This is a genomic window from Sphingomonas populi (assembly GCF_004208535.1).
GTDB classification, from domain to species: Bacteria; Pseudomonadota; Alphaproteobacteria; order Sphingomonadales; family Sphingomonadaceae; genus Sphingomonas; species Sphingomonas populi.
Genome location: NZ_SGIS01000039.1, coordinates 1 through 43,520, shown reverse-complemented (window position 1 = coordinate 43,520; position 43,520 = coordinate 1). Strand labels below are relative to the sequence as shown.

Here is a 43,520-nt window from a genome sequence, read left to right as displayed (position 1 = left end):
GTAAAACGGCGCTATTATCGCTGGATCGAGATGGGCGTTCTCGACGCGATGTTGTCGGTGCTGACGCGTGAGGCCGATCTTGAATGGCTGATGATCGACAGCACCATCGTACGCGCCCACCAGCATGCAGCGGGCGCGCGCAAGGAAAAAGGGGGGCGGATGCCCAGGGCCTGGGCAGGTCTCGCGGCGGACTGAGCACAAAGATCCATGCCGCTTGCGAGGCGCTGGGCCTTCCCATCCGCCTGATCGGATCACCGGGGCAACGCAACGACATCGCTCTGGCACACGACCTCATCGACGGCTTCGAAGCGCAGACTCTCCTCGCGGACAAGGGCTATGACGCTGATCATTTGTGCGACAGGATCGAAAAGGCTGGAATCGATGTCGTTATCCCGCCCAAGCGAAATCGAAAAACGCAACGGCACTACGACAGCGAACTCTACAAAGAACGCAATCGCGTCGAGCGCTTCTTCGCCAAACTCAAGCAGTTCCGACGGGTGGCAACCCGATACGACAAGCTGCTCGCCAACTTCATGGGCTTCGTCAAACTCGCAGCCATCGCTATATGGCTGAGATAGTTAAATCGTCACCACGCCCTAGCTGAGACGGGTGATTGATCTGCCCCCACCGAGTGGACCGGTTCGGCGCAAATGGGCACAAATAGGCGAATTCAGGCACCTGCGGACCGCACATTGGGAAGGTGAGGGGCCAAGCGAGGCGGCACCGGTGCCGACGCCGCCGGTTCAAGACCTAGTGGTTCTCGCCTGACGCGTGGTACCCGATTACGTGCTGCGCCAATGACCAAAGGTGGGACAATCCTGCCGTTCCCAAATGACCTGTCGAACGGCGGTTCTTATCAGAAGCTGACATCCAGCGCTTGCGAGAGATTGCGGGCGTATGGAGTCGCGGTGGCGCCGCGAGAGCCGCGCTAACGAGATTCGCGAGCGCGAGGAACGGGTGGCCAAGGTTCGAGCGGAAGCTGACCGCCTCCAACACCGGCTCGACACGCTCTATCTCGACAAGATCGAGGGTCGAGTGACAAGCGAGTTTCACGATCGCGTGGCGGCGACGTGGAGGGAGGAACGAGACAGGTGCGTCCGCGATCTCGAGAGCCTGGCCTTCGCTGAGGATGACGTGATCGACGACGGTGTCGCGTTAGTTGATTTCGCCCGAACGGCGCATCACCGGTTTGAAACGTTGCCGATTTCCAGCAAGCGCAGGGCTCTGAATTTCGTGCTATCGAACTGCTCGTTCGCCAACGGGGAACTAGTAACAACCTTCCGCAAGCCGTTCGATTTGCTAGAAAAGATTGAATGCCCCGATGGTGGCTGTACCCCACCTGAAAGGGGGTCTGCACCCGAAAGTGCGAAAATGGCTCCCTGAGTAGGATTCGAACCTACGGCCGCTCGATTAACAGTCGAGAGCTCTACCGCTGAGCTATCAGGGAACAACGTGGACGCGCTCTATAACCGGCTGAAACGGCGATGCAACCCCTTGTGTGGATCACGCGACGAATTGCTCCATCGTGATGCGATCGTCGAGCGCGTGTTCGGGGTCGAACAGCAGGGTTAACTCGCGCGATCGGTCGATCGCGATCTCGACCGAGGCGACGTCGCGCACCTCGCGCTGGTCGGCGACGGCGCTGACCGGGCGCTTGCCGGGATCGAGCACGCGCACGACGATCCGCGCCTTGTCGGGCAGGATCGCGCCGCGCCAGCGGCGGGGGCGGAACGGGCTGATCGGGGTGAGCGCGAGCAGCGCGGAGCCGAGCGGCAGGATCGGGCCTTGCGCGGAAAGGTTGTATGCCGTCGATCCCGCCGGGGTCGCGACGAGAATGCCATCACAGGCCAGTTCGGGCAGCACGACGCGATCGTTGACGGTGACTTCGAGGTTCGCGGTCTGCCGGGTCTCGCGCAGCATCGACACTTCGTTGATCGCCGGCAGGGTGTGGACCGCGCCGTCGATCGTCGTGGCGGTCATCGACAGCGCCGTGACCTTGAAGGGTTTGGTGCGCGCCAGCCGCCCGTTGAGATCGAAATGGCGCCATTCGTTCATCAGAAAGCCAACCGTGCCGAGGTTCATGCCGAACACCGGGATCGGCGGCTTGCGGCGCTCCAGAATCGAATGCAGCGTCTGGAGCATGAAGCCGTCACCGCCGAGGGCGACGATCAGGTCGGCCTCTTCGGGGGGCACCCAGTCATATGCGTCGGCAAGCGCCTCGGCAGCGGCTTGGGCGGGCGGGGTGGGCGAGGCGACGAGCGCCCGCTTCTGTGGCGCGGCACCGTGGTTCATCTCAGCCGCCGGTCACGCTCATGTGGCGCGCGACGGCGGGGGTGGCAGAGGCGATGTCGAAGTCATGACGTTCGGGCTTGCTCGCCATCGCCGCATCGAGCGCGGCGTCGAGCGCGCCGACGCCATCGTTGCGCAATACGTGCTTGAGATCGACGCGGTCGTCATGGCCGAGGCAGGTGTAGAGGATGCCCTCTGTGGTGAGCCGCACGCGGTTGCAGGCGGCGCAGAAATTGCCGGTCAGCGGCGAGATCAGCCCGAGCCGGGTCTTCGTGCCATCGACGCCCCAATAGCGCGCCGGGCCGCCGCTGCCGCGTGGATCGCGCACCAGTGAGAACTGGCTCGCGAGATCGTCGAACACCGCCGTCAGCGGCAGGAAGCGATCGGTGCGGTCCTCGTCGATCGCGCCCATCGGCATCGTCTCGATCAGCGTCAGGTCATGGCCCTGATCGACGCACCATGCCAGCATCGGCGCGATCTCGGCGGCGTTGAGGCCCTTGAGCGTGACCATGTTGATCTTGACCGCCAGTCCGGCCGCGCGTGCCGCAGCGATGCCGCCGAGCACCTGCGAAACGTCGCCATGCCGGGTGATGTGACGGAACGTCTCGGGATCGCGGCTGTCGAGGCTGACGTTGATGCGCCGCATCCCCGCCGCCACCAGCGCATCGGCATGGTCGGCGAGACGCGTGCCGTTGGTCGTCATGGTCAGTTCGTCGAGGCCCGCTCCGACGTGGCGCCCGAGCCGCCGTACCAATTCGATCACGTCGCGTCGCACCAGCGGTTCGCCGCCGCTCAGCCGGATTTTGGTGATGCCGCGCGCGATGAATCGCTCGGCGATGACCGCGATTTCTTCAAGCGAGAGCAGCGCCGCCTTGGGCAGGAAGGTCATCGCCTCGGCCATGCAATAGCGGCAGCGCAGGTCGCAGCGGTCGGTCACCGAAATGCGCAGATAGCTGATCGTGCGTCCGTGGCGATCGATCAGGGCTGCTGGTGCGGGCATCACATGGAGCTAGGCGTTCGCGTGCCGCCGAACAAGAGGCAGCGTTTTTGCGCTTCTTCTTTGACGTGTCCCAAGGCAGAAGGGGATTTCGCGGTCGATCGGGCGGCGTAGTGGGCAGGGAACGAGCGTGGACGAAGATGGGTTGCGCGCCGGGTCCGGCATCTCCGCCGGCGCCACGCCGCTGTTCATCCTCTCGTTCCGCCAGCGCGACGAGCTTGCCGCCTTGGCGGGCGGGGCGGGCTGGCAAGTGGTCGCAGCGCGGCGCGCGGCGGGGGTGGAGCGGCGGTTCCTCGCCAGTGGCTCCGCCGTGGTGGTGCTCGACGCGCGTGGGGCGCTCGACGAAGGGCTGGCCAGCGCGCGCATGCTCGGCGGCACGATCGAGGCGAATGGCGGCGCGATGCTGGCGCTCGTCTCGCGTGGCGACCACGAAGCGCTTGGTGCGCTCTACGAGGCCGGCGCGACGCATTTCCTGTCGAGTCCGTTTGGTGAGACCGAATTCATCCAGGCGCTGCGCTACGCCGCGCGCCATGCCGAGCGGATGGCCGGGGAGTGGCGCACCACCGGCATCGCCGAACCGCTGGGCTGGCGTTTCGATCTCGCCGCACGCACGATGCTGCTGACGCCGGCCTTCGCGCGCCGGCTCGGCACCGATGAGCAGCCGGCATGTCGCGCCTTGCTGCGCCGGATCGACTCGGCCGATCGGCGTGTCGCGCTTGCGGCGCTGCGCCGGCTGTCGCTCGCGCGCCCGACCACGGCCTTCGCGCATGACGTGCCCGGCATCGGCCGCGTCGTGCAGCATCTGCATCTCGACGGGGCCGCGCGGCGTGTCGATGCGTTCGTCGAAGTGTTGGGCAGCGCGCCGGAGCCGTCCGCCGAACTGCGTGAAGCGCTGGCCGGCGCGCGGGATGCCGGTAGCGCCCGGCGCTGGATGAGCCGACGGCTGCGCGAGCCGGGGGCGGAGCCGCTCCACGCGATGCTGGTCGCGCTCAACCGCTTCGACATGGTCAACACGGCCTATGGCCGAAGTGCCGGCGATACTCTGCTGCGTGGCGCGTTGAAACGGATCGAGGATGCCGTTCGCGACGTGCTGGGGCGCGGGGCGCTGGTATCGCGGCTGAGCGGCTCGTCCTTCCTCGTCGCCGCGTGCGCGCCACGCGCCCGCATCGAACTGGTGGCGGAACGGATTGCCGGCGAGATGGCGCGACCGTTCGTTGCCGGCGACGCGATCGCGGTGCTCGGCTGCCGGATCGGCGTCGCGCAAGGCGAGGGCGATGACGATGCCGCCGCGCTGCTGCGCCGCGCCAGCGAAGCGCTCGCCGACGCGCGCGAATCCGATAGCGCCACGCTGCGCGTCGCTGAAGCGCGCGGTGACGAGGCGCCGATCGATTCGCTCGCGGTCGCGCTCCACCATGCGATCGAGCGCGGCGAGATCGACATCCTGTTCCAGCCGCAAGTCTCGGTGTCGAGCGGCGCGATCGTCGGCGTCGAGGCGTTGGCGCGCTGGGAGCATGCCACGCTCGGCACGATCGGCGCGGAAACGTTGTTCGCGGCGGCCGCGCGTGCCGATCTGGAGATCGCACTGTCCGACCATATCCAGCGCATCACGCTGGAGCGCGCCGCCGGCTGGCCGGCTGCTCTGCGCGGTTTGCGGCTGTCGCTCAATCTCACCGCCGCCGACATCGCCCGGCCCGGCTTCATCGACCTGTTCCTCGACCGGGTCGATTCAAGCGGCTTCCCGCGTGCGCGGCTGACACTGGAAATCACCGAGAGCGGGCTGATCGAGGATCTCGGCGTGGCGGCGGCGCTGCTGTCGGCGCTGCGCACCGCCGGCTGTCGGATCGCGATCGACGATTTCGGCACCGGCTATTCGAGCCTCGCCTACCTCAAGGCGCTGCCGCTCGATTACCTCAAGATCGACAAGAAGCTCGCGCAGGACATCACCGGCACCCCGCGCGACCGCGTGGTGGTGCGCGGCGTGATCGACATGGCGCGCTCGCTCGGGCTGACGGTGATCGCGGAAGGGGTCGAGACCGCCGAGCAACTGGAGTTGCTCGCGAAGGAGGGATGCCAGTTGTATCAGGGGTTCCTGTGCTCGGAGGCGGTGACGAGCGGGGTGCTGGTGGAATTGTTGCGGTGAGCGGTAGACCGGATCACGTGGATCAAAACCTTGTGAGCCATGCCGGAAACGGTGCTGCCACGGCGGCCGTGGCTCCAGCAGGCGGGCGCATTCGCGACAGAATGCTCGCAACGCTGGATCTCGCTGCGACGTTCGTGCTGGCGACTGAATGCGCGTTGGGCGGGGTGCAGGCAGATTTCGATCTGTTCGGGATACTCGTCCTCGCCTTTGTAGGGTCGGTGGGCGGCGGTGTCATTCGCGATCTTCTGCTTGGCGAGCATCCGCCCGCCGCGTTTCGGGATTGGCGGTATGCGGCGCTGGCGCTCGCGGCGACCGCCACCGTCATCGCGGCGTCTCTCGTGCTGGGTCGCGTGAGTACTTTCACACCCCCGCTGGCGGTCGATGTGTTCGAGGGAATGGGCCTTTCGCTCGCCGCGATCGCCGGCGCGCGCAAAAGCCTCGACTACAAACTCAATGGCGCGAGTATCGTCGTGATCGCCACGGTGAACGGGTGCGGCGGCGGTATCCTCCGCGATGTGCTTAGCGCGCGGGTTCCGCGCGTGCTGCACGAGGACTTTTACGCCACTGCGGCGTTGGCGGGTGCGACCCTGCTGGTCGTCTTGATACAGCGTTTCAAAGTCCGAAAAGACGGTGCTGCGGTGATCGCCGGTTTCGCCATTTTCGCCTTGAGAACCGCCGCGTTGCTTTGGGCATGGCGGCTGCCGCATCTGAAATGACGCGTCAGACCCAGCCCTCAAGCACCTGATCCGGCGGGCGGTGGCCATCGGCCCAGGCGCGGATGTTGCGGATCACTTTCTCGCCCGTCGCCATCCGCCCCTCGAACGTCGCCGAGCCCATGTGGGGCGTCATCACCACGTTGGGGAGCGCGAGCAGGCGCGGATCGATCTCCGGTTCGTGCTGCCAGACGTCGAGGCCAGCGCCGGCCAGCCGCCCGGCTTCGAGCGCATCGACCAGCGCCTCTTCATCGACGATGCCGCCGCGCGAGGCGTTGATGAGATAGACGTGCGGGCGCAGCAGCGCGATCCGCTCGGCGTCGATCAGGTTCTTGCTGTCGGCGTTGAGCGGGGTGTGGATCGTCAGGATATCGATGCTCCCGAGCATCGCGTCGAGGTTGGCATGCCACTGCGCGCCGAGTTCGCCCTCAAGGACTTTGGGCAGGCGCGAGCGATTGTGATAATGGATCGTCAGCCCGAAGCCACGCGCGCGCCGCGCCACCGCCTGGCCGATCCGCCCCATGCCGATGATGCCGAGCGCCTTGCCGCCGATGCGGTGGCCGAGCATCCCGCCGGGGCTCCAGCCGGTCCACTGGCCCGATCGCACCAGCTTCTCGCCCTCCGCCAGCCGGCGTGGCACCGAGACGATCAGCGCCATCGTCAGATCGGCGGTGTCCTCGGTCAGTACGCCCGGGGTGTTGGTGACGATGATGCCGCGCGCGCGCGCGGCCTTGAGATCGATATGGTTCACGCCCGCGCCGAAATTGGCGATCAGCTTGAGCCGCTCGCCCGCGCCGGCGATCAGGTCTGCGTCGATCGTATCGGTGACGGAGGGCACCAGCACGTCGCACGCGGCCATCGCGGCGGCGAGCTGTTCGCGCGTCATCTTGCCTTCCACGCGGTTCAGCGTGGTGTCGAACAATTGCTCCATCCGCGCCATCACCGCGTTGGTGAGTTCGCGTGTGACGAAGACCTTCGGGTGCGCGACGCGTCTCGTTTCGGGCATATGTCGCGCTTGGCGAAGTGGCGCTTCCGCGTCAACGCTGTTGAAGCCCGCGCGCCGCACGCGCTAAGCAGATTGCATCCAGTTAGGGGCGTATATGCGTTGGTTCGGTAGAAGTGCTTTGATGGTGGCGGCGATCGCCGTGACCGCGCCGGCGATCGGCGCGTTGGTGCAGAAGCGCACGCCCTATTTCGCTTCGATCTCGGCGGCGAAGGCGCGGATGCGGACCGGGCCGGGGCGCACCTATCCGGCGATCTGGTTGTATCAGCGCGCCGATTTGCCGGTGAAGGTGCTCGACGTGTACGATCACGGCAATTGGCTCAAGGTCGAAGACCCGGGCGGCACGCAGGGCTGGATGCTGGGCGCGCTCATCAAGGAGGTGCGGACCGGCTTCGTGATGGGCACCCAGGTCGAGCTGCTCGACCAGCCCGAAGCTGGTTCGCGGGTGCGCTGGCGGGCTGCGCCGGGCGTGGTCGGGCGGCTGAGCCGATGTTCGCGCGGCTGGTGTTATTTCGATGTCCACGGGCAGGGTGGCTATGTCGAGGCGATCCATCTGTGGGGTGTCGAACCCGACGAGGCGCTGCCGTGAGCGTGCCCGCGATCCGGTTCGAACGCGACGATCTTTCGCGCGGTGTGGTGGTCGATCTGGTCGATCTGCACATGCGTGAAGCGGTCGAAAATTCGCCGTGGGGATCGGTGTTCGCGCTCGATCCCGTGGGCCTGCGCGATCCGGCGATTACGGTGTGGACGGCATGGGAAGGCGATGCGCTGCTCGGCATGGGGGCGTTGAAGCAGCTTGACGCCACACATGGCGAACTCAAGTCGATGCGCGTCGCACCAGCGCATCTGCGGCGTGGCATCGGTGCTGCGGTCCTCGCGCAGCTCGTTTCGGAAGGTCGAGCGGCGGGCTATCAGCGGTTGAGCCTGGAGACCGGCTCGAACGAGGCGTTTGCCGCAGCGCGCGCCATGTATGCACGCGCCGGTTTCGTACCCTGTGGCCCGTTCGCCGGATATACCGACACCGCGTTCAGCCGCTATTTCACGCTCGATCTCTGAACGGCGGGCGCGCGAAGGCTTGCTTCGTATCAATCTGGCGCGGGGCGGTGTGCGGCCCTAGGGCATGGGCATGGATACAGTGACCACCGTGCTGAAATGGACCGCCTCGGGCGGCGGGATGATCGCGGCGGCGCTGGTGTCGCTCGATCTCGGGCGGCGTGTGACCGGCTGGGCGCTGGTGCTGTTCGCCGCCTCGGCTCTGGCGTGGATCGGCGGGGCGATCCTGACGCACGACGCTGCGCTCGGCACCCAGAACGTCGTGCTGCTCGGGATCGATCTGTTCGGAGCCTATCGCTATCTGATCCGCAAGAAGCCGAATGGCTGAAGCGCTGTTCTGGCCGGTGCTGCTCGGGCTGCTCGGCGCGGTGATCGGCAGTTTTGTGGCGACATTGGTGATCCGCTGGCCGCAAGGGCGATCGGTGCTGCGCGGTCGTTCGCATTGTGATTCGTGCGACGTGGTGCTTGGCGCACGCGATCTGGTGCCGCTGTTTAGCGCGGCAGTTGCGCATGGGCGATGCCGCCACTGTGGCGCGGCGATCGACCAATTGCATTGGCGGATCGAAGCGATCGCGCTCGTCATCGGCATGGCGGCGGGGTTGGCGGTGCCGGGGCCGGTCGCGCTGGCGGGAGCGATGTTCGGCTGGCTGCTGCTCGCGCTCGCCGCGCTCGACGTCACCGAATTCTGGCTGCCCGATGCGTTGACGCTGATGCTGGCGCTCGCCGGCCTCGTGACCGGCGTGCTGGGGATTGATCCGCCGCTTACTGACCGGCTGATCGGTGGCGCGGCCGGCTTCGGCGCCCTGTGGCTGATCGCGGCGACGTACCGGATCGCGCGCGGTCGCGAGGGGCTGGGCGGCGGCGATCCCAAGCTGTTCGGCGCGATCGGGCTGTGGCTTGGCTGGCGGATGCTGCCGGTGGTGCTGTTCCTCGCCGCGTTGACAGGACTCGCGATCGTCGCGGTCGGCATGGTGCGTGGCCGGGCGGCGCGGCTCGATGATCGCGCACCGTTCGGCGCGTTGCTCGCGGTCGCCGCTTATCCGGCGTGGCTGTTCCTGCTAGGCTCGGCGGCATGAACGCGCTCGCATTTCTGCCGCTGCTGCTCGCCGCCACACCGATTGCGGGCCTGCCGCTCGATGTGCTGCCCAAGCAAGACCTGCCCGCCACGGGTTGCGCCGCCTTTCTGTGGACCGCGACCGAACAGCGCACTTTGGTCGCGATGGCGACTGCCGAACCGGCGCGGCTGCGCGTTTCACTCGACGGTGCGATCGTCGATCTGACCCGTACCGCGCAGCGCGGCGCGGCCAACTTCGGGCTGGGCGAATCCGCCGATTATGCCGCGCCCGGCATCCGCGCGACGCTCGACCTCACGATCGAGACGCGCGGCGATCTGGTGAAGGGCGCGGCCATCCCCGACGGCGCGCTCCGGCTCGACCGCGACGGCAAGGATGGGGTGGTGGTGCCGGTCACCGGGTTGGTCGGCTGTGCGGGCTAGGCGCGACGGGTAGCGGCAGGTTTGAGCCGTTTTCGTTGAGGAAGCGGATCACGTCGGCGCGATCCATGCCGTCGGGAAGGCCGGCGAACCCCATGTTGGTGCCGGGCGCGAAATGCTGGGGATTGGTGAGCCACGCGTCGAGCCGTTCGAACGTCCACACCCCGCCGACCGCTTCCAGCGCGGCGGTGTAGTTGAAACGGTCGCTGCCCCGCCCGACCGGGCGCCCGACCACGCCGTAGAGCGCCGGGCCGCCGCGATCACCCGCGCCTTGCGTGACGGTATGGCACGCCGCGCAGCGCGAGAAGACCGTGGCGCCCAAGCTTGCGTCTGCCGCCGCCAGCCGCTCAGCCAGAGGTGCGCTCGACAAGCGTGGGTCGCGTTTCACGGCGGGCGCGCAGGCGGACACGCAGCAGGCGAGCGCAAGGATCAAGGCGCGCCTCATGGCTGGTGTGCCTCTACATCTGCGGTTTCGAGCGGCTTCGGATTGCGGATCGACGGCCGCAGCCGCGCGACGCTGCACAGCCCCGCGATCACGCCCAGCCCAGCGGCGACCAGCGGCGGCATGCGCCCGGCGCCGACGCCGAACGCGAGCAGCATCGCCACCAACGTCGCGCCGGTGGTCTGGCCGACCTGGCGCACGGTCGAGACCAAACTCCCCGCCGCCGCCGCGCGGTGCGACGGGGCCGAGCCGACGATCAGCCGGGCGTTGGGCGGCAGGAACAGCCCGAACCCCGCGCCGCACAGCATCATCCGCCAGACGATGTCGATATAGGTCGCATCAGGCGGCAGGAAGGCGAGCAGGCACAGGGCGGTGACGGCGATCGTCATGCCGATCCCGCCGAGCACGCCCGCCGGCACCCGATCGGACAGATAGCCCGCCATCGGCGCGACGAAGATGTTGGTGAGTGGCCACGGTGCCAGCACCGCGCCGACCTCGGCCGGGGTCATGTGGAACTCTTGCTGCATGCGGAACGGGAAGGAGATCAGCAACATCATTGAGGCCACGAAGGCGGTGTACGAACTCAGCACCGACAGCGCGAGCACGGGGCGGGCGAGCAGGTCGATCGGCAGGATCGGGTTGGCCTCCTTGCGCTCGCGCCGCACGAAGAACACGCCGATCGCGACGCCCACCGCGACGATCGCGCCCGAGACGACCGGGCTGTCGCCGTGGATGCCGGTCTCCGCGCCGCCGATCACCAGCCCGAACATCGCCGCGCACATCACCGCGCCGAGCACGTCGAACGGCGTCTCGCGCGGTTCGGCCCGGGGCAAGGCGCGGCCGAGCAGCAGCGAGCCGATCGCGAACGGCACCGCGCTGGCAAACACCCACGGCCACGGCGCGACCGCCAGCACCAGCCCGCCCAGCGTCGGCGCGAGTGCGTTCGCGCTCGTCACGACGACGGTGTTGACCGCCAGCCCGCGCCCGAGTTGCGCCTTGGGGTAGACCGAGCGGATCAGCGCCGACGACACGCTGAGCGCCGCCGCCGCGCCGATCGCCTGCGCCGCGCGCACGATCAGCAGGAATGGCAGGCTCTTGGCGAAGAAGCACAGGATCGTCGCGACGGTGAACACCATCTGGCCGATCTGGTACATCCGCTTGAGCCCGAGCCGCTCGCCCAGCGCGGCGAAGGGGAGCAGCAGCATCACCAGGATCAACTGGTAGATCGTCACGATCGAGACGATCGAGGCGCTGTCGACGTGCAGATCGCGCGCGATTGTCGGTAGCGCGACGTTGGCGACGCTGCCGTCGATCATGATCAGCGCCGACCCGCACGACACCGCGCCGATCGCGAGCAGGCGCCGTGGCATCGGCAGGCCGTCGCTCATCGCGGCGGCGACCATCCGGGCGGGGCGAGTTCCCAGCCGGCGAAATCGAACCCCGGCGTCACCACGCAGCTCACCAGCGCCCAGCCGTGAAGTGCCTCCGCCGATTGCCAGGCGTGGGCGGGGACGAGGCCTTGCGGCGCCTCGCCGCTGAGCAGCAGCGTGTCGTGCCCGATCCGCAGCGTCAGCGGCGACCCCGCGTGCCACAGCCACAGCTCGGCGGCATCGACGCGGTGCCAGTGCGAACGCTCCCCCGCATCGAGCAGGAACAGGATCGCGGTGGCCAGCGCGCGCCCGCCGTCGGGCGCTGGCTGGCGCAGCGTTTCGCGATACCAGCCGCCCTCCGGGTGCGGCGACAGGCCTAGGCTGGCGACAAGCGGGTGAACCATGCCCGGCTGATATGGGCCGATCCCGCGCTTGTCGAGCGCCGCCACCGGCACCGATGCGGGATCGGCCCTTGCTGTACCGTCACGCTCGGGCTAAGCGCGCCGCCAGCCCCCCAGACCCGAAGACCATGCCGTGACAGACTCCCCCGCAGGCGACGTACCCACCGTATTCGAAGGCATCGTGCGCCAGCGCTGTCTCGCCGCGACCTATAATCGCACCGAAGTGACGCTCGCGCCGCACATCATCTACACGCGCCACGGCGATCTGTTCATCGACGGTGTCGTGCTGGAACGCGACGGGCGGCCGCCCAAGGAGCTCAAGCTCGGCACCTTCAAGCTCGCCGGGCTGACCGGGCTGCGGCTGACGCCGCGCGCGTTCAAGGCCAATCCGTTGTTCTCGCCGAGCGACCCCAAATACGGCGATTCCGCGCTGATGACCGTCGAACTCGGCTGACGCCGGTGAAGACCGGCGCGCCGCTCGACGCTGCGCCGCGCGCGCTGGCGTGGCTGTGGCCGCTGGTAGCGCTGTTCGCGATCTCGGCACTGCTGCTGGGTGTTCACCTCGCCGCCGAACTGATCGAGGGCGAGGGCTTCGGGTTCGACACGCCGATCCTGCTCGCGTTGCGCGTGCCCGGGCATCTCGACGTTCCGATCGGGCCGATGTGGCTGCGCCAGTCGGCAATCGACATTTCGGCGCTTGGCGGGTTCACCTTGATGTGGCTGTTCGGCGGCGCGGGCATCGCTGCGCTGGTGTTCCTGCGCCGCCGCGCCGAGGCGGCGTGGATTGCGGCGTCGTTGGTCGGCGCGTCTTTGCTCTCGACCGAACTCAAGAGCGTGATCCACCGCCCGCGCCCGGAGGTGGTGCCGCACCTCGTCTGGGTCGACAACGCCAGCTTCCCGAGCGGCCACGCGATGATCTCCGCCGCGACCTATCTGACGATCGCGCTGATGCTCGCCGGCATCGAACCGCGCCGGGCGGTGCGCGTCGCGATCGTGAGCTTCTTCAGCCTGCTCGTCGTGCTGATCGGATGCAGCCGCGTGTACCTCGGCGTGCATTGGCCGAGCGACGTGCTCGGCGGCTGGTGCTTCGGCACGGTCTGGGCGCTGCTGGTGTTCGCGGCGAACCGCTGGTTGCGGCGGCGCCGCTAGGGAAACGTGGCTAAGGTTGTCCACATCGAGCACCGTTGGCGAAGTGCGATGTTTGGGGGCTGGGCGCGCGGCGGGACTGGCGACGCGGGGTGGCGTGGCGGTGGTGATTGGGGGCAGGCGGACGGGCATGCCGTGAGTGTGGCATGGGGCGGGCGGTGTAGGACAGCTTGATTGTGCTCGGCGTTGGGCGGATGATGCGTGTCGAACGATCGGTGAGACACATCATGCGGACGAGCATCGTGATCGACGACGCGCTACTGGCAGAGGCGATGGCGACCAGCGGTGCGCGGACCAAGCGCGAAGCGGTCGAACGTGGTTTGCGTTTGTTGGTTCAGATGCGCCGGCAGAGCGAAATCCGAGCGTTTCGCGGCAAGCTCGACTGGACGGGTGATCTGGATACGCGGGCTTGAGGCTATCGGCGGACGTAGCGATCTGCTTCGAGAACGTCTCAGGCTAAGCGTCGATACCGGACGGTTAGCGACCGATCGTTCGAAATCGAGCGCCATTGGCGGGTATCTCAAAACACCCGTTTGCGTTCAAGCGAACCTGATCGCGAATGCTCGGCCACAGCAAGAGTAGGCGGGCGGCCTGTCGATTGAGCGCTTCTTTTTGCAGAGATGGAGGGAAGAAAAAGCCGATCAATCCCGCTCCGATAAAAAGCTCCCGCGACGGCCGCTGTTTAGCGATGCGACGGTCAGCCGATAAGACGGCCCAGCGGCCTTCCTGCCCTAACGCACGAATCCACTCTTCATCTTTCAAATTTGCACGTCCAAATTTCTCGCGAAGGGACACGATCTCATCGCCATCAGGCTCGAATATAAGATGCAAGGCAGTCGCAAGCCTTGGAGGTAGGTCGTTATCGACCATCACTTTCACGCGGTTTGTGGCTTCGCGAGAAGTGTTTCAAATCGAAGGGCGTCTCTCACCGCCCCGACCGCGATTTCAAACAACTTTGCCACTTTTTCGACTGATCCCTCAGCCGTCACGGCTTGGGCAAGGCGTGCGGTTGGAATGCCACTATCTGTTGTAATCGGCTGACCAAAAGACCGCTTCGGATCAGCAACAATTGTTTGCTTTTTCGGCAGTAAAAACCACCGTGTCGCTTTGCAATCGTCAAATTCAAGATCAAGAAACGAGCGTTCGACAATCTTTGCAAAAGCATGCTGCCGCGTCTTCAAATCGATGACATCATGCTTTCCGTCCTCACCCAATCTTTCAAGAAACAAACGTGTCCCGTCAGTTCTGAAATTCGCGCTTGAGAAAGGGTGGTCGTCATTTGCGATCTCTGCGGCGGTGTTCATGCAGCGACGGATCGTAGGTAAGCCGATCCCCAAATTCCGAAGATTACCAACCATCCGGGCTTCGATTAAATCCCGAAACCCCAAAACCGGATCGTCCTGATCGAGCCCGTACTCCGGCCGCCACAAAGGTGCTTGCGTCGTCGGGAGGCCTTGATGATTATAAGAGTAGCCGAATAGCCAACGGCGAATAGCAGAGCTTGGTAGACCCGTCAGCCGAGCGGCCTCTGAGGGGCTATATGCTCCAATTCCGAAGCTGGTGTTGCTCATGTCGTGCTCTTACCATGCTCTGCGTAAACGCAATCCGAAAAATGTTGCGGTCAAAAGGAATGCCCCTCCCGTCGTCGTGAGGATATCGTCGACGAAATCGGAGCTCCGCTTCCTGCTCCTACTTGCGATACGCACCAGCCCTCAAGCCTTCTTCAAATGCGCGAGCGTGAGTGGATCGTGTTCACCCACATCACGCTGGCAGCGTAACAAAAGTATCCATCACCCGCTTCCGCCCAGCCTCATCGAAATCGATCTCCAGTTTATTCCCCTCGATCTCGGCAATCGCGCCATATCCAAACTTCTGGTGGAACACGCGCATCCCCACCGCCAAATCGCTGCGGCCCTTGTTGCCCAGACTGACCGCACTCGCGCGCGCTTCGACCACCCGCGAAGGTTCGCGCGAGAAGGTGCGGCTGGTGAAGGCGCCGCCGTCCTTTACCCCCGCCGCGCGTTGCCAGCCGGGGCCGCGCCCGGTGCCGCGCGCGACATCCGCGAACGGGTCCGCGCGTTCCGACCAATTGGCGCGCCACAGGCTTTCGCCGCCGCTCATGCTGTTTTCGCTCTCGACGTGGGCGGCGGGGAGTTCGCCGACGAAGCGGCTCGGGATGCTGCTGGTCCACTGGCCGTAGATGCGGCGGTTGGCGGCGTGGAGGATGATCGCGCGGCGGCGGGCGCGGGTGATCGCCACGTAGGCGAGGCGGCGTTCTTCCTCCAGCGAGGCGTTGCCGCCTTCGTCGATCGCGCGTTGCGAGGGGAACAGCCCTTCCTCCCAGCCGACCAGGAAGACGGTGTCATATTCGAGGCCCTTGGCGGCGTGGATCGTCATGATCGTCACCTTGGCCTCGTCGGCCTGCGCCTCGTTGTCCATGACGAGGCTGACGTGTTCGAGGAACGCGCCGAGGCTCTCATATTCCTCCATCGCGCGGACGAGTTCGGTGAGATTCTCGAGCCGTCCCGCCGCCTCGACCGATTTCTCGACCTGGAGCGCGCCGGTATAGCCGCTCTCGTCGAGGATCTGGCGGGCGAGTTCGGCGTGGGGCAAGTCGTTCGCCATGCGCCGCCAGCGGGCGAGGTCGATCACGAAATTGCCGAGCGATTTCCGCGCGGCGCCGGTCAGTTCGTCGGTGTCGAGGATACGCGCCGCCGCCACGCTTAGCGGAATGTTCTCGGCCCGCGCGAGCATGTGGAGCTTCTGCACCGCCTTGTCGCCCAAGCCCCGCTTGGGGACGTTGACGATGCGTTCGAAGGCGAGATCATCGGCGCTCTGGTGGACGACGCGCAGATAGGCGAGTGCATCGCGGATCTCGGCACGCTCGTAGAAACGGAAACCGCCGATGATGCGGTAGTTCATGCCGATCGCGATGAAGCGATCCTCGAACTCGCGGGTCTGGTGCTGCGCGCGCACGAGGATGGCGATCTTGTCGAGCGACTGGCCGCCCCGCTGTGCCGCCTCGATCTCCTCGCCGACGCGGCGCGCTTCCTCAGGGCCGTCCCACACGCCGAATACGCGGACCTTGTCGCCGTCGGCTTCCTCGGTCCACAAAGTCTTGCCAAGTCGCCCTGAATTGTTGGCGATCACGCCCGAGGCGGCGGCGAGGATGTGCGGGGTCGATCGGTAATTCTGTTCGAGCCGGATCACCTTGGCGCCGGGGAAATCCTTCTCGAACTTGAGGATGTTCTCGACCTGCGCGCCGCGCCACGAATAGATCGACTGGTCATCGTCGCCGACGCAGCAGATGTTCTTGCGCTCCTGCGCGAGCAGGCGGAGCCAGAGATACTGGACGCTGTTGGTGTCCTGATACTCGTCGACCATGATGTATTTGAAGCGGCGCTGATAATCAGCGAGCACCTCGCGGTCGCGCTTGAGGATGGTCAGCATGTGGAGCAGCAGATCGCCGAAATCGCAGGCGTTCAAGGCGGCGAGGCGAGTCTGATATTGCTGGTACAGTTCGCCGCCGCGCCCGTTGGCGTAGCGCTCGCTCTCGCCCGCGTCGATCTCGCGGGGGACGAGGCCCTTGTTCTTCCACTCGTCGATCAGCCCGGCGAGGCTGCGCGCGGGGAAGCGCTTCTCGTCGATGTCGGCGGCGATGACGAGTTGCTTGAGCAGCCGGAGCTGATCGTCGGTATCGAGAATCGAGAAGTTCGATTGCAGCCCGACCAGTTCGGCATGGCGGCGCAGCATCTTCGCGCCGATCGCGTGGAAGGTGCCGAGCCACGGCATCCCCTCGACGACATCGCCGACCAGCCGGCCGACACGCTCACGCATCTCCCGCGCGGCCTTGTTGGTGAAGGTGACGCTGAGGATCTCGCTCGGGTAGGCGCGGCGCGTGGCGAGCAGATGGCCGAGCCGCGCGGTGAGCGCGGCGGTCTTGCCGGTGCCCGCGCCGGCGAGCACCAGAACGGGGCCTTCGGTGGTGAGCACGGCATCGCGCTGCGGCGCGTTGAGGCCTTTTAGGTAGGCGGGTTCGGGGGCGGACGCGGGGATATTCATCGGCGAACAGGTAGGGAACGTCGGCGCCGAGGGCAATCTTTGATCGCCGCGTAAAGGCGTGTGCGATGCGACGAAGCCCCGCCGGCGCGGCGCGCGCCGGTTGCCGCCGAACCGAATCGAGACTAAGGGCGCGGCAACATCGGTGCGCGTGACGCGCCGTTTTCGACGGGGCTTCGCCAAGAACGCTGCTGTCATCATATGGTAACAGAAGCAGGCCACGCCAACTTTTATGGATATCTCCACTACAGCGTCACTCGAACCGAGTGAACGTGCCGTCGGCGTGCCGCATATCGACCGGCCCCTGCACCCGGCGGGGCGCTGGATCTTCCTTGCCATCATTATCGGTGCGATCGGCTATGCTGGCGCGAGCATCTTCTTCGATACCGCGCAGGCGGGCGAGGGGCTGGCGATCGCCACTTTTGCGTTCCTGGGGCTGGCGCTGCTGATCGCGCTGGGGTTCGAGTTCGTCAACGGCTTCCACGACACCGCCAATGCCGTCGCCACGGTGATCTACACGCACTCGCTGCCGGCACCGGTGGCGGTGGTGTGGTCGGGGTTCTTCAACTTCCTCGGCGTGATGTTTTCGAGCGGCGCGGTCGCCTATGCGATCGTGACATTGCTACCGGTCGACCTGATCCTGCACGTCGGATCGGGCGCCGGGTTCGCGATGATCTTCGCGCTGCTGCTGGCGGCGGTGATCTGGAACCTCGCGACCTGGTATGTTGGGCTGCCCAATTCGTCGAGCCATGCGCTGATCGGCTCGGTGCTCGGCGTCGGCTTTGCCAACCAGATCCTGGCGCATGGCGGCAACGGCACCTCAGGCGTGGACTGGGGGCAGGCGCAGAAGGTGCTGTCGGCGTTGCTGTTCAGCCCGCTGATCGGCTTTGTCGCATCGATGGTGCTGTTGCTGGTGATGAAGCGCGTGCTGCGCAATCCGACGCTCTACACCGCGCCGAGCGCCGATTCGCCGCCGCCCAAGGGCATCCGCGCGACGCTGATCGCGACCTGCACGGCGGTTTCCTTCTTCCACGGCAGCAATGACGGGCAGAAGGGCATGGGACTGATCATGCTGATCCTGATCGGCTGCGCGCCGACGGCCTATGCGCTCAACCGCACGATGCCGGCGAGCGAGATGCCCGCCTTCACCGCATCGGCCAACGCCGCCGCCGCCGCATTCCGCGCGCATGGCGGCACGGTCGGCACCGATGTCGGCGCGGCGCGGGTGGTGCTGACGCATGCGCTCGAGAGCAAAAAGGCCACCGGACCTGCGACCTATGGCGCGATCGACACGCTCTCGCACGATGTCACCGCACGGATCTCGGGCTACGGGTCGCTCGACAAGGTGCCGGCGGCGGCGACGCCGAACCTGCGCAACGACATGTATCTGCTGCAGGGCGTCGCGCAGTTCGTGACCAAGGACAAGGCTTCCGAGAAAACCTTCTCGGCGGACGAGTTGGACGCGATCGGCGCCTATCAGAAGCATCTCGAAAAGGGCACGCGCTTCATCCCGCTGTGGGTGAAGGTGATCGTTGCGATCGCGCTCGGGCTCGGCACGATGGTCGGCTGGAAGCGGATCGTCGTCACGGTTGGCGAGAAGATCGGCAAGACGCATCTGACCTACGGCATGGGCGCAGCGGCGGAGATCGTCGCGGCGTTCACGATCATGACGGCCGATCTGTTCGCGGCGCCGGTCTCGACCACGCACATATTGTCGAGCGGTGTGGCGGGTGCGTCGGTGGCGAGCGGCAGCGGATTGCAGACGCGCACGATCCTCAACATGGTGCTGGCCTGGGTGATGACTCTGCCGGCGGCGATGCTGCTGTCGGGCGGGCTGTACTGGCTGCTGCTCGGCGTGGTGCGCGCTTCGGCGGGGTGAACTTTGTTACCCGCCCGTTCGTCCTGAGTAACCCGCAGGGCGTATCGAAGTAGCGTTCGAGGGACAGATCCGCGCGCCACTGTGCTTCGATACGAGCTCTCGATACGGCGGAAGCGCCTACTCGATCTCTACTCAGCACGAACGGGTTAGGGCCGTTCGTGCTGAGCTAGTCGAAGCACGGGTTCCGGGCGTGTCCCTCGACTTCGCTCGGGACGAACGGGTGAGTGTGGAACCCTTTGGCCGCTTACGGCGCGACGGGTACGCAGCTCGTCCGGGCGGCGGCGCAGGCGCGGGTAGCGGCGGCGCTTGAGGCGAGCGGGCCGGCCTGGAGGCGGGTGACTGCGCCGGTCTTCACATAATAAGCTTGCAGGCCGGGCAGGCGGCCCTGCACCGTTTGCCACAGGCCGCGCGCATTGCCCTCGTCGCGGAACGCACCGAGCTGGATTCGCCAGCGGCCATTGCCGGCCAGCGTCGGCGCGGGTGCTGGACGCGGGCGAGATGGCGGCGTCGGGCGCGTGCGCGGGGTATCGGGAGTGTCGCCGCGCGGCGGGGCGTCGGGTTCGTCTTGATGCGGCGTATAGACGGTGGGCGCGGGCCGCGCGTTGGGATCGTAGGCGGAGGGCGGCAGATCGGTGCCGCGCATCGCGGTCTGCGTGCCTGCGTTTGCGATTTCCGGCGGGAGTTGCGGGCGCTTCTCGTCCGCCTCGTACTGGCGGGAGAGCGCCATGCCCTTCTGGCGGTCCTCGGGCGAGAGATACTGGTCCATCTGCGCCTGCACCTGCGGCGCGCGCGGCTGGCCCTGCGCGGCGGAGCGCAGGATCAGCCCATAGGCGCGCGGCCAGTCCTTGGTGACGCTGTCGCCGTTGAACAGCATCGTTCCATATACGAGCTGCGCGCGCGGCTCGCCGCGTGTGGCCGAACGTTCGAGCCAGCGCACCGCATCGGTGCGCTTGCCCTCGTCGAACAGGATCAGCCCGTAATTATCCTCGGCCTGGAGGTGACCCTGCATCGCCGCCTTGCGATACCAGCTTTCCGCCATCGGCAGATCGGTGGGAACGCCGCGGCCGAGCTTATAGGCCTGGCCGAGGTTGAATTGCGCGTCAGCATCGCCCTTGATCGCGGCGGGGCGCCATTCGTCGATCGCCTTGCGATAATCGCCCCGGCTCCATGCGTCGACGCCGGCCTTGACGTCGGCCAACGCCGGCGCCGCCAGAGTCATGCCACCCGCAGCCGCCACAGCGGCCAAAATCCATGTCTTCATATGCGAACCCGCATTCTATCGCCCCAAAATCCCGTTCGGTTAACCGGAGATACGCGGGATTGGCAAAGATTTCGTTAGGCAGACCGTGCCGAAAAGGAGCGTATCGCACGCCATTAACCTGTTCTTGACCAATATTGGGGCAATGACCGGCTTCTACAGGCGGGGGTTTACGGGGCACATGCGCGTTGTCGCGATGGCATCACAGAAGGGCGGGTCGGGCAAGACCACGCTGACCGGGCATCTCGCCGTTCAGGCCGAGCGTGCCGGGGCGGGGCCGGTGGTGCTGATCGACATCGATCCGCAAGCCTCGCTGTCGCATTGGTGGAACGACCGCACCGGCGATACCCCGGCGTTCGCGCGGACGACGGTGGCGCGGCTCGCTGCCGATCTGGAGGTGCTGCGCCTGCAAGGCTTCAAGCTGGCGATGATCGACACGCCTTCCGCGATCACGACGGCGATCCAGAGCGTGATCGCGCTCGCCGAGCTGATCGTCATCCCGACCCGGCCCAGCCCGCACGATCTGCGCGCGGTCGGCGCGACGGTCGATCTGTGCGAGCGCGCGGGCAAGCCGTTGCTGTTCGTCGTCAACGGCGCGACGCCCGACGCGCGCCTCACCACCGAGACGACGATGGCGCTGTCGCGGCACGGCATCGTCGCGCCGGTGCTCGTCCACCATCGCGCCGATTTCGCGGCCGCGATGGTCGATGGCGGCACCGTGATGGAACGCGATGCCGAGAGCCCGTCGACCGCCGAGATCGAAGCATTGTGGCGCTACGTATCGGATCGGCTCGAAAAGAATTTCCGCCGCACCGTGTTCGCCGCGCCCCCAGCGACCGGCGCGTTCGGGCAACGGCCGGTGAGCGGCGGCTTCGGTCGCCGGGTGGTGAACTGAGATGACCGGCGCCGGCTTCGGGCGTGCGCTCGACCGATTTTTGAACGGCAATCCCGACGGCGGGGCGCGGGTGGGCAACGTGCCACTGCGCTCGCACTCGGTTGGAGAGATTCGATGAAGACGCGTGCGATCATTTCCCTGGCCGGATCGGTGCTGCTGCTCGGCGGCGCGCTGGCGGGCGGGGTGCAGGGCGTGGCTTTCGCCGGCAGCCACAAGCAGGGCGGCGACGCGCGCAAGGCAGCGGCGGAAGCCGGCAAGGCGCGCGCGCTGCTGGCGCGCGGCAAGGGTGACGATGCCGTCAAACATGCCGAACGTGCCGCGCTGGCCGCCCCCGAATCGGCCGAGTTCCGCATGTTGCTCGGCCAATCCTATCTGAAGGCGGGGCGGTTCACCTCGGCGCGCGATGCGTTCGGCGATACGCTCGCGCTCGATGCCGGCAACGGCAAGGCCGCGCTCAATCTCGCGCTGGCGCAGATCGCGACCGGCGATTGGGACGCGGCGCGCAAGACGCTCGCCGCGCATGCCGACACGATCCCGGTCAGCGACCGTGGCCTCGCGATCGCGCTGGCGGGTGATCCGGCGGCGGCGGTCGATCTGCTCGCCAGCGCGTCGCGGGCCGATGCGGCGAATATCAAGACTCGCCAGAACCTCGCGCTGAGCTTGGCGCTCGCCGGGCGCTGGACCGAGGCGCGCGCGGTGGTCGGGCTCGATCTCGCCGCCGCCGATGCCGACAAGCGCATCGTCGAATGGGGCGCGTTCGCGCGGCCCAAGGCGGCGTCCGATCAGGTCGCATCGCTGCTCGGCGTGACGGCGGTGGTGGACAAGGGGCGTCCGGCCGCGCTGGCGCTCAACGTTGCCGCACCTGTAGCGGTGGCGAGTGCCGCGCCGGTCGAGGCCGCGCCAGCGCCGGCCGCGCCTGCGCCGGTCGAGGTTGCCGCAGCGCCTGCACCGACCACCGCCGCGCCCGATGCCGCGCCGTCGCTCAATACCGGCGTGCCGGCGGTGCAGTTCGCCGCGCGTCAAGAAATCGTCCAGCCGCTCGCGGCCAAGCCCGAGGCGGTGCCCGCGCCGAAAGCCGTCGCCAAAGCGGCTCCGGTGGAAGCCGCGCCGCGTGCGCTCGCTGCCGGCAAATTCTATGTCCAGCTTGGTGCGTTCGACAACGCCAGCGTCGCGCAGGATGCGTGGAAGCGTGCCGCGCGGCAGTTCCCGCGCTTCGCGGGGCAAACGCCGCAGGGCGCGACCGTCAAGGCCGGGGCGGGGAGTTTCTACCGGCTCTCGCTCGGCGGCTATGCGCGTGGCGATGCGGTGAAGCTGTGCCTGTCCTATCGTGCGGCTGGCGGGCGGTGTTTCGTTCGGACGGGTGCGGGCGATCAGCTTGCCGGCTGGGTGAAGCCGGGCGCGGAACTGGCGTCGCGGTGATCTGATCCTCCCCACGCAGTGGAGAGGATCGTTAGAGCATGATGCCCCTATCCGTTCGTGCTGAGTAGTGATCGAGTAGGCGCTTGCGCCGTATCGAGAGCACGTATCGAAGCACAGGTGTAGCGCGCGGGGTCTGTCCTTCGATACACCACCTCGATATGCCCTACGGGCTACTCGGTGGTTACTCAGGACGAACGGAGCTACTTAATCGTCATCATGCTTTAACGGGGCTTCTCCACTTTCCACAGCCCGTCGAGCCGCGCGGCGGAGGCGGTGCGTTCGCGTAGCATCAGGCCCTTCAGCTTGAGCTTGTGGCCCCAGATCAGCCCGCCTTCTGTCTCCCAGACGAGATCGTAGATCGCCGTGTCGGTGCGTTGCTGGTCGCCATCCCAATAGCTTGCGGCGACGAGGATCGGCAGGCGGCCCTCGCGTTTGTCGGGGCCATCCTTGGTCGCTTCGAGCAGCGGCTTGGCGACCCAGTCGGCTTCGACATGCGGGCTGAGGATGCTGTTCTGCGGTGCCACGCCGAGCGCCTTCGGGAAACGGATGTCGACGCTCTGCACGTCATGCTCGGCGTCCTTGAGCGCGATGCTCGCGCCGCCGTGTTCGGGGGTGGCGGTGAGGCGGACGAGCGTTCGGGTGCGAGCCTCGGTGACTTTCTCGATCTGTTTTTCATGCTCTTCGCTGCGCCGGTCGGACCAGCTCAGCCAGGCGGTGGTCGCCGAGATCAGCAAGCCGGCGACCGCGACGATCTCCGCCAGCGTGACCCAGCGTTTGCGAATCGCGCGGGCTTCGGCGCGTTCGGTGGCATTGGGTTCGCTCATCGTCCACCTGCTTCCAGTAGTCGCTCGGGCGCGGCGAGTTCCCAGCTTGCCGCGATCCGGTCATCGACACGATCCCAATCGAGATCGGCACCGTCGAGCCGCATCGCTACCCAGCCGAACGTGCCGAGATAGGGCGGCGCGTAATAGAAGGCCGGATCGTTCTCGATCAGCATCTGTTGCTCGTCATGGCCGGTGGTGCGGACGATCGCGACCGTCTCGCCGTCATTATGGTGGTTGTGCCAGAAATAGGCGAAGAACTTGCCGCCCGAAATCAGGAAACCGGGCGAACCATGCGACAGCCGTTCCTCAGCCTCGGGCAGTGCGAGGCAGTAGGACCGGACACGGGCGAGGGGGACTTCTGGATCGGGGCTCATCGGACTCACCTCTTTACGAAGTCTGCCAGAACGCGCGGGTAAAGGCGATGCTCCGCGATTAGCACGCGCGCGGCGAGCGTTTCGGCAGTGTCGCCGGGTTCGATCGCCACTTCGGCCTGGCCGAGCACGGCGCCGCCGTCGAGTTCCTCGGTGACGACATGGACCGAACAGCCGCCGTGGGAGTCGCCCGCTTCGATCGCGCGGGCGTGGGTGTCGAGGCCTTTGTATTTGGGCAGCAACGAGGGGTGGATGTTAATAATGCGGCCGCGCCAGCGCGTGACGAAATCATCGGAGAGGAGCCGCATATAGCCGGCGAGCGCGATCGTCCCGACGCCCGCCTCGCGCAAGGCGGCGTCGAGCGCGGCCTCATAGGCGGGCTTGCCGATGCCCTTGGGCGAGAGCGCCCAGGTGGCGAGGCCCTGCGCCTTCGCCCAGCCGAGACCGGCGGCATCGGGCTTGTCCGAGGCGATCAGCGCGACTTCATAGGCGTCGTGCGCCGCCGCGACGAGGCTCATCATGTTCGAGCCTCGGCCCGAGATGAGGATGCCGACGCGCTTGCGGTCAGCCATGCAGATGCGTCGCCGACCAGGCCTCGCGGCCGCCCCAGGTCTCGATGCGGCCGTTGACGGTGCAGCCACGCTCGCCCGCGACGATCTCGCCGATGCGCAACACGGATTCGCCCGCGCCTTCAAGCATCGCCGTCACGTCGTCGGCGTCTTCGGCAGCGACCACCACGGCCATGCCGATGCCGCAGTTGAAGGTGCGTGCCATCTCGCCCGGCTCGATGCCGCCCTGCGCTTGCAGGAACGCCATCAGCCGGGGCTGCTCCCATGCATCGGCGTGGATCATCGCGTGGGTGCCGTCGGGCAGCACGCGCGGGATGTTTTCGAGCAGACCGCCGCCGGTGATGTGGGCGAGGCCCTTGATTCGGCCGACGCGAAGCGCGGGCAGCAGGCTCTTCACGTAGATGCGGGTCGGCGCCATCAGCGCGTCGATCAGCAACGTGTCGATATCGAACGGGGCGGGGCGGTCGAGCTTCCAGCCCTTGTCGGCGGCGAGGCGGCGGACCAGCGAGAAGCCGTTCGAATGCACGCCGGTCGACGCGAGGCCGAGCACCACGTCACCCGCCGCGATATCCTTGCCTGTCAGTACGCGGTCCCGCTCGACCGCGCCGACGCAGAAGCCGGCGAGATCGTAATCGCCGGGGCCGTACATGCCGGGCATCTCGGCGGTCTCGCCGCCGATCAGCGCGCAGCCGGCTTGCAGGCAGCCTTGCGCGATCGAGGCGACGACGCGCTCGGCGACGCCGGCTTCGAGTTTGCCGGTCGCGTAATAATCGAGGAAGAACAGCGGTTCGGCGCCCTGCACGATGAGATCGTTGGCGCACATCGCGACGAGATCGATGCCCACGCCGTCGTGGTGATCCGAATCGATGGCGAGCTTGAGCTTGGTGCCGACGCCGTCATTGGCGGCGACCAGCAGCGGATCGACGAAGCCAGCCGCCTTGAGATCGAAGAAACCGCCGAAGCCGCCGAGATCGGCGTCGGCGCCGGGGCGGCGCGTCGCTTTCGCCAGCGGGGCGATGGCGCGGACGAGGGCATTTCCGGCCGCGATCGAGACGCCGGCCTGCGCATATGTATAAGGTTTGTCGCTCATACTGCGTCGCCTAGCCATATCCTGCTTGGATTTCCACGTCTGCTTCGCCAAAAGGGCGCCGACATGCCCCCGCGCCTTTCCCGCCCGTTCCAGTTCCTCGTCGCATCGGCGCTCGTCGCCAGCGGTGGCTTGCTGCTTGCCCAGGATGCCGCGCCGCCGGCGCCGCCCTCGCCATCGGGCGCGATCGGTGACGGATCGGGCAGCTATGAGGTCGGCGGGATTCGCGTCGATGTGAGCGCGGGCAATGCCGACGCCGCGCGCTATGCCGGCTGGCGGCTGGCGCAGCGCAAGGGCTGGCAGATGCTCGCCGCACGGCTCGGGTCGAGCGCGGGCGGGGTTTCCGACGGGACGCTCGATTCGATGGTGTCGGGGATCATCATCGAGAACGAGCAGATCGGGCCGAATCGCTATGTCGCGCGATTGGGCGTGCTGTTCAGCCGAGCGCGGGCGGGCGCGTTGCTCGGCGTGGCGGATCAGGAGCAGCGCTCGACCTCGATGCTGACGATCCCGATCGCCTATTCGGGTGGTGCGGCGATCGCCTTCGAGCAGGACAGTCCGTGGGCGCAGGCGTGGAGCCGGTTCCGCAGCGGCAACAGTTCGATCGATTATGTGCGGCCGAGCGGCACCGGCAACGATGCGCTGCTGCTCAACCTTGGCCAGACGACTCGGCCGGGGCGGGCGTGGTGGCGGATCGTGCTCGATCAATATGGGTCGAACGACGTCCTCGTGCCGATCGTGCGGCTGTCGCGGCAGTGGCCGGGCGGGCCGATCATCGGCGCGTTCGAGGCGCGGCACGGGCCGGACAACAAGGTCGTCACGCGCTTCACGCTGCGCGTCGGCAATGCCGATGCGCTGCCGTTGCTGCTCGACGAGGGTGTGAAGCGGATCGACGCGGCGTATCAGGCGGACTTGCGCTCGGGCGGGTTGCAACCCGATTCGAGCCTTGCCTACGTGCCGCCGGTCGCGCCGACGCCGACCCCCACGCCGACCCCGAGCGACATGCCGACCGATGCGGCGGTGGTGCCCGGCGGCGCGATCACGCTTTCGCCAGGCGACACCGCGACGGTGGCGATCACGGTGCAGGTCGATACCCCCGGCGCGGCGGCTGTCACCGCCACCGAAGCGGCGCTCCGCAGCCTGACCGGGGTGCGCAGCGCCGTCACCACCAGCCTCGCGCTCGGCGGGGTTTCGGTGATGCGAGTCGCTTATGATGCCGATCCGGCGCTGTTCCGCGCGCAACTGGAGGCGAAGGGCTGGGTCGTGAACGGATCGGGCACGACGATCCGCATCCGCCGCGCGCAGGCGAGCGACGGTAATCCGGGGTGAGCGCGCAACTCGCTTTGCCCCTGGAGTGGCCGGCGGACCCGCGTGACGATGAGTTTCTGGTAACCCAATCGAACGAACGCGCGATCCAGCAGCTCGAACACTGGAGCACCTGGCCGGTCGCGGCGGTGGTGGTGACCGGCCCGCGCAAATCGGGGCGCAGCCTGCTCGCCCGGATCTTCGCCGCCAAGGCCGGTGGCCATTTGATCGACGATGCCGAGCAGCAGAAGGAAGCCGACATCTTCCATGCGTGGAACCGCGCGCAGGAAACCCGCAAGCCGGTGGTGATCGTCGCCTATGCGGCCCCGCCCGAATGGGCGATCCGGCTGCCCGATCTGCGCTCGCGACTGATCGCCAGCCCGACGCTGCGGCTCGGCGAGCCCGACGAGGCGCTGATGCGCGCGCTGTTCGAGCGGCAATTCTACCGGCGTGGCCTAGATGCCCGGCCCGACCTGATCGAATGGCTGGTGCGGCGGATCGAGCGCACGCATGTCGCACTGCTGCGCGCGGTCGACGTGCTCGACGAAGCGGTGCTGGGCAGCCGCAAACGGCTGTCGATCGCGCTTGCACGCGCCACCTTGGCCGAGGCAGGGCTGATCGACGGCACCCAAACCGAATCGGCAGACTCCTGATGACTCGACCCGCGCACATCGCCCGCATCGACAATGACGAAGATCCTTTCGCCGCGACGGAGGGCAACGATCGCTATTTCAACCGCGAGCTATCGTGGATGGCGTTCAACCGCCGCGTGCTGGAGGAAGCGCGCAACCCCGCGCATCCGCTGCTGGAGCGGCTGCGCTTCCTGTCGATCTCGGGATCGAACCTCGACGAATTCTTCATGGTGCGGGTCGCCGGCCTCAAGGGCCAGCAGTTGCAGGAGGTCACGCAGCGGTCGCTCGACGGGCTCAACAGCAGCCAGCAGCTCGCCGCGATCGTCGGCGAGGCGGACGAGCTGATCGAGCGCCAGCGCACCGTCTGGCGCGAGCTGCGTGGGCTGCTCGCCGAGACCGGCATCGTCGTGCTGAGTTCGCGCACGATCGACGAATCGGTGACGGCGGACGAACTGCGCTGGCTGGAAACGCAGTTTCGCGAGCAGATCTTCCCGATCCTGACGCCGCAGGCGCTCGACCCGGCACATCCGTTCCCGTTCATGCCCAACAAGGGGCTGGCGGTGATGTTCGACCTGGTCCGCGAATCGGACGATGAGCCGATCCGCGAGCTGGTGATGCTGCCGGCGCCGATGCCGCGCTTCCTGCGCATACCGGGCGAGATGGTGCGCTATGTCGCGGTGGAATCGCTGGTGAAGCGGTTCGCGCCGCTGATCTTCCCCGGCTACCGCGTACTCGGCGGCGCCGAGTTTCGCGTGCTGCGCGACAGCGACATCGAGATCGAGGAAGAGGCCGAGGATCTCGTCCGCTACTTCGCCAATGCGATCAAGCGGCGTCGGCGCGGGCGCGTGATCCGGCTCGAACTCGAAAGCGGCATGCCAGAGGTGCTCGGTGCGGTGCTGCGCGAAGAACTCGGCGGACCGGACGCGTTCGTCACCGAAAGCGGTGCTTTCCTCGGGGTCGGCGATCTCGATGCGCTGGTCGACGAGGACCGGCCCGATCTCAAGTTCCCGCCGTTCTCGCCGCGCTTTCCCGAGCGGATTCGCGAATTCGCCGGGGACTGTTTCGCGGCGATCCGCGCCAAGGATATCGTCGTCCACCACCCGTATGAGACGTTCGAGGTGGTGCTCGCGTTTCTGAGACAGGCGGCGGCCGACCCCGATGTCGTCGCGATCAAGCAGACGCTGTACCGGGCCGGCAAGCAATCCGCCGTCATCAACGCGCTGATCGCGGCGGCCGAGGCGGGCAAATCGGTGACGGCGGTGGTCGAGCTGAAGGCGCGCTTCGACGAGGAGCAGAATCTGCTCTGGGCCTCCGCGCTGGAGCGTGCCGGCGTTCAGGTCGTCTATGGCTTCATCGACTGGAAGACGCACGCCAAGGTATCGATGGTGGTGCGCCGCGAGGCCGGGCAGTACCGTACCTATTGCCACTTCGGCACGGGCAATTACCACCCGATCACGGCGCGCATCTACACGGATTTGAGCTTCTTCACCGCCGATCCCGCGATCGGGCGGGATGCCGCGCAGATGTTCAACTATGTCACCGGCTATATCGAGCCGACCGGCATGACCAAGGTGAGCCTCTCCCCGCGCGACCTGCGGCCACGGCTGTTGCGGCTGATCGATTCGGAGATCGCCAACGCGCTGGCCGGCAATCCCGCCGCGATCTGGGCGAAGATGAACTCGGTGGTCGATCTCGCCGTGATCGAGAAATTGTACGAGGCGAGCAACGCCGGGGTCGAAATCGACCTCATCATCCGCGGCATTTGCTGCCTGCGCCCCGGCGTGCCCGGCATGTCCGAGAACATCCGCGTCAAATCGGTGATCGGCCGCTTCCTTGAACACAGCCGGATCTGGTGTTTCGGCAACGGCAAGGCGCTGCCCAATGACGGCGCCAAGATCTTCATCTCCTCGGCCGACTGGATGCAGCGCAATTTCGACCGGCGCGTCGAATATATGCTGCCGATCGAGAACCCGACCGTCCACGACCAGATTCTCGATCAGGTGATGGTCGCCAATCTGATCGACAACGAACAGAGCTGGGAATTGCAGCCCGACGGCAGCTATGTTCGCGACGATCCCGGCGACCGGCCGTTCAATCTGCACCGCTACTTCATGACCAACCCGTCGCTGTCCGGGCGCGGCGCCGCGCTGACCGCGAGCGACGCGGTGCCCAAGCTGTCGCTGCGGCGCACGCGCTGAGCGTGGCGCTGTTCGGCAAGCCCAAGGGTGATGGTGTGAGCGAGCCGCGTACCGCGATCGTCGATATCGGTTCGAATTCGATTCGCCTCGTCGTCTATCAGGGGCCGGCGCGATTGCCGGCGATCCTGTTCAACGAGAAGGTGATGGCCGGGCTGGGGCGCGGGCTGGCGGTGAACGGGGCGATCACGCGGGGTTCGCTGCGCATGGCGAAGGACGCGCTGCACCGCTTCGCTGCGGTCGCACGCGAGATGGAGGTCGACCAACTCCGCACCGTCGCCACCGCTGCGGTCCGCGACGCCAGCAATGGCGGCAAGCTGCTCGCTATCGCTGCGGCGGCGGGGCTCGAGGTGGAAACACTGTCGGGCGAGGAAGAGGCGATCGGCGCGGGCTATGGCGTGCTGTCGGCGATCCCCGAGGCGGACGGCATCGTCGGCGATCTGGGTGGTGGCAGCCTCGAACTGATCCGCGTTTCGGGCGGCGCGGTGCAGGACCGGGTTTCGTTTCCGCTCGGCGTGCTGCGCGTCGCCGCGATCCGGGCCAAGGGGCCGGGCGCGCTTCAGCGGCAGGTCGCGCGGCTGATCGAAGCGGTCGGCTGGAGCGGGCGCGGCGAGGGGTTACCGCTGTATCTGGTCGGCGGATCGTGGCGTTCGATGGCGCGGCTCGATATGCATCTGCGCGGCTATCCGCTGCCGGTGATCCACCAATATGCGATGCCGCGCGGCGCGATCACGCGGATGAGCCGCACGATCGCGCAGGTCAACAAGAGCTGGCTGCGCGCGGTGCCCGGGCTGCAATCGGGGCGCGCGGGCACGCTGAGCGACGCGACGGCGGTGCTGGCGGTGCTGCTCAAGCAACTCAAGTGCGAGCGCACGATCGTCTCGGCTTATGGTCTGCGCGAAGGGCTGTTGTATCAGGCGCTCGATCCGGCGACGCGCGCGCTCGACCCGCTGATTGTGGCGGCGCGCGACGAGGGGCGGCGGCACGGGCGCTTCGCCGAACATGGCGATCTTCTCGACGGCTGGATCGCGCCGCTGTTCGTTCAGGACGCGCCGGCGATGGCAAGGCTGCGGCTGGCGGCGTGCCTGCTCGCCGATGTCGGCTGGCGCGCCAACCCCGATTTCCGCGCCGAACGCGGCGTCGAGATTGCGCTGCACGGCAATTGGGTGGGCATCGATGGGCGCGGGCGTGCGCTGATGGCGCAGGCACTGTTCACCAGCCTCGGCGGCGGGATCGCGGTGCCGGACCCGGTCGGCGTGCTGGCGCCGCCGGCGGACCTCAAGCGCGCGATCGGCTGGGGGCTGGCGATGCGGCTCGGCCAGCGGCTGAGCGGTGGCCTCGCGGGGCCGCTGCGGCGGACGCGACTGAGCGACGAGGGCGGCGCGGTGGTGCTGAGTGCGCCGAGCACGGACCGGGCGCTGTACAGCGAGGCAGTCGAGCGGCGGCATACCGCGCTGGCGGTGGCACTGGGGCGGACGGCGATCTTTACGGCTTGAGGGGCGTCGGGATCAGCGGATGACGAGGACTTCGGCTCCAATGGCATCCGCTATGTTCTGCCAGACCTTGTCTGCTGTCCATGCCGGCAATGCCTCTTGAATGGACAGTGCCAAACAGCAGCGATCACCCAACGACAGCCCGGCTGAAGCCGTGGCGGTGCGCAGGCGTCCCGCGCGTTTAGCGGTGTCTTTGTCGAGCGGAACCACATCGATCGGCAACGAATCGAGCATGATATCGATCTCGCGCTCGGGCATGCCGGCATGGATGAAGTGGCTGACCACCTCGGCATAATTGACCGAACTCATCCGGGAACCGGAGATCGCTTCGGCGACGAGCGTCGCGCCGGCCTCGCCTTTCACCATTGCGATCAGTGCGGATGCGTCGAGTACAACTCTGCTCATTCGCCGCTGGCGGCGCGGCGGCCAGCGAGAAACGCATCGACTGACGCCTCCGGTTTGCCATCGGTGAAGCGCTTGGCGAGCGCTTGCGCGTGCGCGACCGCCTGAGCCGATGTGCGTAGCACGAGGCCGTCCTCGGTTTCTTCGAGCCAGACCTGACCGCCCTCGGCCAATCCCATTTTCCGGCGGATGTCTGCGGGCAGACACATTTGGCCCGTCGGGGTGATACTGACCTGAACCGTCATCGCGCCACTCCCATCATTCAGGGCAACCTCGTGCCCGTTTAGGCTCAAGCGAGATTGGGCGCAACGAACGCGCTTCTTGGTTCATCCAACCCGAACCGGAATCCCCGGCAGCGCCTTGGCGGTGCGGATCGTCAGCGAGGTCTTGACGCTGGCGACGTTGGGGGCGGGGGTGAGGTGGGTCATCAGGATTTCCTGGAAGCCCTTGAGGTCGCTCGCGACGATCTTGAGGATGAAGTCGATCTCGCCGTTGAGCATGTGGCATTCGCGGATTTCGGGGATGGTCGCGATGTGTGCCTCGAACGCGGCGAGATCCTGCTCGGCCTGGCTGCGCAGCGAGACCATCGCGAACACCGTGATCGGGTAGCCGAGCGTTGCGGCATCGAGATCGGCGTGATAGCCCCGGATCGCGCCGGCTTCCTCCAGCGCGCGGACCCGGCGCAGGCACGGCGGCGCGGTGAGGCCGACGCGCTCGGCGAGTTCGACATTGGTCATCCGTCCGTCGCGTTGTAGCAATTCGAGAATCCGCCGATCGATCTGGTCGAACGCCATTACGAGCTGCTCCGCTTAAACATATGTTTTCCAATGCCTGAAGGTGCTTTATCATAAGATAATTGCGAGAGAACGCAATTGTCCCACATTGCGACCGGTCGAAAATCAGCTATTCCAGTGGCGCTTCACGCGCGTTAAGGATTCATTACAGCGCGGGTCGTCCCGGCGTGCGTCATCTAAAGGGTATTTGCGGGTTGCGCTTCGACGACAGTCTCGAAACGGTGCTTTCGGCCGATATGTCGACGCCGTTCGGCGCGCAGTCGGCATGGCGGCAGCTCGTCGATCTGATTGGCCGGGGGCGCGCCGAAGCGACGCCGGAGGCGATCGCCCGGCTGCGTACGTTGCGGGGCGCGGTGCCTGCGGCGGTGCGTGCCGCCAGCGCGCGCGCGCTGGCCGATGCCACACCGCCGGCGGCGCTGGTGCGGGTGTTCACCGAGGATGACGCTGCGATCGCCGCGCCCGTGCTGCGCACCGCGCGGCTCGACGAGCGGGATTGGATCGGATTGCTGCCGGGATTGTCTTCGGTCGGCCGCTCGGTGTTGCGCCATCGCCGCGATCTGCCCGCCGGCGTGCTGCGCGCGCTGCAGGCGTTCGGCAGCGTCGATTTCGTGCTGGGCGCGTCGCCCGAGGCGTTGGCTACGGTCGATGCCGGGCACGAGCCGGCCGTCCGCGCATCCGAGGGGGGGCCGGCGATCGAGCCTGTGCCCGTGTCGGAGTCCTCGTTCGCGTCGATCGCCAGCATCGCGCAGGGCCTGCCGGTGGTTGCCGAGGCGCTGCGCCAGCAGAACGCACCGCCCACGCCCGCCGCCGACGGCACCTTCGAGATCGCCGATCTGGTCGCGCGGCTCGACGCGTTCCACCGCGAGCGCGATGAGAATGGAGCGCCGATCCAGGCCGAAATGTTCGCGCTGCCGCCTGTCGAGGCGCGCGGTTTCCAGTTCGAGACCGACGCCAGCGGCACGATCCGCTGGATCGAGGGGGTGTCGCGCGCGCCGCTGATCGGGCTGTCGCTCGATCAGGTCGGTGAGGGCGCGGCGATCGATGGGGTCGCGTCGGGCGCGTTCCGGCGGCGCTCGGGGTTCGCCAATGCGCGGCTCGTCGTCGCCGGCACGTCGGACGCGGCGGGGCAGTGGCGGATCAGCGCGGCGCCGGTGTTTGACCGGGCGAGCGGGCGCTTCACTGGCTATCGCGGCTCGGCACGCCGGCCGCGCGTGGAGGAAAGCGCCGAACTGTCGCGCGACCGTGGCCGCGCCGGGCCGGACGCGCTGCGCCAGCTCGTCCACGAACTTCGCACGCCGGCGAACGCCATCGCCGGTTTCGCCGAGATGATCGAATCCGAGATGCTCGGGCCGGTGCCGCCGGTCTATCGTGGGCGCGCCGGGGCGATCCGCGATCAGGTCCATGCGCTGCTCGGCGCGATCGACGATATCGACATGGCGGCGCGGATCGACACGCGCGCGCTCGATCTGCGGCAGGATGCGGTGCCGCTCGCGCCGCTGCTCGCGCGGATCGTGGGCGATCTCGCGCCGCTCGCCGATCTGCGCTCGGCGACGATCGACTGCCACGCCGCGCCCGATCTTGTCATCGCCGGCGACGACCGCGCGGTGGAGCGGCTGATCGGGCGGTTGCTCGCCACGCTGGTCGCCTCGACCGAGGCCGGCGAGCGGATCGGCGTCGCCGCGCGGGGCGAGGATATGCAGGCGGTGATCGTGTTCGATCGCCCGCGCTCGCTTGCGGCATATGCCGCCGAGGGGCTGTTGCGGATCGATGCCGAGGCCGAGGCCGAGCAAGTCGGTGCGCCGTTGCTCGGCACCGGCTTCGCGCTGCGGCTGGCGCGCAATCTGGCGGGCGAACTCGGCGGATCGCTGACGCTGGGCGACGCGGCCTTGACTTTGCGGCTGCCCGCCGCCGTAAGTGCCGGAATGGGACAGGCTTTCTCAAACTAGATCGTGGCGCGCGCGCAACTGCCCGGGTTCCGGCCGGAGCCGCCGCACGCCGACGATCTGGTCGCATGGCCGGACGATTTCGGCACGCGCTTCACCGTGTTCGTCGATACCGAGGAGGAGTTCGACTGGACCGCGCCGCTGGCGCGCACTGGCCACACGCTCGCGTCGGTGGCGGCGCTGCCCGAGGCGCACCGCCGCTTCGCCGATCATGGCGTACCGCTTACCTATATGGTCGATTATCCGATCGCGACCGATGCGCGGGCGGGTGACGTTCTGCGCGGATTGCTGACGGATCGGGTTTCGGCGGTGGGCGCGCAATTGCACGCGTGGGTCAATCCGCCGTTCGACGAACCTCTGACGCCGGCCAACAGTTACGCCGGCAATCTGCCCGAGGCGACCGAGGCGGCCAAGCTCGATACGCTGACCCATGCGATCGAAGCGGCGTTCGGACGGCGGCCGATTGCGTATCGCGCCGGGCGCTATGGCATCGGCCCGGCGACGCTACGGTTGCTCGCCGCGCGGGGGTATCGGCTCGATAGCTCGATGCGCGCGCGCTATCGCTATTCCGCCGATGGCGGGCCGGATTTCGGCGCGATCGGCAATGCTGCGTTCCGTTGCGGCCCGAACAAGGTGATCGTCGAACTGCCGCTGACGACGGTCTTCACCGGCGGGCTGCGGCGTGGCGGTGCGCGGCTGTACGATGCGCTGGGCAAGGTGCCGAAGGGGCGGGGATTGGCGGCGCGACTGCGCCTCGTTTCGCGCATCGCGCTCACGCCCGAGGACATGCCGCTCGCCGACGCGCTGGAGGCGATCGCGATCGCGGTGGGCGAGGGGGTTCGCGTGCTCAACTTCGCGTTCCACTCACCCTCGCTTGCGCCCGGCCACACGCCGTACGTGCGCGACGCCGCCGATCTGGCGCGCTTTCATGGCTGGTGGCAGGCGGTGCTCGCCGATCTCGACCGGCGCGGCATCCGTCCGGCATCGCTCGACGCGCTGATCGCTGCGGCGGGATGAGCCATGCCTTGCCACCGCGCCTTCGCATCCGCTAACGGGGCAATCGGTGGGGCCTGTAGCTCAATGGTTAGAGCTGGCCGCTCATAACGGCTAGGTTGCGGGTTCGAGTCCTGCCGGGCCCACCATCTCTCCCGATCATGGCTTACATGTGATATAGAAAAATCCTTGTTTTCAAGGACTTTTCCTATGTCATTCTTCTCATGTGTTGCCATAATGCATCATAGTATCTCACGAATCGGGGGGTATTTGGCGGGGTATCGAGATCCGAAAACGGGGTATCGATGACTCTTACATTTGCTGCCATCAATGCGGCTCACCCGCGCGGCAAACCTTACAAACTTACTGACCGGCAAGGCCTTTATCTCTTTGTTGCCGCCAGCGGCACGAAGTCCTGGCGCTACAAATATGATTTCGGTGGCAAGGAGCGCCTGCTCACGATTGGGCGCTTTCCCGACATAGGTCTGGCAGACGCACGCGCTCTGCACGACGAAGCGCGCACGCTCATCCGCGCGGGCAAAGACCCAGTGGTGGAAGCCAAGCGTCAAAAGCAGACCCAGATTACCGCCACAGAGGCCACCTTCAAGAAAATTGCTGAGATCTGGCTAGAAGAGCAGCGCCCGCTTTGGTCGCCCGCTAATGCCAAACGAGTCCGCCACCGGCTCGAGAATGATATCTATCCATGCTTCGGTGTAACGCCGATCGCCAGCATCGATGGCGCGATGGTTCTCCACGCCCTCCGTAAGATCGAGCAACGCGGATCGATAGAAACGGCGAAGCGGGTACGCGGTTACATTCGCGCCATCGTCAATCGGGCCAAAGGTGAGCGCCTCGTCGGGCGCGAAGCTCTTCACGAAATCGATGACATCCGCGACGCCCTGAAACCTAGTCCTCGCGGTCGCCGGATGCCCGCCCTAACGAGCCTCACGGCGCTGCTGGATCTCCAACTGACGGTCGATCGCTCTACCGGCGGGTTGCTGGTCAAACTCGCATCTCGCCTCCTCGCCCTGACGCAGGTCCGGGTCGGGGTACTTCGCGCGGCCACGTGGGACGAGTTCGATGGGATTGACTGGTCCCGCCCCGACTCGCCCTGTTCGCGACCGGTCTGGCGTATCTCGTCCGAACGAATGAAGCTTGAGGTCGAAGACAAGGGGAATATCGCCTTTGGTCACGACGTGCCGCTTTCGACCCAAGCCATCGAGACACTACGGGCGGTACGGATACTCACGGCGAGTTCGAGGTATCTTTTCCCTCACGCCAAGTCCTGGCGCGAACCGATGACCGACGCTGCTCTGAGCTCGCTCTACAAGCGCATGCGTGGGGGCGGTTTTAAGGGTAGAATGGTTCCTCATGGCTGGCGCACGTCTTTCTCGACGCTCATGAATGAGCGGGCCGCGGAACTGGAGCGCGACGGAGACCGGCTGATTATCGACATGATCCTCGCGCATGTCCCCCAAGGAATGTCGGCCTCAGAATGGGCCTATAACCGGGCGCGCTATTACAAGCCGCGCGCGGCATTACTTCAGATCTGGGCCGACATGATCTCAGGCGGCCTCCCTTCACCGCTCGACCTCGTGATCAAGGACGCCGATAGTTGAGCGGGTCGGCGACGAAGTCTTCTATGTCGCTCTCATACCAGCCGACGCATCTGCGGCCGATGGCGGTCCGTTTCGGAAAGGAACCATCGCTTTCACGCCTGTAGATGGTCGCCACCGACAGGCCGGTACGGGCTTTCACCGCCTTGATGCGAAGGAGCGAATCCTTTCGCCGGTCTTTGATTATGGATGCGGCCGCAGTCGAGAAACCAGGCTGTTTGGTTGGATCAGATGGAAGATTGGTCACGCGAGGATCCTTCGTCATAAGAAGGTCCGTCCGCCGCAGCCAATGTGGCGGCGGGCGACCTTCGATGCAAGGGAAATTCCCGCTAGGCTGCGGCGACTGATCTCGGTTCTCCGACGACTGAGAAGGTGAGCGGAGGGCATGCTATGGATCGAGTTCGCAGACGCATCAGCTGGTCGAATCGCTGACCTATATCTCAGTTAGTTTCGGCACCTCTCTCGTTGTTCGTAAATGCCGCTGAATGCGCCGTAGCTGGCTTTGAGATGGGTGCGATTTTCCTCGACTCAATCATTTCGCATTGATTCTAAATGATATTTTTGTCGACCGATCCACGGGATGCGGTCGCGCGCGTCATATGTATGCCATTCGCCGTTGAGATACATCTCAAACCACGCATGGAAATCTATCGCGACATCGACCGGCGGTACGCCGATGTCGCCGAGATAGCCGCTGCAATAGCGCGCGGGGATGTTCATGCAGCGGCATAAGGCAACCGCGAGATGAGCGAAATCGCGGCAGACGCCAACTCGCTCCTGATAGGCTTCGTAAGCGGTTCGTATGGGCGCGGGCATAGCAATAGCCGTACATCGATGCTCGTGGACGAAATCGACGATCGCGCGGACGCGCGCCGATCCCGGCGCGATCCCGCCGAACAGATACCAGGCTTCGGATGTCCGGCGATCGGTAGCGCAATGGCGGCTGCCGAGGGTATAGGCGAGGACGTCGGCCGGGCGTTGCTTGACGGGCTGCTGATCGGCGCGATGCTGCGGATTTGGCTCTCCGCGATCTTCTGTCGCACGAAAGTGATGTCATGCCGAGTGGCAGGATCAGACGGGTGCAGATATTGCCGAAGGCATCCCGCTAGTCCTCCCGATCGCTCGTTGCGCCGGTGGACATCTCGTAAGGCGTCGGTAAGTCAGCTAGTCGCGAGGGATGGATGTTGAGCATCGCGATCAGCGGGGTCGCCGCGTCGCATTCGAAGGCCAGCGTGTAACCAGCGCGGATGAGCATGGTGCCTCGCCGGAAGAACACCCCCGACAGCTTGAGTGGTTGCTTGTTTCGCGGAATGCGCGCTGCGGGCGATTTGCGCATCCTCGGCAATGCCGTCTCCGCGCAATGTGTGTCGCGACAATATTAGGTCTGACAGCGGTTAAGGCGTGCGAGTGCCCTCAACGATTAGTTCGAGTCGTCCCGCCGAACGCAGTCGCCGAAATTACTCTTGATCGGGTTTCGCCAGTGCATTCGCGATCATGGCAGCGAGCGTTTCCTCCGCGCGGCTGCGGATGGCCGCTTCCTTCGAGAAAAATTCCTGGCGAACCCATTCAGGCGCGCGAGCGATGATGGCGGTGATCGTCGCTTGAAGTGTGTCTTCCATTGCGGAGCTATGTGGGCAGATCGTCGTTCCTGGCAACTACGAATGCGTGTTCGACCGCAGTTCGGCGAGTTCCCGAAGCTCACAGCATGCGGGAGCCTATCGGTGGGTTGCAGCAGTTGGTCGACTGGGTCTGCGTTTGATGGCTGGCTGGAGCGGCTACGCCGCGCTCCACACCTTTCGCACCAGCCAGATCATCAAGCCTATTACGACGATCATGCCCGCCACGATCGCAAGATTGATCGACGTGAGCCGCCACCGTCCAATCAGCGCTTCGAGCCCATGACCAAACAGATAGTCGACGGTCTTCGATCTCGCAGCTCAGCAGGGCGGTGGCGTGTATGTGACCTACCGGGCCTCGGCTGGTAACCGGTTATATTGCGTTGGTTCAGCAGTGCACACTCCGCATTCTTTCACGTCAGTTTTTGTGATCGGCTGTCGCTTAGCTTGACTACGCAGCCTTACCATCCCGCCGGCTTCCCATCCGCATAGCCGTCAAACGCATAATCGTTGAGGATCTGCCGCCGCCAGAAATAGGCGCGGTCGACCTGCGAGAGCTGGGCCTCGTCGCAGAACTCGGGCCAGCCGGCGACGATCACGCTCGCCTGGCTATTGATGATGTCGCGCGCCTCGACGTCGCTGAGCAAGAAGGATTGCGCGGACAGCCGGCAATGTTCGAGCAGGCTGCGCCGATCGTCGCCGATCACCGCCATCGCCTGGTTCGCCTCGCGGCCGTTGCGCCCTTGCGGACAGATGTCATAGGCTGGCGTCAGCGCTAGTGTCGCGCCGTCCCACAGGGCCGCGTGATTGCGGGCATGATCGTCGGTGTTTCCGACGAGGATGTTGAACACCATCCGCGCGAAAAGCTCTCGCAAAGTCTCGCGCGGCGCGACGAAGCGCGCGCGCACGATCTGCGCAAGGTCGATATAACTTGCATAATGGGCCTGAAGTTCGGTCAGCCCGAGCATGGTGAGCGCCGACACCATGGCCTTGCGCGTCCAACCGCCTTGCGCCTTGGCCCGGTCGAAACGCTGGACGAGCAATATATCCTTGCCGTTCGCTGTCGTCAGGACGACCGGCGCGACGTTGAGGCCGACCCGCTCGGCGAGCCGCATCGCGACATATTCGGATTTGACGACGGCATAGGTGTCGTTCGACGCCGAGAATTTGGCGATGAACTTGGTGTCTCCGTCCTCGATCAGCGCTTTGGGCCGCGCGCCGCCGATGGAGCTGCCATGAAACAGCGCTTTCTCAAGCCCCGCCGGAATCGGCTCGCCGCGCTCGACATGCCCAGCAGCATCCTGCAACTCCTCGAGCGTCGCATTGTCCTGCTCGCGCGGCGCATAGCGATCGGGCGAGCGCTGGAAATCGAGCGCGCCGATCCGGTCCGATCCCGAATTGAGCATGAAGGTCAACTCGTTGAAGTCGACATTCTGTGCCGCGTCGCCCTGCAGGCCGGTCAGCCGGTTGATGATAACCCGCCGTCCCCAGGCATCGGGTGCGCCGTCGCGCAGACAACCCGCCATATCGAGCGGCGGGTTTGGCGCGATTGCCCCGCGTCCCAGCGTGAGCTCGGGTGAGAAGGTCGGGATGGCTTTTTGCCGCTCAAGGTACGAGCGGCCATAGGTGAAGACATGAGTGTTGCCGTCGCGCTCGATCCGCCCGGCGATGACTGGCTCGAGTGCCCCCGGCAGCCAGATCCAGACGAACGCCTCGGTCGCGGCCGGCAGGCCGGCATCGGCCTCAGAAGTCATCGCGGGTCTCCTTGCGCGGCCGCCGGATCGACTGGGGAAGCAGCGCCAGCTTGTCGTCGAGGCGCGACACTTCGGGCGCGAGCCGCGACGGCTCGTCAACGAAGAGCGGGACGCCGAGCAGGGCGGCGGCTTCGAATGCCAGCCCGATCTCGACGCGCGGCTGTCCCTTTTCGATTAGCTGGAGCGTGCTGCGCGCAATCCCAACGCGCGCCGCCAAGTCAGCCTCGGTCATCTTGCGCTGCTTGCGCGCAAGCCGGATCGCGCGTCCGAGCAGCGCCAACGCTTCGCGCGTCGTGCGGGAATAGGTGCGAACATGTTCTGCCATATGTTACTCAGCGGCCGAGATGGCAGGCGCAACATAGTCTCGCGCCTGATATTTCGGTCATTTACCGACGCGCGCTGCAATTATCAAGTGATGACCGGCAGAGCAGCCGCGAAGGGTCTTTGAGACCGCTACATCGGTCATTTCAGGTTCGGGCACACGCTTCTTCATGGGCAGGGTCAGCGGAGCAGATCGGACAGATTGTAAATGAGCTTCATGGTGTTGGGGTGGACGGCTCCCAACGGCATCGCAATGTGCCAGATCGAGCTGTCGAAGCCTCAAGCGAGGGGGACCGTCCATGGAGAGGATTACGTCTGAAGGCCGTCCGGCTTGATATTGTGAACTGAACGGCGGCAGGACCGAGCGGGAAGTGGTTGAGGAGAGCGGTGATGGCGTCCTTATGATGCCAGCCCCAACGTGGAAGTCGGGGAGGAAGTGATCAGCTCAAGTCGCTCTGCGCCGTCATCTGGGGCGGTGGGCACAGCGATCTCGACGCGATCGGCGCTCTGGCCGATGGCATCATACTTGTGCGGCACCGTCGTCCAGGCATCCCGACGGACGAGGATTGTGCCGAAGACCGATCATCGCCAGCAGCAGCCCGATCGTTCCGCCCCGCCAGTGGTGCGTAAGCTCGATCCAGCGCATCAGAAGGTAATGCGCGCCGTTCCAAGCACTGATCGTGGCGCGCCCGGCAGGTTGAGCAGCGGCGAGGTGCCGTGGCCTGCGACAATGTATTTTATGTTTCCGAGATTGTAGGCGTTGAGCTGGAGCCGAACCGGCCCGATCCAAGCCCAGGCGACCGCGTCGACCGTCATATAGTGCGGCAGTACCGTGGTGTTGGCGGGGTCAGCCCAACGATCGCCCACATAGTTCATGCCGCCCCCAATGCCAAAGCGCCTTGCGAATGTCTTTGTGAGGAAAGCGTTGACCGCGTTCTTCGGCGTGATGGTCGCTCGCTTCCCCACGAAGGCGGGCGTTGCCGACGCGGTCACGCGCGTGTCGAGATAAGCGTAGCCGGCGATGGCCTGGAAGCCGGAAGGCAAGTCGAGCTGGCCGGACAACTCGATACCTCGCGTGCGTTGCGTTCCGATCGGCACGACACGCGTTGGCGTAAGCGGGTCGCTGCCCTTGATGCCGGTGCGGCGTAAGACGAACGCGGCAGCTTGGATGTTCAGTCGCCCGCCGAAGAGCGTGTACTTGGCGCCAACCTCCTTGTTGATAGTCTCTTCCGGCGCGATGTCGGCATTCGTGGCGGCAAGTGCGAACGTTTCTGCGGAGGGCTGGAAACTGCGGCTCCATGAGACATAGTAGGATTGTGCGGCATCGGGCTGGAACACGAGGCCGGCGCGGGGACTCCACTTGCGGTCGGTGCGCGCGAGGTTCGGCTGGCCGGGCAGGAGCTGGTAGGTTTTTTGGATGAACCAGTCGTGCCGTGCTCCGACCAGCGCTTTGAAGCCGTGGCCGAGATCGGCGAGATCCTGCACGTAGAGGCCGCGTGTATCGAAGGTCGTGTTACTGCTGGCGCTCAACGCGGTGAAGCTGGCGTCGTTCACGACCGGCAGCACAGGGTTGAACAGGGAGGTGGTGGCCACGTTGCGCGAGGCGAAGGTATCGGCGCCCTTCACCTGACGCCCGATCTCGAAGCCGTAGAGCAGGGTGTGCTCCATGCCGGCGAACCGCAGTTTCTGCGTCAGCTCGGCCTGGTTGGACCAGCCGTCCTCGTCTCGATTCAAGCGGCCGTGCTGAAGCGTGACCGTCAAGGCTGCCGCGTTCACCGCCGAAGGCAGCGTGCTATGCCGATCGAGCTGGTAGTTGTAGTGGCGGAAGCCATCGCGAAAGCTCAGGCTGTCTGAGAAGCGATGCGTCATGATGACGGTCTGCGACAGTACGCGGCTCGTCGTCGCATCGGCCTCGCGGGCGTTGGCGGCGCCATAGTATGTCGAGCGCGGCACATCGACCGGTCGTCCGTTGATGGCCGGTATACCAAGGTCCATCAGCCGCTTGTCACGCAGGAAATCGGCTTCGACGTAGAGCGTGGTGTCTCGGTCGGCGCCGAGCAGAAGCGACGGTGCGAGCGCGAAGCGCTTGAGGAATTGCTGGTCGCGGAAGCTGTCGTCGTCCTCGTATCCGCCGGTCAGACGAAATCCGACGCCGCCCTTGGGATCGAAGCGCCCCACGTCCCACTCACCCCGCTTGGTGGCGAAGGACCCGACCGAGAAAGTGGCGGACGTGATGTTCGCGTCTGGCTGTTTCAGAACACGGTTGATGAGGCCGCCCGATGAGCCGCGCCCATACAGGACCGCCGCCGGACCTTTGATGACCTCGACCCGCTCGGTGTTGGAAAGGTCGCGAAAATAGAGGGCGTCGTCGCGGAAGCCGTTGACGAACTGGTCGGCGATGGCGGTGAAGCCTCGGATGTTCACTTGGTCGCGCTGGCCGTCCCCGGCAGCAAAGCTAACGCCCGGTACGTTCTTCAGCGCATCCTGGAGCGACAGCGCCCGCTGGTCCAACAGCACCTGCGACGGCACGACCGAGATCGATTGCGGGATATCGCGTAGCGGGGCCGGGATCTTGGCGGCCGAGGTGATGGCAGGCGTGTACCCCTCACGCTCGCCGGTGACGATGATCTCGCCGTCCCTACCGCTTCCGGCGGTGGTCTGGGCGGCGGCCACGGACGGCAGTGCAGCGACACAAGCGAGAGCCATGCGCATTCGCGCCGAGCAACGAACAACCAATTCTGATCCCCTTTAATGCATGCGACCGCCTCGCATTAGCAAAAGAAGGATTTGCAGTATAGCTCCCAATGTGGGCGGTCCATCATAGCCCGACGCGCTGGCGGCAGTGTCGATACCGCAAGCTGTGGTTAAGCGCCGAAGCGGGACCCCATCCGTTCGCACGTACAAGCACCTGAAAACGAGAAGGTAACTGCTCACCTGGTTGGTGAGTGTTGTGGTGCTCAGGCGACGACGAAGGTGCCGTCGACGAGGTCGCGGATGGCGCCGAGAGCAGATTGTCCTGTGAGCCGCGCAGTTCCGGTGACGGAGCGAT

At 66.1% G+C, this 43,520-nt stretch carries 45 protein-coding genes, 2 tRNA genes and 1 pseudogene; 23 read left to right on the top strand and 25 right to left on the bottom strand.

Annotation, left to right across the window (positions count from 1 at the left end; translation table 11 throughout):
* Positions 1 to 578, top strand: a pseudogene (locus tag EWE75_RS19825) (IS5 family transposase); the annotation flags it as partial.
* A gap of 319 nt (positions 579 to 897) precedes the next feature.
* Positions 898 to 1,383 (top strand): hypothetical protein, encoded by a 486-nt coding sequence (locus tag EWE75_RS19820; protein WP_130159835.1) that lies wholly within the window; start codon positions 898 to 900, stop codon positions 1,381 to 1,383.
* On the opposite strand, the gene EWE75_RS19815 is transcribed toward EWE75_RS19820, so the two are convergent.
* From EWE75_RS19815 to moaA, 3 genes are all read right to left on the bottom strand, one after another.
* Positions 1,373 to 1,447, bottom strand: a tRNA-Asn gene (locus tag EWE75_RS19815). The two genes, EWE75_RS19820 and EWE75_RS19815, sit on opposite strands and share 11 nt — an antisense overlap.
* Before the next feature lie 56 nt (positions 1,448 to 1,503).
* Positions 1,504 to 2,292: an NAD kinase gene (locus tag EWE75_RS19810; protein ID WP_130159834.1), complete on the bottom strand. Its 789-nt coding sequence runs from the start codon at positions 2,290 to 2,292 to the stop codon at positions 1,504 to 1,506.
* Between the two features lies 1 nt (position 2,293).
* Positions 2,294 to 3,289 (bottom strand): GTP 3',8-cyclase MoaA, encoded by a 996-nt coding sequence (gene moaA / locus EWE75_RS19805; protein WP_130159833.1) that lies wholly within the window; start codon positions 3,287 to 3,289, stop codon positions 2,294 to 2,296.
* A 127-nt stretch (positions 3,290 to 3,416) separates the two neighbouring features.
* Between moaA and EWE75_RS19800 the strand changes: the two genes are divergently transcribed.
* Together EWE75_RS19800 and EWE75_RS19795 are read left to right on the top strand one after the other, a co-directional pair.
* The gene (locus EWE75_RS19800; protein WP_231708469.1) at positions 3,417 to 5,426 is read left to right on the top strand and encodes a putative bifunctional diguanylate cyclase/phosphodiesterase; all 2,010 of its coding nucleotides are present in this window, start codon (positions 3,417 to 3,419) and stop codon (positions 5,424 to 5,426) included.
* A 101-nt stretch (positions 5,427 to 5,527) separates the two neighbouring features.
* Positions 5,528 to 6,142, top strand: a complete 615-nt coding sequence (locus EWE75_RS19795) for a trimeric intracellular cation channel family protein (RefSeq protein WP_165388458.1) — start codon at positions 5,528 to 5,530, stop codon at positions 6,140 to 6,142.
* A gap of 4 nt (positions 6,143 to 6,146) precedes the next feature.
* Here the strand turns inward: EWE75_RS19795 and EWE75_RS19790 are convergent, their stop codons facing one another.
* On the bottom strand, positions 6,147 to 7,145 hold the full coding sequence (locus EWE75_RS19790; RefSeq protein WP_130159831.1) for a 2-hydroxyacid dehydrogenase: 999 nt from the start codon (positions 7,143 to 7,145) through the stop codon (positions 6,147 to 6,149).
* A gap of 94 nt (positions 7,146 to 7,239) precedes the next feature.
* On the opposite strand from EWE75_RS19790, the gene EWE75_RS19785 reads away from it, so the two are divergent.
* The 5 genes from EWE75_RS19785 (at position 7,240) to EWE75_RS19765 (ending at position 9,690) form a co-directional block, all read left to right on the top strand.
* Positions 7,240 to 7,731, top strand: a complete 492-nt coding sequence (locus EWE75_RS19785; RefSeq protein WP_206364823.1) for an SH3 domain-containing protein — start codon at positions 7,240 to 7,242, stop codon at positions 7,729 to 7,731.
* The gene (locus EWE75_RS19780) at positions 7,728 to 8,198 is read left to right on the top strand and encodes a GNAT family N-acetyltransferase (RefSeq protein WP_231708468.1); all 471 of its coding nucleotides are present in this window, start codon (positions 7,728 to 7,730) and stop codon (positions 8,196 to 8,198) included. Before EWE75_RS19785 ends, EWE75_RS19780 begins: the two co-directional genes overlap by 4 nt.
* Before the next feature lie 70 nt (positions 8,199 to 8,268).
* Positions 8,269 to 8,523, top strand: a complete 255-nt coding sequence (locus tag EWE75_RS19775) for a hypothetical protein (RefSeq protein WP_231708467.1) — start codon at positions 8,269 to 8,271, stop codon at positions 8,521 to 8,523.
* On the top strand, positions 8,516 to 9,271 hold the full coding sequence (locus EWE75_RS19770; RefSeq protein WP_130159828.1) for a prepilin peptidase: 756 nt from the start codon (positions 8,516 to 8,518) through the stop codon (positions 9,269 to 9,271). The genes EWE75_RS19775 and EWE75_RS19770 overlap by 8 nt, the downstream gene beginning before the upstream one ends.
* On the top strand, positions 9,268 to 9,690 hold the full coding sequence (locus tag EWE75_RS19765; protein ID WP_130159827.1) for a hypothetical protein: 423 nt from the start codon (positions 9,268 to 9,270) through the stop codon (positions 9,688 to 9,690). The genes EWE75_RS19770 and EWE75_RS19765 overlap by 4 nt, the downstream gene beginning before the upstream one ends.
* Here EWE75_RS19765 and EWE75_RS19760 read toward each other — a convergent pair.
* The 3 genes from EWE75_RS19760 to EWE75_RS19750 are packed head-to-tail and all read right to left on the bottom strand — an operon-like array spanning position 9,662 to position 11,903.
* Positions 9,662 to 10,132 (bottom strand): c-type cytochrome, encoded by a 471-nt coding sequence (locus tag EWE75_RS19760; protein WP_130159826.1) that lies wholly within the window; start codon positions 10,130 to 10,132, stop codon positions 9,662 to 9,664. The genes EWE75_RS19765 and EWE75_RS19760 overlap by 29 nt on opposite strands.
* Positions 10,129 to 11,517 carry an MFS transporter gene (locus EWE75_RS19755; RefSeq protein WP_130159825.1) on the bottom strand — a complete coding sequence of 463 codons (1,389 nt, stop codon included), beginning with the start codon at positions 11,515 to 11,517 and terminating at the stop codon, positions 10,129 to 10,131. Before EWE75_RS19755 ends, EWE75_RS19760 begins: the two co-directional genes overlap by 4 nt.
* Positions 11,514 to 11,903, bottom strand: a complete 390-nt coding sequence (locus EWE75_RS19750; protein ID WP_130159824.1) for a cupin domain-containing protein — start codon at positions 11,901 to 11,903, stop codon at positions 11,514 to 11,516. Before EWE75_RS19750 ends, EWE75_RS19755 begins: the two co-directional genes overlap by 4 nt.
* Positions 11,904 to 12,033: 130 nt before the next feature.
* On the opposite strand from EWE75_RS19750, the gene EWE75_RS19745 reads away from it, so the two are divergent.
* The 3 genes from EWE75_RS19745 to EWE75_RS19735 all read left to right on the top strand — a co-directional run bounded on the left by EWE75_RS19745 (position 12,034) and on the right by EWE75_RS19735 (position 13,459).
* Positions 12,034 to 12,354, top strand: a complete 321-nt coding sequence (locus tag EWE75_RS19745; RefSeq protein ID WP_130159823.1) for a hypothetical protein — start codon at positions 12,034 to 12,036, stop codon at positions 12,352 to 12,354.
* A gap of 5 nt (positions 12,355 to 12,359) precedes the next feature.
* Complete coding sequence (locus tag EWE75_RS19740) at positions 12,360 to 13,049, top strand: phosphatase PAP2 family protein (protein ID WP_231708466.1); 690 nt, start codon at positions 12,360 to 12,362, stop codon at positions 13,047 to 13,049.
* 191 nt (positions 13,050 to 13,240) lie between these two features.
* On the top strand, positions 13,241 to 13,459 hold the full coding sequence (locus EWE75_RS19735; RefSeq protein ID WP_345789394.1) for a type II toxin-antitoxin system VapB family antitoxin: 219 nt from the start codon (positions 13,241 to 13,243) through the stop codon (positions 13,457 to 13,459).
* Positions 13,460 to 13,523: 64 nt separating this feature from the next.
* Here EWE75_RS19735 and EWE75_RS19730 read toward each other — a convergent pair whose 3' ends face one another.
* The 3 genes from EWE75_RS19730 to EWE75_RS19720 all read right to left on the bottom strand — a co-directional run bounded on the left by EWE75_RS19730 (position 13,524) and on the right by EWE75_RS19720 (position 17,108).
* Positions 13,524 to 13,916, bottom strand: coding sequence for a PIN-like domain-containing protein (locus tag EWE75_RS19730; protein WP_231708471.1), 393 nt, complete (start codon positions 13,914 to 13,916; stop codon positions 13,524 to 13,526).
* Positions 13,917 to 13,921: 5 nt separating this feature from the next.
* Positions 13,922 to 14,617, bottom strand: a complete 696-nt coding sequence (locus tag EWE75_RS19725) for a MerR family transcriptional regulator (RefSeq protein WP_130159820.1) — start codon at positions 14,615 to 14,617, stop codon at positions 13,922 to 13,924.
* Between the two features lie 190 nt (positions 14,618 to 14,807).
* A complete protein-coding gene (locus EWE75_RS19720) occupies positions 14,808 to 17,108 on the bottom strand; it encodes an ATP-dependent helicase (protein WP_130159819.1) in 2,301 nt (766 codons plus the stop codon).
* A gap of 229 nt (positions 17,109 to 17,337) precedes the next feature.
* Here EWE75_RS19720 and EWE75_RS19715 point away from each other — a divergent pair, with 229 nt between their 5' ends.
* Complete coding sequence (locus tag EWE75_RS19715) at positions 17,338 to 18,984, top strand: inorganic phosphate transporter (protein WP_130159818.1); 1,647 nt, start codon at positions 17,338 to 17,340, stop codon at positions 18,982 to 18,984.
* Between the two features lie 244 nt (positions 18,985 to 19,228).
* On the opposite strand, the gene EWE75_RS19710 is transcribed toward EWE75_RS19715, so the two are convergent.
* Positions 19,229 to 20,245: an SPOR domain-containing protein gene (locus tag EWE75_RS19710; RefSeq protein WP_130159817.1), complete on the bottom strand. Its 1,017-nt coding sequence runs from the start codon at positions 20,243 to 20,245 to the stop codon at positions 19,229 to 19,231.
* 178 nt (positions 20,246 to 20,423) lie between these two features.
* On the opposite strand from EWE75_RS19710, the gene EWE75_RS19705 reads away from it, so the two are divergent.
* Both EWE75_RS19705 and EWE75_RS19700 read left to right on the top strand, forming a co-directional pair.
* Positions 20,424 to 21,137, top strand: a complete 714-nt coding sequence (locus tag EWE75_RS19705) for a ParA family protein (RefSeq protein ID WP_130159816.1) — start codon at positions 20,424 to 20,426, stop codon at positions 21,135 to 21,137.
* 114 nt (positions 21,138 to 21,251) lie between these two features.
* The gene (locus tag EWE75_RS19700) at positions 21,252 to 22,556 is read left to right on the top strand and encodes an SPOR domain-containing protein (protein WP_130159815.1); all 1,305 of its coding nucleotides are present in this window, start codon (positions 21,252 to 21,254) and stop codon (positions 22,554 to 22,556) included.
* 221 nt (positions 22,557 to 22,777) lie between these two features.
* On the opposite strand, the gene EWE75_RS19695 is transcribed toward EWE75_RS19700, so the two are convergent.
* The 4 genes from EWE75_RS19695 to purM are packed head-to-tail and all read right to left on the bottom strand — an operon-like array spanning position 22,778 to position 25,410.
* Positions 22,778 to 23,380 carry a hypothetical protein gene (locus tag EWE75_RS19695; RefSeq protein WP_130159814.1) on the bottom strand — a complete coding sequence of 201 codons (603 nt, stop codon included), beginning with the start codon at positions 23,378 to 23,380 and terminating at the stop codon, positions 22,778 to 22,780.
* Positions 23,377 to 23,754 carry an MmcQ/YjbR family DNA-binding protein gene (locus EWE75_RS19690; RefSeq protein WP_130159813.1) on the bottom strand — a complete coding sequence of 126 codons (378 nt, stop codon included), beginning with the start codon at positions 23,752 to 23,754 and terminating at the stop codon, positions 23,377 to 23,379. The genes EWE75_RS19695 and EWE75_RS19690 overlap by 4 nt, the downstream gene beginning before the upstream one ends.
* Before the next feature lie 5 nt (positions 23,755 to 23,759).
* On the bottom strand, positions 23,760 to 24,323 hold the full coding sequence (gene purN, locus EWE75_RS19685) for a phosphoribosylglycinamide formyltransferase (RefSeq protein ID WP_231708464.1): 564 nt from the start codon (positions 24,321 to 24,323) through the stop codon (positions 23,760 to 23,762).
* Complete coding sequence (gene purM / locus EWE75_RS19680; protein ID WP_130159812.1) at positions 24,316 to 25,410, bottom strand: phosphoribosylformylglycinamidine cyclo-ligase; 1,095 nt, start codon at positions 25,408 to 25,410, stop codon at positions 24,316 to 24,318. The genes purN and purM overlap by 8 nt, the downstream gene beginning before the upstream one ends.
* Before the next feature lie 63 nt (positions 25,411 to 25,473).
* On the opposite strand from purM, the gene EWE75_RS19675 reads away from it, so the two are divergent.
* Genes EWE75_RS19675 through EWE75_RS19660 form a run of 4 tightly spaced genes read left to right on the top strand, consistent with a single transcriptional unit; the run spans position 25,474 to position 31,035 of the window.
* A complete protein-coding gene (locus tag EWE75_RS19675) occupies positions 25,474 to 26,736 on the top strand; it encodes a heavy-metal-associated domain-containing protein (protein ID WP_130159811.1) in 1,263 nt (420 codons plus the stop codon).
* Positions 26,733 to 27,365 carry an HdaA/DnaA family protein gene (locus tag EWE75_RS19670; protein ID WP_130159810.1) on the top strand — a complete coding sequence of 211 codons (633 nt, stop codon included), beginning with the start codon at positions 26,733 to 26,735 and terminating at the stop codon, positions 27,363 to 27,365. The genes EWE75_RS19675 and EWE75_RS19670 overlap by 4 nt, the downstream gene beginning before the upstream one ends.
* Complete coding sequence (locus EWE75_RS19665; protein ID WP_130159809.1) at positions 27,365 to 29,542, top strand: RNA degradosome polyphosphate kinase; 2,178 nt, start codon at positions 27,365 to 27,367, stop codon at positions 29,540 to 29,542. The genes EWE75_RS19670 and EWE75_RS19665 overlap by 1 nt, the downstream gene beginning before the upstream one ends.
* Positions 29,539 to 31,035, top strand: coding sequence for a Ppx/GppA family phosphatase (locus EWE75_RS19660; protein WP_130159808.1), 1,497 nt, complete (start codon positions 29,539 to 29,541; stop codon positions 31,033 to 31,035). The genes EWE75_RS19665 and EWE75_RS19660 overlap by 4 nt, the downstream gene beginning before the upstream one ends.
* Positions 31,036 to 31,047: 12 nt before the next feature.
* Here the strand turns inward: EWE75_RS19660 and EWE75_RS19655 are convergent, their stop codons facing one another.
* The 3 genes from EWE75_RS19655 to EWE75_RS19645 all read right to left on the bottom strand — a co-directional run bounded on the left by EWE75_RS19655 (position 31,048) and on the right by EWE75_RS19645 (position 32,228).
* The gene (locus EWE75_RS19655; RefSeq protein WP_130159807.1) at positions 31,048 to 31,437 is read right to left on the bottom strand and encodes a type II toxin-antitoxin system VapC family toxin; all 390 of its coding nucleotides are present in this window, start codon (positions 31,435 to 31,437) and stop codon (positions 31,048 to 31,050) included.
* Positions 31,434 to 31,679 (bottom strand): AbrB/MazE/SpoVT family DNA-binding domain-containing protein, encoded by a 246-nt coding sequence (locus tag EWE75_RS19650; RefSeq protein WP_130159806.1) that lies wholly within the window; start codon positions 31,677 to 31,679, stop codon positions 31,434 to 31,436. Before EWE75_RS19650 ends, EWE75_RS19655 begins: the two co-directional genes overlap by 4 nt.
* 81 nt (positions 31,680 to 31,760) lie before the next feature.
* Entirely contained in the window at positions 31,761 to 32,228 is a 468-nt protein-coding gene (locus EWE75_RS19645) for an Lrp/AsnC family transcriptional regulator (RefSeq protein WP_130159805.1), read from the bottom strand.
* A 167-nt stretch (positions 32,229 to 32,395) separates the two neighbouring features.
* Here EWE75_RS19645 and EWE75_RS19640 point away from each other — a divergent pair, with 167 nt between their 5' ends.
* The 4 genes from EWE75_RS19640 (at position 32,396) to EWE75_RS19625 (ending at position 36,783) form a co-directional block, all read left to right on the top strand.
* On the top strand, positions 32,396 to 34,174 hold the full coding sequence (locus tag EWE75_RS19640) for a sensor histidine kinase (RefSeq protein WP_231708463.1): 1,779 nt from the start codon (positions 32,396 to 32,398) through the stop codon (positions 34,172 to 34,174).
* A gap of 3 nt (positions 34,175 to 34,177) precedes the next feature.
* Positions 34,178 to 35,188, top strand: a complete 1,011-nt coding sequence (locus tag EWE75_RS19635) for a polysaccharide deacetylase family protein (RefSeq protein ID WP_130159804.1) — start codon at positions 34,178 to 34,180, stop codon at positions 35,186 to 35,188.
* 49 nt (positions 35,189 to 35,237) lie between these two features.
* Positions 35,238 to 35,313 (top strand) — tRNA-Ile (locus EWE75_RS19630).
* 156 nt (positions 35,314 to 35,469) lie between these two features.
* Entirely contained in the window at positions 35,470 to 36,783 is a 1,314-nt protein-coding gene (locus EWE75_RS19625) for a tyrosine-type recombinase/integrase (RefSeq protein WP_130159803.1), read from the top strand.
* Here EWE75_RS19625 and EWE75_RS19620 read toward each other — a convergent pair.
* From EWE75_RS19620 to EWE75_RS19600, 7 genes are all read right to left on the bottom strand, one after another.
* Positions 36,764 to 37,027 carry a helix-turn-helix transcriptional regulator gene (locus tag EWE75_RS19620; RefSeq protein WP_231708462.1) on the bottom strand — a complete coding sequence of 88 codons (264 nt, stop codon included), beginning with the start codon at positions 37,025 to 37,027 and terminating at the stop codon, positions 36,764 to 36,766. The two genes, EWE75_RS19625 and EWE75_RS19620, sit on opposite strands and share 20 nt — an antisense overlap.
* Before the next feature lie 281 nt (positions 37,028 to 37,308).
* Positions 37,309 to 37,638, bottom strand: a complete 330-nt coding sequence (locus tag EWE75_RS25670) for a transglutaminase-like domain-containing protein (RefSeq protein ID WP_231708470.1) — start codon at positions 37,636 to 37,638, stop codon at positions 37,309 to 37,311.
* A 247-nt stretch (positions 37,639 to 37,885) separates the two neighbouring features.
* Positions 37,886 to 38,116: a hypothetical protein gene (locus EWE75_RS25665; protein WP_231708461.1), complete on the bottom strand. Its 231-nt coding sequence runs from the start codon at positions 38,114 to 38,116 to the stop codon at positions 37,886 to 37,888.
* A gap of 121 nt (positions 38,117 to 38,237) precedes the next feature.
* Entirely contained in the window at positions 38,238 to 38,399 is a 162-nt protein-coding gene (locus EWE75_RS25145) for a DUF6771 family protein (RefSeq protein WP_165388457.1), read from the bottom strand.
* Positions 38,400 to 38,857: 458 nt separating this feature from the next.
* Positions 38,858 to 40,150, bottom strand: coding sequence for a type II toxin-antitoxin system HipA family toxin (locus EWE75_RS19610; protein ID WP_130159801.1), 1,293 nt, complete (start codon positions 40,148 to 40,150; stop codon positions 38,858 to 38,860).
* Complete coding sequence (locus tag EWE75_RS19605) at positions 40,140 to 40,475, bottom strand: helix-turn-helix transcriptional regulator (protein ID WP_130159800.1); 336 nt, start codon at positions 40,473 to 40,475, stop codon at positions 40,140 to 40,142. The genes EWE75_RS19610 and EWE75_RS19605 overlap by 11 nt, the downstream gene beginning before the upstream one ends.
* A 641-nt stretch (positions 40,476 to 41,116) precedes the next feature.
* Entirely contained in the window at positions 41,117 to 43,144 is a 2,028-nt protein-coding gene (locus tag EWE75_RS19600) for a TonB-dependent receptor (protein ID WP_206364822.1), read from the bottom strand.
* Between the last annotated feature and the right edge of the window lie 376 nt (positions 43,145 to 43,520).

Excerpts from the sequence above, each read along its gene's own strand:
- EWE75_RS19820 (WP_130159835.1), top strand. The coding sequence starts at position 898 with ATGGAGTCGCGGTGGCGCCGCGAGAGCCGCGCTAACGAGATTCGCGAG.
- EWE75_RS19810 (WP_130159834.1), bottom strand. The coding sequence starts at position 2,292 with ATGAACCACGGTGCCGCGCCACAGAAGCGGGCGCTCGTCGCCTCGCCC.
- moaA (WP_130159833.1), bottom strand. The coding sequence starts at position 3,289 with ATGCCCGCACCAGCAGCCCTGATCGATCGCCACGGACGCACGATCAGC.
- EWE75_RS19795 (WP_165388458.1), top strand. The coding sequence starts at position 5,528 with ATGCTCGCAACGCTGGATCTCGCTGCGACGTTCGTGCTGGCGACTGAA.
- EWE75_RS19790 (WP_130159831.1), bottom strand. The coding sequence starts at position 7,145 with ATGCCCGAAACGAGACGCGTCGCGCACCCGAAGGTCTTCGTCACACGC.
- EWE75_RS19785 (WP_206364823.1), top strand. The coding sequence starts at position 7,240 with ATGCGTTGGTTCGGTAGAAGTGCTTTGATGGTGGCGGCGATCGCCGTG.
- EWE75_RS19775 (WP_231708467.1), top strand. The coding sequence starts at position 8,269 with ATGGATACAGTGACCACCGTGCTGAAATGGACCGCCTCGGGCGGCGGG.
- EWE75_RS19770 (WP_130159828.1), top strand. The coding sequence starts at position 8,516 with ATGGCTGAAGCGCTGTTCTGGCCGGTGCTGCTCGGGCTGCTCGGCGCG.
- EWE75_RS19765 (WP_130159827.1), top strand. The coding sequence starts at position 9,268 with ATGAACGCGCTCGCATTTCTGCCGCTGCTGCTCGCCGCCACACCGATT.
- EWE75_RS19760 (WP_130159826.1), bottom strand. The coding sequence starts at position 10,132 with ATGAGGCGCGCCTTGATCCTTGCGCTCGCCTGCTGCGTGTCCGCCTGC.
- EWE75_RS19755 (WP_130159825.1), bottom strand. The coding sequence starts at position 11,517 with ATGAGCGACGGCCTGCCGATGCCACGGCGCCTGCTCGCGATCGGCGCG.
- EWE75_RS19750 (WP_130159824.1), bottom strand. The coding sequence starts at position 11,903 with ATGGTTCACCCGCTTGTCGCCAGCCTAGGCCTGTCGCCGCACCCGGAG.
- EWE75_RS19735 (WP_345789394.1), top strand. The coding sequence starts at position 13,241 with ATGATGCGTGTCGAACGATCGGTGAGACACATCATGCGGACGAGCATC.
- EWE75_RS19730 (WP_231708471.1), bottom strand. The coding sequence starts at position 13,916 with ATGGTCGATAACGACCTACCTCCAAGGCTTGCGACTGCCTTGCATCTT.
- EWE75_RS19725 (WP_130159820.1), bottom strand. The coding sequence starts at position 14,617 with ATGAGCAACACCAGCTTCGGAATTGGAGCATATAGCCCCTCAGAGGCC.
- EWE75_RS19720 (WP_130159819.1), bottom strand. The coding sequence starts at position 17,108 with ATGAATATCCCCGCGTCCGCCCCCGAACCCGCCTACCTAAAAGGCCTC.
- EWE75_RS19715 (WP_130159818.1), top strand. The coding sequence starts at position 17,338 with ATGGATATCTCCACTACAGCGTCACTCGAACCGAGTGAACGTGCCGTC.
- EWE75_RS19710 (WP_130159817.1), bottom strand. The coding sequence starts at position 20,245 with ATGAAGACATGGATTTTGGCCGCTGTGGCGGCTGCGGGTGGCATGACT.
- EWE75_RS19705 (WP_130159816.1), top strand. The coding sequence starts at position 20,424 with ATGCGCGTTGTCGCGATGGCATCACAGAAGGGCGGGTCGGGCAAGACC.
- EWE75_RS19700 (WP_130159815.1), top strand. The coding sequence starts at position 21,252 with ATGAAGACGCGTGCGATCATTTCCCTGGCCGGATCGGTGCTGCTGCTC.
- EWE75_RS19695 (WP_130159814.1), bottom strand. The coding sequence starts at position 23,380 with ATGAGCGAACCCAATGCCACCGAACGCGCCGAAGCCCGCGCGATTCGC.
- EWE75_RS19690 (WP_130159813.1), bottom strand. The coding sequence starts at position 23,754 with ATGAGCCCCGATCCAGAAGTCCCCCTCGCCCGTGTCCGGTCCTACTGC.
- purN (WP_231708464.1), bottom strand. The coding sequence starts at position 24,323 with ATGGCTGACCGCAAGCGCGTCGGCATCCTCATCTCGGGCCGAGGCTCG.
- purM (WP_130159812.1), bottom strand. The coding sequence starts at position 25,410 with ATGAGCGACAAACCTTATACATATGCGCAGGCCGGCGTCTCGATCGCG.
- EWE75_RS19675 (WP_130159811.1), top strand. The coding sequence starts at position 25,474 with ATGCCCCCGCGCCTTTCCCGCCCGTTCCAGTTCCTCGTCGCATCGGCG.
- EWE75_RS19665 (WP_130159809.1), top strand. The coding sequence starts at position 27,365 with ATGACTCGACCCGCGCACATCGCCCGCATCGACAATGACGAAGATCCT.
- EWE75_RS19655 (WP_130159807.1), bottom strand. The coding sequence starts at position 31,437 with ATGAGCAGAGTTGTACTCGACGCATCCGCACTGATCGCAATGGTGAAA.
- EWE75_RS19650 (WP_130159806.1), bottom strand. The coding sequence starts at position 31,679 with ATGACGGTTCAGGTCAGTATCACCCCGACGGGCCAAATGTGTCTGCCC.
- EWE75_RS19645 (WP_130159805.1), bottom strand. The coding sequence starts at position 32,228 with ATGGCGTTCGACCAGATCGATCGGCGGATTCTCGAATTGCTACAACGC.
- EWE75_RS19625 (WP_130159803.1), top strand. The coding sequence starts at position 35,470 with ATGACTCTTACATTTGCTGCCATCAATGCGGCTCACCCGCGCGGCAAA.
- EWE75_RS25665 (WP_231708461.1), bottom strand. The coding sequence starts at position 38,116 with ATGCGCAAATCGCCCGCAGCGCGCATTCCGCGAAACAAGCAACCACTC.
- EWE75_RS25145 (WP_165388457.1), bottom strand. The coding sequence starts at position 38,399 with ATGGAAGACACACTTCAAGCGACGATCACCGCCATCATCGCTCGCGCG.
- EWE75_RS19610 (WP_130159801.1), bottom strand. The coding sequence starts at position 40,150 with ATGACTTCTGAGGCCGATGCCGGCCTGCCGGCCGCGACCGAGGCGTTC.
- EWE75_RS19605 (WP_130159800.1), bottom strand. The coding sequence starts at position 40,475 with ATGGCAGAACATGTTCGCACCTATTCCCGCACGACGCGCGAAGCGTTG.